The sequence below is a fragment of the Georgenia halophila genome (assembly GCF_039541595.1).
In genome coordinates, this window is the sequence record NZ_BAABGN010000005.1 from 1 (window position 1) to 57,671 (window position 57,671).

46 protein-coding genes, 1 tRNA gene and 4 pseudogenes (1 of these 51 running past the window's edge) are annotated in these 57,671 nt (G+C 69.2%); 27 read left to right on the forward strand and 24 right to left on the reverse strand.

Going from position 1 to position 57,671, the window contains the following annotated elements:
• From ABD907_RS06885 to ABD907_RS06950, 14 genes and pseudogenes are all read left to right on the forward strand, one after another.
• Positions 1 to 196: transposase (locus ABD907_RS06885; RefSeq protein WP_425555710.1), on the forward strand; the 196-nt coding region annotated here is incomplete at its 5' end.
• A 279-nt stretch (positions 197 to 475) separates the two neighbouring features.
• A pseudogene (locus ABD907_RS06890) lies at positions 476 to 1,046 on the forward strand (recombinase family protein).
• A 122-nt stretch (positions 1,047 to 1,168) separates the two neighbouring features.
• A complete protein-coding gene (locus tag ABD907_RS06895; RefSeq protein WP_345215508.1) occupies positions 1,169 to 2,017 on the forward strand; it encodes a hypothetical protein in 849 nt (282 codons plus the stop codon).
• Positions 2,018 to 2,158: 141 nt separating this feature from the next.
• Positions 2,159 to 2,950 carry a hypothetical protein gene (locus tag ABD907_RS06900; RefSeq protein ID WP_345215509.1) on the forward strand — a complete coding sequence of 264 codons (792 nt, stop codon included), beginning with the start codon at positions 2,159 to 2,161 and terminating at the stop codon, positions 2,948 to 2,950.
• 72 nt (positions 2,951 to 3,022) lie between these two features.
• On the forward strand, positions 3,023 to 3,289 hold the full coding sequence (locus ABD907_RS06905; RefSeq protein WP_345215510.1) for a type II toxin-antitoxin system Phd/YefM family antitoxin: 267 nt from the start codon (positions 3,023 to 3,025) through the stop codon (positions 3,287 to 3,289).
• Complete coding sequence (locus ABD907_RS06910) at positions 3,290 to 3,571, forward strand: type II toxin-antitoxin system RelE family toxin (protein WP_345215511.1); 282 nt, start codon at positions 3,290 to 3,292, stop codon at positions 3,569 to 3,571.
• 852 nt (positions 3,572 to 4,423) lie between these two features.
• Positions 4,424 to 5,284 carry an ABC transporter permease subunit gene (locus ABD907_RS06915; RefSeq protein ID WP_345215512.1) on the forward strand — a complete coding sequence of 287 codons (861 nt, stop codon included), beginning with the start codon at positions 4,424 to 4,426 and terminating at the stop codon, positions 5,282 to 5,284.
• Positions 5,285 to 5,286: 2 nt separating this feature from the next.
• Positions 5,287 to 6,204, forward strand: a complete 918-nt coding sequence (locus tag ABD907_RS06920; protein ID WP_345215513.1) for a carbohydrate ABC transporter permease — start codon at positions 5,287 to 5,289, stop codon at positions 6,202 to 6,204.
• Between the two features lie 53 nt (positions 6,205 to 6,257).
• Positions 6,258 to 7,832: an extracellular solute-binding protein gene (locus ABD907_RS06925; protein ID WP_345215514.1), complete on the forward strand. Its 1,575-nt coding sequence runs from the start codon at positions 6,258 to 6,260 to the stop codon at positions 7,830 to 7,832.
• A gap of 98 nt (positions 7,833 to 7,930) precedes the next feature.
• On the forward strand, positions 7,931 to 8,911 hold the full coding sequence (locus tag ABD907_RS06930; protein ID WP_345215515.1) for a hydroxyacid dehydrogenase: 981 nt from the start codon (positions 7,931 to 7,933) through the stop codon (positions 8,909 to 8,911).
• 94 nt (positions 8,912 to 9,005) lie between these two features.
• Complete coding sequence (locus ABD907_RS06935; protein WP_345215516.1) at positions 9,006 to 10,040, forward strand: LacI family DNA-binding transcriptional regulator; 1,035 nt, start codon at positions 9,006 to 9,008, stop codon at positions 10,038 to 10,040.
• Positions 10,041 to 10,148: 108 nt separating this feature from the next.
• Positions 10,149 to 12,602: a glycosyl hydrolase gene (locus tag ABD907_RS06940; protein WP_345215517.1), complete on the forward strand. Its 2,454-nt coding sequence runs from the start codon at positions 10,149 to 10,151 to the stop codon at positions 12,600 to 12,602.
• A 52-nt stretch (positions 12,603 to 12,654) separates the two neighbouring features.
• Positions 12,655 to 14,259, forward strand: coding sequence for a GH39 family glycosyl hydrolase (locus ABD907_RS06945; RefSeq protein WP_345215518.1), 1,605 nt, complete (start codon positions 12,655 to 12,657; stop codon positions 14,257 to 14,259).
• On the forward strand, positions 14,256 to 15,071 hold the full coding sequence (locus ABD907_RS06950) for an alpha/beta hydrolase (RefSeq protein WP_345215519.1): 816 nt from the start codon (positions 14,256 to 14,258) through the stop codon (positions 15,069 to 15,071). The genes ABD907_RS06945 and ABD907_RS06950 overlap by 4 nt, the downstream gene beginning before the upstream one ends.
• 122 nt (positions 15,072 to 15,193) lie before the next feature.
• Here ABD907_RS06950 and ABD907_RS06955 read toward each other — a convergent pair whose 3' ends face one another.
• The 3 genes from ABD907_RS06955 to ABD907_RS06965 form a co-directional block, all read right to left on the reverse strand.
• On the reverse strand, positions 15,194 to 19,948 hold the full coding sequence (locus ABD907_RS06955) for a galactose-binding domain-containing protein (protein WP_345215520.1): 4,755 nt from the start codon (positions 19,946 to 19,948) through the stop codon (positions 15,194 to 15,196).
• Positions 19,949 to 20,038: 90 nt separating this feature from the next.
• Complete coding sequence (locus ABD907_RS06960; RefSeq protein ID WP_345215521.1) at positions 20,039 to 22,384, reverse strand: glycosyl hydrolase family 95 catalytic domain-containing protein; 2,346 nt, start codon at positions 22,382 to 22,384, stop codon at positions 20,039 to 20,041.
• Complete coding sequence (locus ABD907_RS06965; protein WP_345215522.1) at positions 22,381 to 24,024, reverse strand: glycoside hydrolase family 43 protein; 1,644 nt, start codon at positions 24,022 to 24,024, stop codon at positions 22,381 to 22,383. The genes ABD907_RS06960 and ABD907_RS06965 overlap by 4 nt, the downstream gene beginning before the upstream one ends.
• 184 nt (positions 24,025 to 24,208) lie before the next feature.
• Here ABD907_RS06965 and ABD907_RS06970 point away from each other — a divergent pair, with 184 nt between their 5' ends.
• Positions 24,209 to 25,237 (forward strand): LacI family DNA-binding transcriptional regulator, encoded by a 1,029-nt coding sequence (locus ABD907_RS06970; protein WP_345215570.1) that lies wholly within the window; start codon positions 24,209 to 24,211, stop codon positions 25,235 to 25,237.
• A gap of 300 nt (positions 25,238 to 25,537) precedes the next feature.
• Here ABD907_RS06970 and ABD907_RS21235 read toward each other — a convergent pair whose 3' ends face one another.
• The 5 genes and pseudogenes from ABD907_RS21235 to ABD907_RS06990 form a co-directional block, all read right to left on the reverse strand.
• Positions 25,538 to 25,975 (reverse strand): DUF4913 domain-containing protein, encoded by a 438-nt coding sequence (locus ABD907_RS21235; RefSeq protein WP_486334058.1) that lies wholly within the window; start codon positions 25,973 to 25,975, stop codon positions 25,538 to 25,540.
• Positions 25,972 to 27,404: pseudogene (locus tag ABD907_RS06975) on the reverse strand (type IV secretory system conjugative DNA transfer family protein); the annotation flags it as partial. The gene ABD907_RS21235 and the pseudogene ABD907_RS06975, both read right to left, overlap by 4 nt.
• Positions 27,405 to 27,474: 70 nt before the next feature.
• Positions 27,475 to 27,792 (reverse strand): hypothetical protein, encoded by a 318-nt coding sequence (locus ABD907_RS06980; RefSeq protein WP_345215524.1) that lies wholly within the window; start codon positions 27,790 to 27,792, stop codon positions 27,475 to 27,477.
• 26 nt (positions 27,793 to 27,818) lie between these two features.
• Positions 27,819 to 28,004: a hypothetical protein gene (locus tag ABD907_RS06985; RefSeq protein WP_345215525.1), complete on the reverse strand. Its 186-nt coding sequence runs from the start codon at positions 28,002 to 28,004 to the stop codon at positions 27,819 to 27,821.
• Between the two features lie 300 nt (positions 28,005 to 28,304).
• Positions 28,305 to 29,150 carry an SMP-30/gluconolactonase/LRE family protein gene (locus ABD907_RS06990; protein ID WP_345215526.1) on the reverse strand — a complete coding sequence of 282 codons (846 nt, stop codon included), beginning with the start codon at positions 29,148 to 29,150 and terminating at the stop codon, positions 28,305 to 28,307.
• A gap of 90 nt (positions 29,151 to 29,240) precedes the next feature.
• Between ABD907_RS06990 and ABD907_RS06995 the strand changes: the two genes are divergently transcribed.
• The gene (locus tag ABD907_RS06995; protein ID WP_345215527.1) at positions 29,241 to 30,413 is read left to right on the forward strand and encodes a winged helix DNA-binding domain-containing protein; all 1,173 of its coding nucleotides are present in this window, start codon (positions 29,241 to 29,243) and stop codon (positions 30,411 to 30,413) included.
• Between the two features lie 101 nt (positions 30,414 to 30,514).
• On the opposite strand, the gene ABD907_RS07000 is transcribed toward ABD907_RS06995, so the two are convergent.
• Complete coding sequence (locus ABD907_RS07000) at positions 30,515 to 31,267, reverse strand: SAM-dependent methyltransferase (RefSeq protein ID WP_345215528.1); 753 nt, start codon at positions 31,265 to 31,267, stop codon at positions 30,515 to 30,517.
• Positions 31,268 to 31,299: 32 nt separating this feature from the next.
• Positions 31,300 to 32,118 (reverse strand): SDR family oxidoreductase, encoded by an 819-nt coding sequence (locus tag ABD907_RS07005; protein WP_345215529.1) that lies wholly within the window; start codon positions 32,116 to 32,118, stop codon positions 31,300 to 31,302.
• Between the two features lie 137 nt (positions 32,119 to 32,255).
• Between ABD907_RS07005 and ABD907_RS07010 the strand changes: the two genes are divergently transcribed.
• The 5 genes from ABD907_RS07010 (at position 32,256) to ABD907_RS07030 (ending at position 37,288) form a co-directional block, all read left to right on the forward strand.
• Entirely contained in the window at positions 32,256 to 33,134 is an 879-nt protein-coding gene (locus tag ABD907_RS07010; RefSeq protein WP_345215530.1) for a sigma-70 family RNA polymerase sigma factor, read from the forward strand.
• Positions 33,135 to 33,217: 83 nt separating this feature from the next.
• Positions 33,218 to 33,856 carry a maleylpyruvate isomerase N-terminal domain-containing protein gene (locus tag ABD907_RS07015; protein WP_345215531.1) on the forward strand — a complete coding sequence of 213 codons (639 nt, stop codon included), beginning with the start codon at positions 33,218 to 33,220 and terminating at the stop codon, positions 33,854 to 33,856.
• 127 nt (positions 33,857 to 33,983) lie between these two features.
• Positions 33,984 to 35,294, forward strand: coding sequence for an ig-like domain-containing protein (locus ABD907_RS07020; protein ID WP_345215532.1), 1,311 nt, complete (start codon positions 33,984 to 33,986; stop codon positions 35,292 to 35,294).
• A 571-nt stretch (positions 35,295 to 35,865) separates the two neighbouring features.
• Entirely contained in the window at positions 35,866 to 36,186 is a 321-nt protein-coding gene (locus ABD907_RS07025; protein ID WP_345215533.1) for a hypothetical protein, read from the forward strand.
• Between the two features lie 112 nt (positions 36,187 to 36,298).
• Positions 36,299 to 37,288, forward strand: a complete 990-nt coding sequence (locus tag ABD907_RS07030) for an ImmA/IrrE family metallo-endopeptidase (RefSeq protein WP_345215534.1) — start codon at positions 36,299 to 36,301, stop codon at positions 37,286 to 37,288.
• A gap of 12 nt (positions 37,289 to 37,300) precedes the next feature.
• Here ABD907_RS07030 and ABD907_RS07035 read toward each other — a convergent pair whose 3' ends face one another.
• From ABD907_RS07035 to ABD907_RS07075, 9 genes and pseudogenes are all read right to left on the reverse strand, one after another.
• Positions 37,301 to 38,257 (reverse strand): alpha-glutamyl/putrescinyl thymine pyrophosphorylase clade 3 protein, encoded by a 957-nt coding sequence (locus ABD907_RS07035; protein WP_345215535.1) that lies wholly within the window; start codon positions 38,255 to 38,257, stop codon positions 37,301 to 37,303.
• Positions 38,217 to 38,996 carry a hypothetical protein gene (locus tag ABD907_RS07040; protein WP_345215536.1) on the reverse strand — a complete coding sequence of 260 codons (780 nt, stop codon included), beginning with the start codon at positions 38,994 to 38,996 and terminating at the stop codon, positions 38,217 to 38,219. Before ABD907_RS07040 ends, ABD907_RS07035 begins: the two co-directional genes overlap by 41 nt.
• Positions 38,997 to 39,029: 33 nt before the next feature.
• Positions 39,030 to 40,004 carry a thymidylate synthase gene (locus ABD907_RS07045; RefSeq protein WP_345215537.1) on the reverse strand — a complete coding sequence of 325 codons (975 nt, stop codon included), beginning with the start codon at positions 40,002 to 40,004 and terminating at the stop codon, positions 39,030 to 39,032.
• 885 nt (positions 40,005 to 40,889) lie between these two features.
• Positions 40,890 to 40,962: transfer RNA gene (locus tag ABD907_RS07050), tRNA-Ala, on the reverse strand.
• 131 nt (positions 40,963 to 41,093) lie between these two features.
• Positions 41,094 to 42,575 (reverse strand): glucose-6-phosphate dehydrogenase, encoded by a 1,482-nt coding sequence (gene zwf / locus ABD907_RS07055; RefSeq protein ID WP_345215538.1) that lies wholly within the window; start codon positions 42,573 to 42,575, stop codon positions 41,094 to 41,096.
• Positions 42,576 to 42,692: 117 nt separating this feature from the next.
• Positions 42,693 to 43,847 carry a hypothetical protein gene (locus tag ABD907_RS07060; protein WP_345215539.1) on the reverse strand — a complete coding sequence of 385 codons (1,155 nt, stop codon included), beginning with the start codon at positions 43,845 to 43,847 and terminating at the stop codon, positions 42,693 to 42,695.
• 65 nt (positions 43,848 to 43,912) lie between these two features.
• Complete coding sequence (locus ABD907_RS07065; RefSeq protein WP_345215540.1) at positions 43,913 to 44,530, reverse strand: GNAT family N-acetyltransferase; 618 nt, start codon at positions 44,528 to 44,530, stop codon at positions 43,913 to 43,915.
• A gap of 7 nt (positions 44,531 to 44,537) precedes the next feature.
• Complete coding sequence (locus ABD907_RS07070; RefSeq protein ID WP_345215541.1) at positions 44,538 to 45,752, reverse strand: molybdopterin molybdotransferase MoeA; 1,215 nt, start codon at positions 45,750 to 45,752, stop codon at positions 44,538 to 44,540.
• A gap of 50 nt (positions 45,753 to 45,802) precedes the next feature.
• Positions 45,803 to 46,099 (reverse strand): annotated as a pseudogene (locus tag ABD907_RS07075) (sugar phosphate nucleotidyltransferase); the annotation flags it as partial.
• A 62-nt stretch (positions 46,100 to 46,161) separates the two neighbouring features.
• Between ABD907_RS07075 and ABD907_RS07080 the strand changes: the two are divergent.
• Positions 46,162 to 46,827 (forward strand): 5-formyltetrahydrofolate cyclo-ligase, encoded by a 666-nt coding sequence (locus ABD907_RS07080; RefSeq protein ID WP_345215543.1) that lies wholly within the window; start codon positions 46,162 to 46,164, stop codon positions 46,825 to 46,827.
• Positions 46,828 to 46,898: 71 nt separating this feature from the next.
• Entirely contained in the window at positions 46,899 to 48,176 is a 1,278-nt protein-coding gene (locus tag ABD907_RS07085) for an endo-1,4-beta-xylanase (RefSeq protein WP_345215544.1), read from the forward strand.
• A 179-nt stretch (positions 48,177 to 48,355) separates the two neighbouring features.
• Here the strand turns inward: ABD907_RS07085 and ABD907_RS07090 are convergent, their stop codons facing one another.
• Positions 48,356 to 51,004, reverse strand: coding sequence for a penicillin acylase family protein (locus ABD907_RS07090; protein ID WP_345215545.1), 2,649 nt, complete (start codon positions 51,002 to 51,004; stop codon positions 48,356 to 48,358).
• A gap of 74 nt (positions 51,005 to 51,078) precedes the next feature.
• Here ABD907_RS07090 and ABD907_RS07095 point away from each other — a divergent pair.
• Positions 51,079 to 51,264 (forward strand): annotated as a pseudogene (locus ABD907_RS07095) (FmdB family zinc ribbon protein); the annotation flags it as partial.
• A 14-nt stretch (positions 51,265 to 51,278) separates the two neighbouring features.
• Here ABD907_RS07095 and ABD907_RS07100 read toward each other — a convergent pair.
• Positions 51,279 to 51,476, reverse strand: coding sequence for a hypothetical protein (locus ABD907_RS07100; protein ID WP_345215571.1), 198 nt, complete (start codon positions 51,474 to 51,476; stop codon positions 51,279 to 51,281).
• Between the two features lie 140 nt (positions 51,477 to 51,616).
• Here ABD907_RS07100 and ABD907_RS07105 point away from each other — a divergent pair, with 140 nt between their 5' ends.
• Positions 51,617 to 52,291 carry an SAF domain-containing protein gene (locus ABD907_RS07105; RefSeq protein WP_345215546.1) on the forward strand — a complete coding sequence of 225 codons (675 nt, stop codon included), beginning with the start codon at positions 51,617 to 51,619 and terminating at the stop codon, positions 52,289 to 52,291.
• A 36-nt stretch (positions 52,292 to 52,327) separates the two neighbouring features.
• Positions 52,328 to 52,750, forward strand: a complete 423-nt coding sequence (gene mscL, locus ABD907_RS07110; RefSeq protein ID WP_345215547.1) for a large conductance mechanosensitive channel protein MscL — start codon at positions 52,328 to 52,330, stop codon at positions 52,748 to 52,750.
• Between the two features lie 29 nt (positions 52,751 to 52,779).
• On the opposite strand, the gene ABD907_RS07115 is transcribed toward mscL, so the two are convergent.
• Positions 52,780 to 53,154, reverse strand: coding sequence for a winged helix-turn-helix transcriptional regulator (locus tag ABD907_RS07115; RefSeq protein WP_345215548.1), 375 nt, complete (start codon positions 53,152 to 53,154; stop codon positions 52,780 to 52,782).
• 77 nt (positions 53,155 to 53,231) lie between these two features.
• On the opposite strand from ABD907_RS07115, the gene ABD907_RS07120 reads away from it, so the two are divergent.
• On the forward strand, positions 53,232 to 53,642 hold the full coding sequence (locus ABD907_RS07120) for a RidA family protein (RefSeq protein ID WP_345215549.1): 411 nt from the start codon (positions 53,232 to 53,234) through the stop codon (positions 53,640 to 53,642).
• 46 nt (positions 53,643 to 53,688) lie between these two features.
• On the opposite strand, the gene ABD907_RS07125 is transcribed toward ABD907_RS07120, so the two are convergent.
• The gene (locus tag ABD907_RS07125) at positions 53,689 to 53,889 is read right to left on the reverse strand and encodes a hypothetical protein (RefSeq protein WP_345215550.1); all 201 of its coding nucleotides are present in this window, start codon (positions 53,887 to 53,889) and stop codon (positions 53,689 to 53,691) included.
• Positions 53,889 to 57,671: the 3' portion of a hypothetical protein gene (locus ABD907_RS07130; RefSeq protein ID WP_345215551.1), read on the reverse strand. 774 nt of this gene lie beyond the right edge of the window; 3,783 of the gene's 4,557 nt are visible here — the last part of the coding sequence; its start codon lies off the right edge, out of view; it ends in the stop codon at positions 53,889 to 53,891. The genes ABD907_RS07125 and ABD907_RS07130 overlap by 1 nt, the downstream gene beginning before the upstream one ends.

Sequence of the window (57,671 nt, forward strand, 5' to 3'; positions counted from 1 at the left end):
CTCGCCCTGGCAGCGCGGATCGAACGAGAACACCAACGGACTGCTGCGCCAGTACTTCCCCAAGGGCACCGACCTATCAATCTACGGGCCAGAGGACCTCGAGCATGTGGCCCAGGAACTCAACGGCAGACCACGCAAAACGCTCGGCTGGGAAACCCCAGCCGAGCGTCTGCGTGATCTACTGACAACCACTTAGATCATCAGGTGTTGCGAGGACCCGTAGAAACCGCCCTACTATCGGTGCGAGCGCGACTACTACGCCGCCCTGCGCCGGGCTGTCGCCCGTGACCGGCACGGCAGCCGTGACGACTCTGCCGGCCTGGGAGCGTCCGCAAGCCGGTCCCTCACCGGGACGGAGTCGACGACCTGGCTTGACGAGCTACGCCGTTTAGTTGCTGCGGCTCACGTGGTCGCGTAAGACCCGCCCGCAAAAGTGCCCGGTGAAGGGGTGTTAAACGCTACAGTCGGGCCGGTGATGATCGGATCCGCACGGGTCTCGACGAACGAGCAGGACCTGACCGCCCAACGCGAAGCAGTCGTGGCTCTTAGCGTCGACGAGGACGTGATCTACGTCGACCACGGGCTGACCGGCAGTAACCGCGCCCGGCCCGGACTACGAGAAGCACTTGCCGCCTGTCCCGCCGGGAGACGCCCTCGTGGTCACCAAGCTCGACCGTCTCGCCCGGTCACGGCCGGACGCTCGAGACATCGCCGACGAACTCACCCGCAAGGGCGTCACGCTCAACCTCGGCGGGAGCCTGTACGACCCGACCGACCCGGCCGGCCGGCTGCTGTTCAACGTCCACGGCATGGTCGCCGAGTTCGAGGCCGACCTCATCCGTATGCGCACCCGCGAGGGCATGGCCGTCGCCAAAGCGAAGGGCCGGCTGCGTGGCAAGCAACCCAAGCTGTCGAAGTCGCAGGAGGCGCACCTGGTGACGCTCCATCGCGCGGGTAGTCACACCACCGCCGAGATCGCCGAGCTGTTCGGCGTCGCACGCGCGACCGTCTACCGCGCTGTTCAGCGGGCGGGCGCTCCGGGCTGACGTTGGCGAGATCCGTCGGCCGCGGTCCCGCGGTGGCGGCCCAACCGCTGCGCCAGCAAGGCGCGGCGCGGTGAAGATCTGCGACGCGTCGGTACGCCATCTGCGAGCATGAGCCTGTGGTCGTGTACGAGCCGCAACTAGCGGTCGAGACGCTTGAGCGGTCGCTGCGCCAGTTGATGGCTCACGCTTACGCCGCCGAGTACGGCAGAGGCAACTGGATCGATGAGATCATCACTTCAGACCAGCGTAGTAAGTGGGCAAGCCTTCGGACCGCTGACCAGCAGCAACGCACGGGTGTGATCCTGCCCGGCGGGCACGGGCTCGAGTTCACCGAATTGACCGAGCTCGTGGAGATTGCCCGCCAGCATTGGGCTCCGCTCAAGGACGCGCTCGGTAAGAAGAAGAGTGCTGAGCCATATCTGCAGACGTTCCTTCCGCTCGCCGAACGCGCCACTCGGCGACGTAACGCCGCCAACCACAATCGACCGCTTGCCCCCTTCGAACAAGAGCTGCTGTCCGGCATCGCCGGACTGATCAGGAACCAGGTGACCATCGCGATGAGCAGCGCCGACCCCGCCGGCGACATCTATCCAAGGATCGAAGCCGCACGCGACAGCTTCAGGCACGAGATGGAGATCGTCCGGCCTGACGGCGAACTTGCCGGGCACATAGACACGGGTGCCATCCTGCACCCGGGTGAGCGAGTGACGTTCACGTGCGTGGCCCACGATCCTGACGGCCGACGACTGACTTGGTCAGCCCGGTCGAACCACGACCTTCAGGGTGGCACTTCCGACACCGTCGAAAGCGGTGAGCCAGTGCAGCTCACGTGGGTTGTAGCCGACTCCGACGTAAGAGAATCATCTACAGTCTCGCTCTTCATGACGACCGAAGACAGCCGCTACCACCGTTGCGGGTCCTTCGATCAACGGATCTACTTTCGGTACGCGGTCCGTCCACTTGCCACCTAAGGCATCTCCTTGGCTCCTCAAGGAGACTCCTCGGCTGCGGCGTGGGCTCGTTGGCGTCGACGTACATCTGCTGCCAAGTGATGCTGCTGCGGGCGGAGGAAAAGGTCTTCGCGCGCTGGGTCCACGAGTAGCCTGACGAGTGTGATGGTGCCGAATGACCACGAAGCACCCCGAGCTCCTGAATTCCTTGATGCGGCGGATCACCTCACTCGGCTAGCTGACGGTCTGATGCATTACGTGGTGACCGCCGATCCCATCGCCGCGCCCGGCAGCGTGGCAGAGTTGGAGGCGAGCGACAGCAGTTTTGACGATCCTCGATGGGGTCGGCCGACATTCGAGCTTCTCTACGATCCCAATGGCCGCCTCCACCTTGCTGCTGACCACGTTCGTGCCCTCAGCGTTGTATCGGCGGCAGATCGGGTCGTTCTGGCGACAGCAACCTTGGCCCGAGCGGCGCTAGAGAGCCTGAGCGCCACCTTTTGGCTCTACGAGCCAGGCGTGGGAGTTCGAGAACGCGTCTGTCGGCGCATGAACCTCCGGCTCCTGTCCCTCGTCGAGCAGTGGAACATGGCGGTGGGCTTCGAGGACCCGACGGCCCGCGACAAGCCCGCTTCAGAGAGCAACAATCGATGCTCTCGGCACGACGGGCCTCTAGTCGACATGCGTGATGCAGCCTCCTGGCAGCCAGCCGTCCAGCATGAGCTGGAGCACCTGCTCCTCCGGCCGGAGGACCGGAAGCGAGGGCACCACCTGGACCCGACCCACACCCGTAACCGGCTCAGTCGCCGCCGACGTACCCATCCCGGCGCCTGGCCGTCGCTCGACGGCCCGTGCGGTGAGGTGTCTGCGCAGGTCAGAGCCTCGGCGGCCGTCTCGCCGGCTGGAGGTCGTCCGGGGGCCGTGGTGATTCATCTGATGCAATACGCAGATTAGAGGTTGACATAACCTCAGTATCGGCTAAACACTAGGCTAGTCCCATGCTACAAGTACGGCTAGCATGCTCCCATGCGCACCGTACCGTTAAGTGAGGCCAAGGACCGGCTGTCCGCCCTGGTCGAAGAGGCCGACAGCACGCATGAGGTAATCCGGATCACGCGCCACGGCAAGAATGCGGCCGTGCTGATGTCTGCGGACGAACTGGAATCGCTGCACGAGACGCTGCGGCTGCTGTCGACTCCTGGGGCGGCGGCCGAGCTGCAAGAGGCCAAGGAGGCCTATGCGTCGAAGGAGACGACCGGCGGAGCCGACGCCCGACGCCGGTACGGCCTTTAAGTGGCGCGAGAGCCCGAGGAACGGCGCGTCGAGCTCGCGCCGGCTGCGATTCGAGCGCTGGACCGACTGCCCGCCAAGATCGCCGCGGCGGTCGTCGAGTTCGTCACGACGACGATGTCCACCAACCCGCGGCGCATGTCCAAGCCGCTGCGGCCGCCGCTTGAGGAATGGCGGGTTGCTCGGCGCGGTGACTACCGGGTGATCATCCAGCTGGATGATGTCGCCGGCGTGATCCTCGTCGGCCGCATCGAGCACCGTGCCCACGCATACCGGCGCCGCTAATTCGTCGCGCTTGTCATGGCTCTGCCGGGCCAGGGCCAGGCCTCGAACGGGCCGGTCGGACGACGCATCCGATACCCGATCCTCGCAGCCGGACCACTGCGCGCGAGCCGATCCGGAACCAGGAGCCTTCCTCAAACCCGCGCAAGTTCCTCCTCGATGACGTCTGAGACCTTCGCGAACCGCGATGCAGCCCTCCTCGAGCGGCTGCAGCACACAGGCACTGGGTACCGGTGAAGGTCTACGACAACAGCCGGAGCGCGTCGGTGAAGACGCCGGCGAGTGATATCCGCAAGGGCAAAGTCGCTCGCGCCCCCGGACGAGTTCGAGGCCCGCACACGGCGCTCCAACGACATCCTCGTGGTCGAAGCCTGCCGTGCGCACGTAGCAGCTGCAGCCGTCTAGGGCTCTCCGCGCTCGCCTGGTGTAAGCGCATGCATATGCTGAAAACAAGTTCACTGGCGTCGACCGCCCAACGCGCGAGTCGCACAGTCTCACACGGCACACCACGCCTCCAACTCTCAGTGTTGGCGATCGCACGAATCGCCCGGTGCGAGACGGTATGCGCTTTCATCTGTTTCTTGACAGTGCAGCGGACACGCCTTAGCGTTCACACCTGCAACCGACCGCCGGTCTTCGACGAAGAAGAGAGATCACTGTGGATGCCTGTGGAGAGAGCACACTTGCCCGGCTCGGCGCTCAGCAGGTCGTGGGGCGCCGATGAGCAGGGATGTCGCTACAAGCGACCTCGCGAGGCAGAAGGCCGCCCCGGTCCTTCCTGCCGACCAACCGAGCAGCCGGCGGCCCAAACGTCGCGGGCGTGACTACGGCCTCGTGATCCTCGCCGCTCCCGCGGTGATCCTCCTGCTGATCTTCGCCTACGGGCCGATGGCTGGCCTTGTGGTTGCCTTCCAGGACTTCAACGTCGCAGATGGTGTCTTCGGCTCGCCGTGGGCGGGTCTGGAGAACTTCGAGTTCTTCTTCACGTCGGGCAAGGCCGGACAGATCCTCTGGAACACGCTGTTCCTGAACACCCTCTTCCTAGGCGCAACGCTCCTGTCCGGCATCATTCTGGCGCTGATGCTCAATGAGATTCGCGGACGAATGACCAAGCGGATCTTCCAGTCGATCATCTTTGTGCCGTACTTCGTCTCGCCGATCGTCGTGAGCATCTTCCTGCAGGCATTCCTCGCTGGTCCGGGCGGCCGGGGCGGGCTCGTCAACGACTTCTTCAATCTTTTCTCCTGGCCACAGGTGTCCTGGTACACCGAGCCAGGTCCGTGGCCGTGGATCCTCACGGTGGTCAAGGTGTGGCAACTCGGTGGGTACATGAGTGTCATCTTTCTTGCCGCGATCACGTCGATTCCGGAGGAGGTCTACGAGGCGGGCGTCATCGACGGTGCTAGCCGTGCTCAGATGGCGCTGCGGATTACTACGCCGTTGTTGAAACCCACGGCGGCCATCCTGCTCGTCCTCGGCGTCGGGCGGATCTTCTACGGCGACTTCGCCACGATCTACGCGATCGTCGGCGACAACGGCACGCTCTTCGAGACGACGGACGTCATCGACACTTATGTGTTCCGCGCGCTGCGCACGTTCGGCGACTTCGGTACCACAGCCGCAATCGGCTTGTTCCAGTCGGTCGTCGGCTTCGTCCTGGTCGTCATAGCGACCCTGGTGCAACGCAAGTACGCGAGAGAGACGGCAATCCTGTGACCATGATCGACGCTCCCGCAGTCAATGCTCGGACAACGTCCGGCTCGCCGCCTCGTCGCCGGCGCCGCCAACGCCGCGAACCCTTCACGATCGCGAGCTACATCGGCGTCGCTGCATTCGGCCTCATTTGCATCGTCCCGTTCTGGATGGTGATCGCCGGTTCGCTGACTGCCGAGAGCGTGCTAGCACAGCGCGGCTACTCGTTCTGGCCCACCAACTTCTCGCTCGAGGCCTACCAGACGATCTTTGCGGGCTCCCGCGTCTGGCAGTCATACACCGCCAGCATCTTCATCACTGCCGTCGGTACCGCGATCGCCGTCTCCGCAACATCTGGAATCGCGTGGGTGATCGCCCGTGGACTGGCCTGGGTGAGCCGTCCACTGGCCATCTTCGCCTACATCCCGATGCTCTTCACCGGTGGGTTGGTGCCGATGTACATCCTCATCACCCAGATTCTCGAGCTGCGCGATTCCTGGTTCTCCGTCATCTTTCCGCTCGTCATCGCACCGTTCCTCGTGTTCGTCCAGGTCAGCTTCTTCCGGGCCACACCAACCGAGATCCTCGACGCCGCCCGGATCGATGGCGCCAGCGAGCTGCGGATCTTCTTCCAGATTGTGCTGCCACTGTCCAAACCGGTCATCGCTGTGATCGCTCTCTTCTACGCGGTGACGTTCTGGAACGAGTGGTTCCACGCACTGCTGTTCATCAGTGAGCCCGACAAATTCCCCCTTCAGTTGGTCCTGCAGAACCTCATCACGAGCGTCGCTAACGCGGCCAACCTCGGCACGCAGGCGGCGGCGCCCGTGTACCAGATGCGCCTCGCGATGACGGTCATCACCATCGGCCCCATCCTCCTGGCCTATCCCTTCGCCCAGCGCTACTTCGTCAAGGGACTCACGTTGGGCGCCAGCAAAGGTTGACGCATGCCCTGTCCAACCACACGGCCACACCGGCCACATAGAGAGGAACTACGATGACACCGACCATCAATGGTGCTGGCCTGTCACGACCAGTGTCACGACGAGGATTCCTGGCCGGCTCCGGAGGCGTCCTTGCTGCTGCCACGCTCGCCGCGTGCAGCTCTGGATCGTCCGACGGGGGCGGCGGCGGCTCGTCTTACAGCCTCCTGTTGCCGGGTGACGTACCGGCGCAGTGGGATCGGATCCGGACCGCCGTCAACGAGAAGCTCAAGGCCGATCTCGGATTCGCGATCGACCCGCAGTACATCAACTGGTCCAACTACGCCTCGCAGTCCCTGCTTAAATTCACCGCAGGTGAGGACTTCCAGACGGCGCTGTCTGCTCGATGGCTGAACATCGCCCAGCTAATCGAGGCGGACGCGCTGCAACCTCTCGACGACGCTCTGGCGAGCGGCAAGTATTCGAACCTCACCGACACGGTGGACCAGACGGCCTTCGACGCCAACCGGTGGCCCGACGGTGCGATCTACGGGGTGCCGGCGGTCAACAGCGCGGCACGCATCCACCACCATGTCGCCCGCGGCGACCTGATCGACAAGCACGCCGGCGGAAGCATCGAATCCTTCGACCAGCTCGAGAAGTTCTGGTACGACGTGGTCCAGAAGGAAGGCATCCCAGGCTACATCAACCGCAACTCCCCCTTCGACGTGCTCGGCGCGCCGACCGGCGCCTTGTACGCGCAGGGTTGGGAGTCCCCGGACATGCTGCCCCTGTACTTCTCGAGCAGTTCGCTGATGTTCGTGCCGTCGCCGACTGCCGCGACGACCGGCTCGACCGACGCAGTGCCCTTCTGGGAGCACGGCCCTTACGTGGAGTCGCTGCACCGCGTTCGGAAGTACTACCAGGACGGCATCGTCAACGCCGACCGGCTCAATGCCGATCCATCGGCCCTGAAGTCGCGGTTCCAGAGTGGCGGCGCGGCGACGACCTTCGCCATCACCGACGGCTCGGACACCTCGACGCACCTCGCCCAGCTTGAGAAGGCCGTGCCGGGCGCCACCCTCGCGACCCTGCTTCCCTTCCGAGACGGCATGAGCACCAAGCCAAACCAAACGTTTCAGGCCGACAACCTCGTCGTGGTCAACACGGCGGCGGCCGATACCGAAGCAGCCATGCAGCTGCTCGACTGGGTCTCGATCAGAGAGAACCACGACCTGCTGCAGTACGGCGAGGAGGGCAGGGACTGGCGAGCGGTCGGTGACGACGCCTACGAACCACTTAGCGCGTACACCACCTTCCCGAGCTTCGCACTGAGCTGGCGCATCCCGCTCGAGCGCAAGTTCGCGCGAATGACCGAGAGCGAAGAACGCTGGTTCGAGTGGTCGAAGAGTTACGACAACTTCACGCTCGACCCGTTTGCGTCCTTCATCCCAGATCTCACCGAGGTCGAGACCGAGCACGCCCAGATCACCGCGGCGGTCGCCCAGTTCGGCAACCCGCTGTTCGCCGGGGCCGTCGACGTCGAAGCAGGGCTCGACGACCTCAAGAAGGCCACCGAGCAGGCGGGCTTGAGCAAGGTTCAGGAGGAGCTCAATAAACAGGCTGACGCCTACCTCGCGTCCAGGTAATGCCCGCCCGCGGACATCTACGCGAACGTGGCCCGAGATTCCCGGTGCCGGCGGACGGGCCTCCGCCGGCCCCGGGCCAACTTCGAAGAAGGAGCAGCGTGATCCAGTACGCCATCGCCGTCGGGTCGTCCCGACTGGCCGAGCAGTTGTTCGGCTCGTCATATGAGGTCCTTGAGGACGTCGCGGCCCAACGTATCGGGGGTGTGCTCACCGAGTTCGAATCCGACATGTCGCGCCGAGTGCTGGCGCACGTCGAGGTCCTCTTCACCGGCTGGGAGACGCCAGCGTTGTCAGCCTCTGTGCTGCGGTTCGCGCCGAGGCTGCGCCGGGTGATCCATGCGGGCGGTGCCGCCGACCGGCTGTTTCCGGACGGGAACGGCGATGTCGTGTGCTCCGACATGGGTTCCGTCAACGCGATACCCGTGGCCGAGTACACCCTCGCCATGATCATCCTTTCGAACAAGGACACGTTTCGAGCCCGCGAGCTTTACCGCACCCGCCGTTCCTTCATCGATCGGGAGCAGGAGTTCCCGCATGCCGGGAATCATGCCCGCACCATCGGCGTGATCAGTGCCTCACGTACCGGCCGGGCGCTGGTCGAGCTCCTGCATTCATTCCCTTCTCTGCGAACGCTCGTCTACGATCCCCACCTGCCGCCGCACGAGGCCCGTAGCCTCGGCGTCGAGCGGGTCGACCTACCCGAGTTGATGCGCAGCAGCGACGTCGTGACGGTCCATGCTCCCGTGCTCCCCGAGACGACGGGCCTCATCGACGCCGAGATGCTCGCTTACATGTCCGACGGTGCGACACTGATCAACACGGCCCGAGGTGCAATCGTGGACCAGGCGGCGCTCGAGACGGAGTTGCAGACGGGTCGGATCAACGCCGTGCTGGACGTCACCGATCCTGAGCCGTTGCCGAGCACCTCGAAGCTCTACGACCTCCCGAACGTGTTCCTGACACCCCACATTGCGGGTTCGATGGGCACCGAGCTGCGCCGGATGGGTGACGAGGCCGCTCGAGAGCTCAGCCGCTACGTCGAGCCCCCGACGGAGGCGGCGCCGGCGACGGATCGGTGAGCGCCGAGCGCCGAGCGCCGAGCGCCGAGCGCCGAGCGCCGAGCGCCGAGCGCCGAATACGATCTCTATATTGACCAGGGAAGCAGCTCATACGATGACCGACACCGCACCCGTCAGGGCGGCGCGCCTCTCCGACGTGGCCCGACTCGCGGGCGTCTCTGCCGCGACGGCGTCGCGCGCTCTCAACGGCAGCGACCGTGGCGTCCGCGACGTCAACCGGCAGCGGGTGCTCGAAGCCGCGAAGACCCTCGGGTACACGACCAACATCGCCGCACAGGCGGTCGCTCGCGGCCGCTCTCGAGGTGTCACGCTCGTCGTAAAAGGCATCCCGGACGACTTCGCCAACCCGATCATCGCCGGGGTCGTCGGCGCGACCCAACGCCGAGGACTCCCCTTCACCCTGGTCTCCGCCGGCCCGGGGCCGGCCGACCTCGTCGAGGCGGTGAACCTGGCCCGGAGCCATCGGCCGGAGATCCTCATGATCACCGGCGGCCGCGCCACCGACGACGCTACGGTCCCCGACCTGGTCGAGGCACTGCAGAGCTACGAGGCCGAGGGCGGCAGGGTCGTCCTCATCACGCAGGAGGGTCTTCCGTTCGACACGGTTGCCTACGCGAACCGCAAAGGCGGATACGACCTGGCCCAGGCTCTGGTCGGGCTCGGGTATCGCGAGTTCGCGGTCGTCTCGGGAATGGAGCACGGGATGACCCAGAGGGACCGGACCGAGGGGTTCATGGCGGGCCTCGCCGACGCAGGCATCGAATTGTCCGCCGACCGGATCCTCATCGGCGAGTTCACGCGCGACGCGGCGTATGCCAAGACCGGGGAGCTCCTACGACGCAAGATTCCGGTCGAGGCGATCTTTGCTGTCAACGACGCCATGGCACTGGGCGTGCTGACTTTCCTGCGCGACACCGGCAGCGCCGACCAGGTGGCGGTCGCCGGCTTCGACGACATCAAGGCTCTCCGTGACGTCACCCCCTCTCTGACGACGGTGCACCTGCCGTGGGAGCAGGTTGCCGACAAGGCCCTCGCCCTGGCGGTCTCGCCGCGGGAGGGGTCCCCCCGTACCGAGATCGTGGAAGGTCACGTCGTCGTGCGCGAGAGCACTCCTCCGCTGTATCGCTGACATCAAGCTCGTCACCACCTCCCGCGAATCAACGCCGCCCGCCCCACCCATGTCCCGTCGTGGTGGCAAGCGCTTTTCTCACTACCCAGAGCAAGGAGCCCCGTGCCGATGGCGAAACTCCGGTTTCTGACCCTGTGGTCGATCAACGCCGAGCTCGACCAGGCACGCCTACGGGCTCAGGTCGACGCCTTCGCGGATCACGGTCTCGACGGCCTCGTCTGGCACCCGCGGTTCTACCCCGACCTCCCGCCGTACCTGAGCGAGGAGTACTTCCGTGCGCTCGATGACGTCGTGCAACACGCGCACGAGCGCGGGATCGCCGTGTGGATCTACGACGAGGACGGCTGGCCAAGCGGCAGTGTCGGCGGCCGGATGCTCGCCGAGCACCCCGACGAGTCGCAACACTGGCTCGCCCTCGTGCCAACGACCGATCCCGTCGTGACCGGCGAGGCCGTCCTGACCGAGTTCGAGCACGACGGCGCACACTGGTCGCTGCGTCATCGGCGCACCGACGGGGTGGACTACCTCTCCCCCACACTGGGACGACGCTTCGTGGAGATGACCCACGAGGCCTACCGAACGGGACTGTCCGCCGACGCATTCGCGCACGTCGAGGCGTTCTTCAGCGACGAGCCAGAGTTCGGGATGGCCCACCTCCATTCCCTTTTCCCCGAGGCGGGCGGACTCCCCTGGACTCCCACCCTGCCCGCAGAGTACGAACGCCGGTACGGAGAACCGCTCCTGCCTGCCCTCCCGGCAGTCCTGCTCGACCGCGAGGACTCGGCCCGCATACGAGTGCAGTTCTGGGAGCTGCTCTCCGATCTGCTCACGGAGCGGTTTCTGCAGCCGATCCGCGACTGGTGCGACCGACACGGCAAGCTCTTCACGGCCCATCTCAAGGGCGAGGAGCACCCCTACTTCCAGGTCGCCACTGTCGGATCGGCGGACCGTCCATTCCGTGCGATGTCCCTGCCTGGGATCGACTCACTCGGTCGCCCACCGGGCAACCACTACTTTCCCCGACAGGTCTCGTCGGCCTCGCGCCAGTGGTCCTCGGGTCGCGCCATGGCCGAGACCTTCGGTGGCTCGGGCTGGGGATCGACACCGGCGGACCTCGAGCGGCATCTGCGCTGGCTCTGCTCGCACGGCATCACGGACGTCGTGCTGCATCTGAGCCAGCTGCGCCTGAACTCCGGCGCGCTGGCCGACTGGCCGCCGTCGCACCCTCTGCACCTCACCTGGTCGGACGCGTACCCCGTGCTGCTCGACCGCCTTCGGCGCACGGTCGCACCGCGGCCACCGGCGGACACGCTGCTCGTCTCGCCGCACCGCGCGATCGCCGCAGCCTACCGACCGCGGGAGTGGCCGCTGACCGACGTGCACGCGGCCCGGACCTACCCGGACTCCGTCGCCGGCGCACTCAACGACGCGTTCCTCGACACGGTCGACGACCTCGCCGCCGCGCGCGTCGCGTACGACGTCGCCGACGAACGCACCGTCAGCGAGTACGGGGCCGTGGTCGACGGACGCCTCCGCGTGGGCGCCGCGCAATACACCAGCGTCGTCCTGTCGCCGGGCGCCGAGCTCGACCATGCGATACGCGCCGCCGTCGCGCCGCTCGTCGTACCAGCAGCCGGCGGAGCACCGACGGCCGACCAGCCCGTCGAACAACCTGCACCCCGATACGCGTCTGAACCCGTCATGTGGCGCCTGACCGACATGGAGAACGACCTCCTCCTCGACGTCTCCGTCCACGCCGACGGCATGTGCCACGCGGCGATCCTGTCCCACCTCGATCGCGCGACGTGCGTGACCCTCGAGCTCGCGGACTCGGTCACCGCCTTGACCATCGACGGCGTAGACACTGCGTGGAAGGACGAGGGCGACGGCGCCAGGGCGACGCTCACGCTCCCCGCGGGAGAGAACGTCTCGCGGCTCGCGTTCCGCCCGGTCACCTCCGCTGTCGCCGTGTACGCCTGGGTATGCGGCGGGTTCGCCGTGCAGGTCGACGCACCGTTCGAGCCGGACGCCGTGGGCATGGTCGCGACAGACGGCCCGTTCGTCCTCGTGGACCTTGCCGCCGGACTCAGTCGGCCGGACGCCACTTCACCGAGGGATGACGGCACTCTCGACCTGCTCGCGGCAGGGATGCCGTTCCTCCGCCGACCGGTGACGCTCACAACACAGGTCGCTCTCGACAAGCCGGCGTCCGCCGTCGTGCTCGACTACCTGGCGGCCGACGCGGTGCGGCTCGCGGTCGACGGGACCGACCTGGGCTGGCATTGGCCCATCGACGCCGCCGCGGGGCGCGTGGTCGTTCCTGCCGTCATCGGGCCCGGCACCCACGAGGTACGCCTCACCGTCGCGGGCAGCACGTACAACGCCTTGGGCCCGCACCACTACCTGAGCGGCGACGCCGACACGATCAGTCCGACGCAGATCGCAGGTACGAGCAACTTCCTTGATCCCCACCTCCCCTCGCACACCCACGACCGCCGCTGGCGCTTCCGCCGGCTCTCCGTGCCAACAGCCCTCGGGCTGGTTCCCGCCGGGAGTGCGTGACCCGGACCGGTCGGATCGCGGTCCATTCCCCAAACACGACAACGGAGAACTCATGACACTCACGCTCGACATCGATGCCCGCACCGGAGGCACTCCGCTCGCACATCATTGGAACCTCTGCGTGGGCGCGGGGCGCGCCGCCGAAGGGCTGCGCGCGGACTGGCAGCGACATCTTGCCATCGCTGCCGCCGACTGTGGCTTCCGCTACGTGCGCTTCCACGGCCTCTTCCACGACGACATGTTCGTCTACCGGGAGACCGAGGGCCGTGTCACACCGACTTTCCACTACGTCGACCTCGTCGTCGACCCCATGCTCGCGCTCGGCGTGAAGCCCTTCGTCGAGCTCGGCTTCTCACCCGGCGCACTCGCCAGAGAGCAGGGCACCGTGTTTTGGTGGCGCGGACACGGCTCGCCGCCCGTCGACCACGACCGTTGGGCGGCCCTGGTCCGCGCGACGATCGAGCACTGGATCGACCGTTACGGGCTCGACGAAGTCCGCACGTGGTACTTCGAGGTCTGGAACGAGCCGAACCTGGCACCATTCTTCCGCGGGACGCGCACCGAGTATTTCGAGCTCTACCGGACCACGGCGCTCGCCGTGAAGTCCGTTGACGGCGAGCTGCGCGTGGGCGGCCCGGCGACGAGCAACTTTGTGCCGGACGGGCGGTTCGACGGCGAAGCTGAGGACCATGCTCAGCACCGCGCCGTCCTGGAGGCCGATGATCTCGGGGCCCTGGACTGGCGACCCGTGTGGCTCGAGGCGTTCCTCGAGTTCTGCCATGACCGGTCGTTGCCCGTCGACTTCGTGTCGTGCCACCCCTACCCCACCGACTGGGCGCTCGACGAGCACGGTCAGGGCGCCAAGCTCACCCGCCCCGTGGAAGCCACCCCACGCGATCTGCGCCTGGTGCGCCGGATCGTCGACGACAGCCAGTACCCCCAGGCCGAGATCCACCTGACGGAGTGGAGCTCCTCGTCGAGTTCCCGCGATCACACTCACGACTACCCTCAGGCCGCCGCGTACGTCGTCAAGGCGAACCTGGAGTCGATCGGCACCGTCGACTCGATGAGCTACTGGACGTTCACTGACATCTTCGAGGAGGACGGTGCCGGCGCTGAGCCCTTCCACGGGGGCTTCGGCATGCTGAACCAGCACGGGATCGCCAAGCCGACGTTCCACGCGTACCGCATGCTCGGTGAGCTCGGGGACGAGTTGCTCGCGCAGGAGGACGGCGTGGTGGCCACCAGGGTGCGTCGCGACGCCGATGGCGAGGACGTCAAAGTGGCGGCGGTGGCTTACCACTACCCGGAAGAGGTCACACTGTCCGTCCCGGCGTCGTTCGAGAGCCGGGTCGTGGCCGACGACGTGCTCGCCGCTGGCTCGCCGCGAGCGGTCGACCTGACGTTCGACGGACTGACTCCTGGCGCCATGTACCGGTGGGAGGTCCTCGACCCGGCCGACGGATACGTCGTCGAGACGTGGCGCGCGCTCGGCGAGCCGCTCAACCTCTCCGGTGACGAGGCCCGGACGCTCAGTGAGGACGGCCGGCGCACACGTTCCCGCATCCTGACCGTCGGGCCGGACGGGCGCCTGCACGTCGAGGCCGTGATCGGGCCGTGGAGCATCGCCCTGCTCGCGCCGGAACCAGCTGCGTGAATTGCCTGCGTCTCACCCGCACGGTGGCGAGCGCTCCGCGGCGCGGCACAGTACTCGCCCTGCACGGCATGATGGAGAGCGGCGAGACCCTCCGCCCGGCGAGCGAGGTGTGGGCTGCCGACGGGTGGGACGTGATCGCACCGGACCTGCGCGGGCACGGAGGCTCACCCCGCTGGGATCCGCACGACGATCGCCATCCCGGCGACCGGCTCACCGACGACGTCCTGGACGTCCTCGACGAGATTCTCGACCAGCCGGAGGCCACCGGTCCCGTCGTCCTCTTCGGTCACTCGGCCGGAGGCGGGATCGCCGCCGCTGTCGCAGCGAAACGGTCCGAACGGGTGCACGGGGTCCTGCTCGAAGACCCGTTCTGGCGGTTGCCCGTGACGCGGCACCAGGATCGCAGAGTCGCGCGACGTGCGTACGCGGAGCTGCTGATGCGCCAAGCCCTGGCATTCCCCGAGCTGGTGGAGAAGGGCCGGCGTGCCCACGCACGCTGGGATCCGGCCGAGCTGCCCGCGTGGGCGCGGGCACAGCACGACGCGGACTCCGCCCTCGTGCTCGACGGTGACGTCATCCCCTCCCCGCCTTGGCCGGACATCCTGTCCGCGCTGGACGTCGCCGGAGTCCCGGTCCTTGTCATCACCGGGACGGGGGCGCACGTCGGTATGACCCATGAGCACCGGCGGCTGCTCACTCACCACGGGGCGGACCTCGCCCTCGTCGACGGCGCATCTCACTTCGTGCGCCGCGACGACCCGACGGCGTTTTTCGAGCTCACCGGGACGTTCCTCGCCGCCATGACGACCTGATGCGGCCTCCGGTGGCGCGATCGACTGAGGCCTCCTCAGCTGTCAAAGAAGATGTGCGGGGCCCGGATGTCCGGGCCCCGCACATGCACTGGCCGACGGGAAGATCGGTCGTCAGCCGGCTATCAACTCACCTCGACAAGCCCCTCCAACGCTTCGAGAAGTGCAGTCGCCGCCGCGTCCGTCGCCTCCTGGTCAGCGTCCGAGAGCTCCCTCGCCGCCGCGACCGCTTCCGCGACGCGGTCCCACGACTCACTGGTGTAGTCACCCGGTTCGAGCGCTTCCGAACGGTCCACCAGCACGTCGAGCAGAGTGGCATCCACCTGCGTGTACCAGTACTCGATCTCCGCCACGCTGGAGGAGGTCCCGGCCGCGCCGGCGTATCGCAGATACCGGAACGACTCCGGTTCCGGCACCTGGATCTCGTACCACTGGCCGCGAGAGGTGTCGACCTCGGTGAATCGCCCGATCTCCGTCCACGTCTCCCCGTCGTTCGACCCTGACACGGTCGCGTTCTCGAGCCGCGCGATCGTGTCCGGCCGTGCAACCTGCGGGTACGCCTTAATCGTGGAGACGGCCGCCGCAGTCGATTCGAGGTCCACCTGGATCCATGAATCGTCCGCGGAGCTGAGGGTCAGGGAGGTGTCGATGCTCCCGTCGAAGGCGATCTCGCCGACCTCGTCCTTCGGCAGGCCGCCTCCGTGCTCTCCGTGCGACGTCGTGATCGTGGCCGTTTCCAGCACGTCGATCTTGACGAGGTCGATGCGCTCCTCGAGGCCGTCGAGTGCCGCGTAGAGCGCGAGGCGAAGCTCGGCACGGTCACCAGTACCGGTCTCGAGAGCGCTCTCCGCCGCAGCGATCGCCTCCTGGAGGAGGAAGAAACTGCCACGGGTGAAGTCCTCTGCGGGCAGCTCCTTGGCACGACTGACGAGTTCGTCGAGGGACTCGCCCCCGACGGCCGCCGGCCTGCTGACCGTCGTCTCGCCGTCGATGGCCCGCGCGACCACGGCGTACGCCGTGAACTCCGCCCGTGCCGTGTCCGTTAGAGCGAGCGTGTACCGGTCCTCGAGGATCTGCTGCCACCCGCCCTCACGGGGATCGGTCCCGGCATCGGCCGGGTCCTCGGTCCGGTAGACGTCGAAGGCGACCGCGTGGACCGGCTTCGTCCACGCCAGGGAGGCCTGGTCGCCGTTCTGTGCGACGCTCAGCTGCGGCACGTCGGCAGGCAGCTCCCGCGCATCGAGCCCACGCAGCGTCGTAGCCGACGTCGCGACGGCACCGGCGTGCACGACGGCCGGCATGGGGACGGTGAGTGACGCCAGTCGACGCCAGCTCGTGCCGTCGGCCGACGCTTCGGCGGTGACCACGTGTGTGGAGGCGTCTCTGGTCAGCCGCACGTGGCGGTACGTCGAGGCAGGCAGGTCGGCGATGTCGTGCACCAGCGGGCTCACCACTCGACCGCCGCCCACGCTAGACGTGCCACCGTCGGAGCGGATGTCCGCGCGGGTGTCGAGCGTACGGGTACGCAGCTCGAGCAACCCGTCGCTCCCGATGCCCAGATGCACATACCGGGCAACCGGGTCGAGGTCGTCGCGGAAGGTCACACCCGTCCCGACGGTCGAACCGTCGAGCGTCGCCGACACCTCGGCGCTGCCGGCGACGAGTCGCGTCACCGCATACACCGAGTCCTCGAAGAAGCGGAGCGGCATCACTCCGTCTTCACCTCCGGCGTAGCCCTCACCGGTGACGTCACGCAGCTTCAGGACGGGCCCACCGGTCGTCGCCGTACCTGCGGCGCCATCGCCCAGTGCGTCGTCGCGCCATGCCTTGTTCTGCAGGGCGTTCGACCCTGTGGCCCTGGTGGTGACGTCGCGCGACGAGGACGGCTGGGCCGATCCCTCGTAGTTGACGGCAATGACGCGATAGCGCAGCGTGGACTCCTCGGGAGCCTCGCGGTCGACGAAGTGCGTCGTCGAGGTCGTCCCGACCTCGCGCCACGTTCCACGCGGGCCGGACGAGCGCTCCACGATGTACTCGGCGGCACCGGCCGCCGGGTTCCAGGACAGGCCGACGCCGCCCGCACCGGCCGTCGGGACGAGCACGTCGACCTGTGCCGGCGTCTCCGGCTCGATCTCGGTCGTACCGAGCTTCAGCACCACGCCGGTGAACGGCGGGATCACGACCTTGCCGTCGGTGACCTCGTAGCTCGTCCCCGTGATCACGTCGACGAGCTCGTCGGACCGCACGCCCGCGGGCACCTCGACCGTGTGCTCTGCCTCATTGTCGTACTCCGGCCGGGTCGTGTTGACGGCCATCAGGTACTCGCCATACCGGCTGGTGATCAGGTCCGGGAAGGCGGAGTACGGGTGGTCCTCGCGGAAGTTGTCCCGCTCCACTGTCCCGACGCCCGGCTGGTACGTGACGGGCTTGAGCTCACCGGCATACGCGAACGGCCGGTCGTGCTCGGTGGTGTACCGGTCGACGATGGGCGCGTCCTCTGCGGAGTGTGCTCTGAGCACGACGTCCTGGTAGTCGAATACCCCCCGGCTCTCGAGCTGTGTCAGGTGGTCGTAGCCGTCCTCCTGCACGTGCGCGAACCCGGCACCCGCCCAGCCTTTTGCCCGGAAGGACAGCACGGCGTGTAGCGAGGTGTCGCCGTCCTGCACCGAGAAGAGCAGGTTGTCGACGTCGACGAAGCCACCTGTGGTGGGCCGCTCCTCACGGTTGACACCGAGTTGCTCGAGCTCCTTGTCGGTGTACCGATCCAGGTCGGTGTTCGGCAGGACGACACCGGCCGGGGTCTGCCCGAACCGGTCGTAGCCGGCCCGGCCGCTGGTGACGTACTCCCATGTCTGGGGCAACCGGTGGTCGAGCTTGAACTGCGCCAGCACGTACTTGTCGAACGTCGGGAAGTACTGGTTGTCGACGAGCTGCTGTTGGAAGTAGCCCACCGCCATGCGGGCCTGTTCCCAAGCATGGTCCCATTCCGGTCCCGCGTACTGCTGAGGGTGGTTTGCCATGTACTGCTCCAGCGAGGCGAAGAGCAGACCGCGTCCGGTCACAGTGTCCACGGCGTAAGCCGGGCGACCCGGATACCCGAAGGATCGCTCGTCGAGCACCTGCTGGACCATCATCACCCGGTTGCCCTCTTCATCGGTCCCTTGGTACCGGGTGGCTCCACGCGCCTCGATGCTGCGGAGAGCGAGCCGCAGAATCTCGTCGTTGAGCTCCTCGTCACCCTCGTGGCCGAGGGTCCGGTAGAAGTACTCCGCGGCGTAGTTGACGGATTCGCCGTACAACCCCACGTAGCCGTTCTCACGGGTCAGCCCGGCGGCCGTCACGCCCGTGTAGTGCTCGCCGTACGGTCGACGCCGAACCACGTCGCCGTTCGCGTCCGTCTTGCTCGTCGCGAGCCCACGCATGACGATCTTGAGGTAGTCCTCGGTGTACCGGGCGTTGTGGTCGTGCTGCATCAGGCTGTGGTAGGTGTCAATATCCTCGCCGTCCGGCCCAAGCAGCACCTCCTCGCCGAGGAAGGGCCTTGCCCCCAGGGCCTCCAGCAGGATCGCGTGGCTGCGCTCCTTGCCCTCGTAGAACTCAGAGTCGATCACACGCAGACCCTCGGCGGCCTCCCAGGCACCCTCGTACGTGTAGAGAACCTGGTTATAGATGTACGACAGGCGCGAGCGCGCGAAGTCGAAGTTCGCCTTGAGCACCCGCTCCCAGGCCTCGCCCCGAGTCAGCTCGCCGCCCTCCCAGTCGACGCCCGCGATCGAGTTCTCGCCGTCCTCGGTCCCGGTCACGAACGGCTCGTCCAGGAATTCTTCGAAACGTTCCCGGCCGTAGACGTCGTCGTCGGCGATGAGGTTCTCGACGATGTAGAGCGCTTCGCCGAGCGCGCCGTAGTAGCCGCCCCAGTCAGACTGATGGCCGCCGGAGCCGAGGCTTTGCACGTCGCCGTAGTAGTTGCGCGTGTGGTTGTCGACTACCTGGAAGACACGCTCGAGGGCTGCTTCCTTTTCGGCGGTGGTCTGCGCCGGCGACCACGGAGTCGAGATCGCCTCGCTGTAGAACCGCAGCTCATCCTGGTATCGCTCGACCGACAGCACGGCGCTCGGGTCCGCGTCGATCCGTGCCGACATCTCGTTGAAGGCCTCTACCTGTCGCGCAGCGTACGCGTCGATGTGGGCCTGCTCCTGAGCGTCGCTGAGTGCGGGCGCCGCCTGAGTCGTCACCTCGTGGTCGGTCAGGTCCTCCGGCTGTGCGGCGACCGCCGCACCGACGTGGGTGAACGCCTCATAGTACGGCCGAGAGGTGCCGCCGACGGGATCGTAGTTGTTGTAGGGACGCAGGATGACCTCGACCTGCTCGCGGCCCTGTGTGATCGACAGCGGGAGCATCGACGTGGTGAAGATGAAGCGCCCCGGCAAACCGGCGCCCGTCCCGGCGTCGATCGCGGGGTGGTCCCCGGCCTTGCGGTACTGCACCTGCTGGCCGTCGACGATCAGGACCGTCCGCAGATCCGTGGCGTCGCCGCCCCACAGCTTGAGCGTGAGGTAATTCTGCTCCGCCGGATCGACCTTGAGCGTGAACGCGAGGTCCCCCAGATAGTTGCGCTGGGGCTCATAGGCATCGGAGACCCGGGCGGACCTGCCCTCGGCACCCTTGACCACGTGGCTGTGTTCGCCGCGGAAGTCGTGGGCGGACTCGGACGCGGCGTCACCGAACACCACACGGTCGATCGCATCGGGTCGTGTCGGGTTGGCGGCAGCGGCGGGCATGGCCGTCACGAGGCCCGCCAGGGCGGTGGCCAGCGCAACGACGAGGGCAATGATGTGCCGGGGACCCCTCAAAGGCACCGGTCTTGTTGTCGTGGACATGGAGCTCCCTTGCTCGGAGTGGATCGCTCTGACTTAGACCCCTCGAACGTTTGATCGTCGCCGAGGAGCGAGACATTCATGCTCCTTTCATCATCGGTGAAGCAGAATCCGACGGGCAGTGACCGAGAGGCTTCCGGCTTCGTCGTCGGCCACACCGTCCTGACGTTGCACGACGAACCCGGAACCGGCCCCTACGCGGATGGCGCCGTCCCTCGTGGCCTCGCTGCCCGGGCGCAGGCTCACGACCGCGGACGCGACGTCGCCATCCCAGACCAGCTCGTGCACGACGACGCCGCCGCGGCCGCACAGCCCTCTGATCGAGCCTCGCCGCCACGCCGTCGGCAGAGCCGGCAGCAACTCCAGCTCGGACGGCGACGAGCGCAGTAGCATCGCGGCGACCACTGCAGGAAGGGCACCGCTCGCGTCCATGTTGAAGATCTCGCCCGCGTCGTGGGTGGAGACCATGCCCGGCTGCCAGTGGTCGATCGCCAGCCAGTGCACGCACTGCAGCGCTAGCTCGGACTCGCCGAGGGTGGCGGCCGCAATGCCAAGCTGGGCGAGGCCGAACGCCATCTCCATGTGCCCGGGGGGCGCCCACGGCGCTTCCGCGCGCCACGCCACACGGGTGCGCACGAGCGCGCGCGCCGCCGCACGAAGGCGCGGGTCGCCGACAGCCTCGTCTCCTTCGTAGAGGAACGGGTGCAGGTGGGACACGTGGCGGTGCGCGTGCTGCTCGCCCGCCCGGGGGTCGATCCACTCGGCCAGGGTGCCGTCATCCGCCACCCGGTAGGCCGGCAGCGAGGCCCTCAGGCCGACCCACCGTGCGGCAAGGTCACCCTCGCCGCGAGCTGTCGCGAGGCGTGCCGCGATGGTGGCTGCGTCTCGTACCGCGGCAACCTCGCTCGTCGCGTCGACGGCGAGCGGTGTCGTCAACCCCCGGGGCGAGTTCTCCGGTGAATAGCTCGGTACGACGTGGCGGACGCCGTCGAGGACCGGCAGCGCCGTCTCGTAGAAGGCCATGACGCCGTGGGCGAAGGGCCACAGCCACGACTCGAGGAACGCGGTGTCGCCCGTGGAGCTGAAGGAGTCGTAGGCGATCCGCAGCAGCCAGGCCCCGCCACCGATCCAGTACTGGTGCGGATACGCCGGAGAGAAGTGGTTCGCGTGCCCGTTCGTGCTGACCCTTGCGGGGACGTGGATGCCGGCGGCGCCGAACAGGCGCTCAGCGTTCGAGGCGAAGTCGGGAAGGATCCGGTCGAGCAGGCGCGGCACCGCAAGCGCCAGCTCGGGCGTGCCGGTCGCCACGAGGGCCGCGGCCGTCCCGACCGGCACGTTGCCGTTCAAGGTGTAATCGCCGGACCACGCTGGCGCGAGAGTGCCCTGCCAGACACCGACTAGATTCGCGGGGATGACGCCCGTCGACGAGACGATGTTGTAGCGTCCCGCTGCGTAGGCGAGCTCGACCGCCGCCCGCTGGGCGCCCTCGTCCCCCGACCGCGCGAGTTCATGGACCTTCTCCGTCGGGACCTCACGGAACGCCGCTGCCGCGAGGTCAAGGCTCGAACGGCCGAAGAGTTCCCGGTGGCTTATCCCTACCGCATCCGTGTCCGGACCACCGTGGCTGGTCGGGAGGTCCGCGACCGACGTCGCCAGCTCGAGCACCAAAGGATCCGATGCGCTCGTCCGTGTGACGACGAGCCCGGCTTCCCCGACCGTGCCGACCGTACCGGTCACGCTCAGAGCCTCGACGGTACTGATCCCTGTGGGTCCCGCACCGTTCGGCGCCGAGAGCTTCAGAACGAGTGTGCGCTCACGTGGTCGGAACACTCGGGACTCGAGCCTTTGGGTGTAATCGGTGGCACGCAGCCCTCCACCTTGTTGACCGCTCTCGCGCACCCGGTCCACAGTGACCCGGACGTTGCGGGGACGCTCGGAGTGCACCTCGATCCGGAAGGTGTTGCGGATCCGGTCGGCGCGCAGTGTGATCCGCTGGGCCCCGTTCGCCTCGTCCGTCCAGGAGATCTCGATCGCGGCGGCGGCCATGTCGACCAGTCGGCGATAGCTTCCGGGCGTGGCGTGGCCCGCATCGCCTTCGATTGCCACCGAGGCGATCGGCAGGAACGGGTTCGTCATCACGCCCTGCGGGTAGTTGTCCGCTGCCAGTTGCGTCTCGACCAGTTCGGCGGCCCGGGCAGATCGGCCCGCCAGGACCTCGCGCCGCACCCCTGGCAGGATCCCGGCGAGGAACGGCGCCACCGGTGCGGGGTTCAACCAGGGGAAGAATTCCTCGTGGGTCAGTACCACGTGGTGCTGACCGGAGTGGCCGTGCAACAGGGCGCCGGAGCGCCCGGTCCCGACGACGACACCGTGCTCCCAAGTCGGTGCCGACTCGCGGCTGATGAAGCGCGAGCGTCCGTGCGTGCTCGGCAGGTTCATGCCATCGCTTCGATGACGGCCGGCGTCGGCGTCCGATTCTGGTCCCAGGCCTGGAGGGCGGTGGTCCGGAGCGTCCAAGCGGTGAAGTCGGCCGTCCAGGCGCGGTCGACCGTATCGTGCGCGCTGACGCCGACCATTGTCCCGGTGAACCGCAACCTGCCGGCGTCGTCGGAGAGTTCCGTGATGTCGAGCTCGTCGCCCAGGCTGACGCCGTCGACGTCGAAGGTGACCTTCGTTGGCTCGATGGTCGCGGCCAGTTGCACTGCTCCCGCGGGTGCCAGGTCGTGCGTTGCGACCGTTCGCCGTCCCGTCGAGTCGCGTTGGACGAGCGCGACCACGCGCCGGCCGCCGCGTCCCGACCACTGCTGCCCGTGCTGCGCTTCGCCGATCGGCTCTGCCCAGGTCACGTGCAGCGTGAGGTATGCCGTCGCGTCGTACATGAGGACGAGTCCCGCGGATTGCGTGAACGTGGTCGGTTCGGCATCGATGGTGACTTCTACCTGGGCCTTGTGCTCGGCGAGCCGTTGGGCGACGAGCGAAACCGCCCAGTGGGATTCGGGCCCGTGCTGGCCGACCAGCCGCAGCCATCCCGGACGCGTCGTTGTGTCCGCCCAGTCTCCTGGGGGCGATCGAAGGGTCGACCACGGCCACGACGTGCCTAAACCCTGCACGACGGCGTCCGGTGCGGGGGCCGCAGCCCGATGCTCGCCGTCGACGGCGATCTGCACCTCGGGGTGATGTCCTCCGGAGCGGAGTCGCGGCCATCCGTCAACCCACGTGATGGGTTGTATGACCGTCTCGCGCCCGAGGGGGCAACGGGGCCCGTGGGGGGAGTCGACGGGTCGCGACGCGAGCATCGTCGCGAACCACGCGCCGCTCTGTGCCTCGACGAGTTCGACGTGCCCCGTCTTCTGCAGCGGGGCATCCGGCGCGTCACGCGTGGTGACGAACGGGCGGTGGTCAACCTCGTATGGTCCGAAGAGATTCTCGCCGCGCGCGACGAGCGCACCGTGCTCCCAGCCCGTGCCGCCCTCGGCCGCGACGAGGTAGAACCGGCCGGTGTGGTGGTAGAGCTTAGGACCTTCCAGGAGGTTGTCGCGCTGGAGGAGAAGTCGGGTGGTCCCGACAGGTCGAGCGCTGTGCTCGTCCAACTCGACCTCGGTTGCCACGATCCCGTCGAATCGCCGCCCTTCGGGTCGCGAGTCGTTCTGCAGATTCAGTAGGTAGTGACGCCCCTCGTGATGGAAGAGTGACGGGTCGAAGCCATGACTTGGCAGGGCGATCGGCTCGCTCCACGGACCGCCGATCTCTCGCGCCCAGGTGGCGTAGACCGTGAGGTCGAAGTAGGCGGCGGCGACTGACCTGACGATCGCGTAGGTCACCCAGAACCGGTCACCGTCGTGACTGAGCGACGGCGCCCATACCCCGCCGCTGTCCGGGAGCCCGGCCAGCGAACCACCGGGCGCCGCTGTCGTCACGCTCCCCACGTGCTCCCAGGCCGCGAGGTCGGCGGAGCGGTGCAGGGGGATCGTGGGGAACCACTGGAACGAGCTCGTCGCCACGTAGTACCAGTCGTCGACTCTGATGATCGACGGATCGGTCGCGAACCCACGGATGACCGGGTTGACAATCTCGAGCACGCGAAGAGAAACCTCCTATAGACCGATCATCAGCTCTAGGACTGGAATGCGCTTGCCGTATGCCGTTACGATCCCGGCGCGAGGGCCGACCGAGCAAGCATCGAAACTTTCCGGGGGCGTTTCCCGACGATGTCGCGCTCCTTACGGGCACGTCGGTGGTCCGCAATGATGCGAGGTGAAGCGAGTGACGAGCCGTTCAAGCAACGCACCCACCCTCGCCGTCGTCGCAAGGGCGGCCGGGGTATCCGTACCAACCGTCTCCAAGGTCCTGCGGGGACGCGCCGACGTGGCAGCGAGCACCCGTGACCGTGTCACGATGGCGCTGGACCGTTTGGGTTATCCACGGCACACGTCTTTGATCGAGGTGGCGCCCGCCGGGTCAGTGCTCATCGACGTCGTCACGCACGAGCTGAACACGGCGTGGGCAGCGGCTCTGCTGACGGCGGTCGAGCGGCAAGCGCGCGAGCGAGGATTCAGCATTGTGGTGACGGCGCTGTCCCAGCGTAAGCCGTCGTCGACTCCCTCGCGCCAGTGGCTGAATCAGGTCGCCGCCCGAGGCTCACGTGGGGTGCTCGGCCTTCTGGTGAGCTTCACCGAGCCGCAGGTCGACTTCCTGGCTCGCCACGGCCTCCCGTGCGTCGTCGTGGACCCCTACCGCATACCGGTGCCCGGTGTTCGCTCCGTGAGGTTACGTAACGTCAAGGCCGAGCGTGACGCGACCACCCACCTCCTAGAGCTCGGTCATAGCCGGATCGGCGTAGTTCACGGCAAGCCAGGAGCTCTACCTTCCCAGGAACGTCTCGACGGTTACGTCGCCGCCATGGCCGCCGCCGGATCCCCCCTGGATCCCGCCCTTGTCCGCGGCGGCGGGTTCCAGGTCGAGGGCGGGAAGCGGGCCATGGCCGAGTTGTTGGCGCTGCCGGACCCGCCCAGTGCCGTGGTGTTCGCCTCCGACAGGATGGCACTGGGTGGTTACCAGGCCGCGGCCGATCTCGGATTTCGGATCCCCGACGACGTATCGATCGTCGGTTTCGATGACACACCCGAGGCGGCGCTGGCTCAACCACCACTGACTTCCGTTCGCCAGCCTGCCGACACAATGGCCAGGGCGGGCCTGAACCTGCTCGAGGGCACCGTCACCGCCCAGGAGATCCGTTGCGACGCGGCGCTCGTCTACCGTTCGAGCACAGCGATCCTCACGTCGACGCACTGACCATCCGCCTCCAACCGCTCCACACCGCCATCGCGAGCGAGCGAACCAAGAGACAGTTCCCCCAGCGCGACAACTTCACCCCGCCGGCCCACTGGGCCCCGACCTTTACCAAGTCTGCCGCCGCATCCAGCCACGCCCGAGACCTGACCTTCGCAGATGCGAGCGACCTCGCGGTCACTCTGCTCACGCCCGCACCCTTCCCCGGCAGTGACGACGCCACCTGGCACCCCGAAGCCGCGGCGTGGAGCACGTGAAGACTCTCCTCAGCGGGCAGAGGCCCGGGTTGAGGAGGTAGGGACGTCATCGCTCTTGTTCGTCGGGGAAGAGCCCTTCAGGTGGCGCTGCGTACGGGAGTGGCTCGTAGCGGTTGTTGGTGTCTTTGACGCCGTGGAAGGTGCCGTCGGGGTCCATGAGGGCTGGCATGTGGTGGTCGGCGTGGTCTCGCCACCAGATGCTGGCGCCGGTGGCTGGGTCGAGGCGGTGGTGTTCCCAGGCGTGCCAGAGGGCGTCGAGGCGGCTGATGGCCTCGCCGTACTTCCACCACTGGGCCGACCAGACCCGGCGCTGCCCGTCGATGCGGCGACGGTATTGGCAGCGCAGGTATTCGCGCACGAACTCATCGACTGAGCCGTAGTACAGCTGCGGCGCGTCCTCGTCCGCGGTGTCGGCCGCGCTGTCGTCGGCTGGTTCGTCTCCCCAGTCATCCCGACCGGGCGGCGAGTTGGCGGTGTCGGTCATGGCGCCGGCTCCTGCGCAAGCGTCGCGGAGACGGTCAGGGCTTCGGTTTCGGCTTCGTGGATGGTGCGTTCGCCTTGGGGGTCGTGCGCGGTGATGGAGGCGCGCACGGCGTCGGCGTGCGGGGCCGTTCATCCATGGCTGGGTACGGATCAGCGCCGGCCGCGAGCCCGATGCGAGGACGAGGGCGCGGCCTTTGGGCATGGCGGCGAGGTCGGCGACGTCGAGGATCCGTTCGCGCTGGAGCTGACGCGAGACGGTGCGGTGCCCGCGCCCCACGGACAGCGAGGAGGATTCGCGGTCGTACTCACCGACCATGCGGGAGAGGTCCTCGAGGAAGGCGGCTTCGCTGACCCCGCCGCCGTAGCACTTGATGTTGGCGGCGGACCACAGCTTCTTCATGCCGGACTCGCCCCAGACGTCTACGCCCTGGGACCAGGACTGCAGAATCGTCATCAGGACGATGCCGCGCGAGCCGTAGTGGCTGTACAGGTTGGGGAGCTCGCGCCAGCGGCAGACGTTGGCCGCTTCGTCGAGCACACCGAGCAGCGGTGTGGCGAGCCGCCCGCCCGGGGACTGCACGGCGAGCTCCTCAGCTGCCTCGACCACCGCCACGGTCAGTGCGGTCACCAGCGGGCCGGCGGTGCCCCGGCCTTCCTTGGACAGGCTGTACAGGGTGCCGCCGTCGCGGACCAGCTCGACCGGGTCGAGCTGCGGCCGGGCCTCTGCCGGCCCCTCGTGGGTGACCCAGCGGGCGATCTGCCGGTTGGTCAGGCAGGACGCCATCTGCTGCGCGGTGCCGAACACGCCCCCGCGCTGCCTATCCGGCGCGAGCACGACCCCGGCGACTTGGTCGGCGGTCAGGTCGTAGCCGTGCTCACGCAGGATGTCGACCGCTTCCTCATCGGTCGGGCGGGTCAGCCAGGTGTAGACCTGGGTGATCGGGCGCCGATCCAGCGCAGCAGCCAGCAGCATCCCTCCAAGAAGGTCCTGGCCGGCTGGGTCGAAGTAGGCATCGGTGCGGGCGCCGGGATCTCGGGAGCCGGCGGCGAAGTGCTCCGCGAGCTTTTGTGCCTTGACCTCATCGGTGACGTAGCTCAGCGGGTCCCACCACCACGTGGCCAGCTCGGCGCAGATGCCCTGAGGGTCGAAGACCCACACCCGCCCGGCCGCGGCCTGGCGCGGTCCGCGGGTGACGTCGACGACGTCACGCTTGTTCGAAGTGATCAGCACCGCGCCGGGGGCCTCAAGGATCGCCGGGATCGCCCGCGAGGTCGTCTTCCCCGTCCGTGGGCCCCACACGTCGAGGTCCATGTCCTCCCACGAGCCGTACAGCTGCCGGCCACCGTTTGACCGTGGGACCGATCGGCACACCCGGGGAGACGCCCTGCACGCCGAGCCGCTCGGCCGTCGCGGCCGCCTGCTTGCGCGATGTGCACATCGGCCGCCAGCTCGGCCTGCGTCAGCTAACCGAGACGGGGATCCCGGGCCGGCCACCCACTTTAGTGAGGAACTTCCCCCGGCCCGGGCGGCGGCTCCGAGTGGCGGCCACGCTTGGTGTCCCACGAGGGCGGGTCGTGCCACTGCTGCAAGAGCTCCTGCTCAGCGCGGGAGAGCTGCACCGCGGTGTTCAGCAGCGGGATCTCGCGCGACGGCAACGCACCGAGGACGACCATGCCGGCACGCTCGACGAGGCCGGCCGCCTTCTCGCGGTCCTCGACCGTCGGCAGCGCGTTCAGGTCACCCATGCTGTGCGAGACGGTGGCGTTCCCGACGCCCTCGTTGCGGTTCAGCCGGCTCAGCCCGTCGGCCAGGTCCACGATGCCGTGCAGACCCGCAGGGCATGTCAGAACTCGTCCTTGACGACGAAGTAGTTCCGGCGAGGTTCGAGCCCCGCGTCGGCGAGCACGTGCGCGATGTTCACGGCACCGAAGCCGTTCGACCAGCACGCCAGCAGCGCCGCGGCCCGCAGATCGTGGTCGGTCTCCTCGATCGCGGACAGGTTGTAGACCACCGGCGCGGCGAGCTGCATCGGGTTCGAGGTGCCGGGAGAACGTCTCTCCTAGGCGGCCGCTCCCGGTGAGCGCGATCAACGACGCCTCGAGGTCCTAGGTGATCCGTTGGTAACGGGTCATGTCGCCCGATCGAGCGCGACGTCGCGCAGGAACCGAGGCCCGTTCGCGAAACGCCGCGCCGTGGCTGGACGAGGCCGAGAACTTCGCGCCGCGGCGGTCGGTAGGTCTCCGGCTCCGGCTCCGGCTCCGAGGCCCGGGCCGGGGCCGGGGCCGAGGCCGAGGCGGAGGTTCGGAGTGAGGCCTCGCAGAATGAAGCGTCAGACCGGCTGGGCGAGCCGCACGCGGTACAGGCTGGACGTCGCGGTCATGTAGAGCCAGTCACCGCGCTCACCGCCGAAGCAGACGTTCGACACGACCTCGGGGACGCGGATGTGCTCGAGGTGGCCGCCGTCGCCGTCGAAGACGTGCACGCCGTCGGCGGCCGAGCACCACAACCTCCCAGCCCGGTCGACACGCAGGCCGTCGACCGCACCGACCGGCGCCCGGACGATCTCGCGTCCGTTCACGCAGGCGCCGTCGACGATGTCGTAGGCGTTGACGTAGGTGTCCTCGCCGGTGTTGGCGACGTACAGCGTGCGCTCGTCGGGGGAGAAGGCCAGGCCGTTGGGCCGGTCCATGTCCGTCACCACGGCGCCGACGGTGCCGCTGCGCTCGTCGTACCGGAAGACGTAGCAGGCGCCGTACTCGAGCTCGCCCGGATGGCCTTCGCGCCCGCTGGGGTCGATGCCGTACGGCGGGTCGGTGAACCAGATAGCGCCGTCCCGCGCGACGACGACGTCGTTGGGCGAATTGAACCGGCCCTCGGCCCACCGGTCGACGAGCGTCTCGACCTCGCCGCCGGCGTCCCGCTCGACGCTGCGGTGACCGTGCGAGCACTGCACCACTCGCTCCGCGGCGTCCAGCGTGCGCCCGTTCTGGTAGCCGGCCGGCTGCGCCTGCACCTCGGTGCGGCCGGAGCGGGCGTCGTACTCGAGCACCCGGTCGTTGGGGATGTCGCTGAAGCGGACCCGGGACGTCGCGGGGATCCACACGGGGCCCTCGGTCCACACGGCTCCCGTGAAGAGTCGCTCGACCTCTGCGTCGGCGGCGAGAAAGGAATCCATGCTGAATTCTTAGCACGGGAGCGGCACCGGGCCGGTCGGCTGCCGGGATCGCGGACAGGACGTGTCCGCGTCGCGCCCTAGCCTGCAGCCATGCGATCGCGCGCGGCCCGACACGGACCGGACCTCGACCGGCGGACGCTCGGCCGGGCCATGCTCGAGCGTCAGCTGCTGCTGCGACGTGCGGCAATGCCCGTCGAGGATGCTGTCGAGCGTCTCCTGGGCCTCAACGCGCAGGAGCCGGACCTGCCGTACCTCGCGCTGTGGAGCCGGCTCGAGGGGTTCACGATCCCCGACCTCAGCCGTGCGATCGAGGACGGCGCGCTCGTCCGATCGACGCTCATGCGGGCGACGCAGCATCTGATGACGGCCGAGGACTTCCGCCTCGTGCGGCCGGCCCTGTCGGAGCTGCTGCGGCGCGTCCAGCGCAACGCCTTCGGACGGCGGACCGCCGGCATCGATCTCGACGCGCTCGTCGTCGAGGCCCGCGCGCTCCTCGCCGACGGCCCGGCGCTGACTCGTCCCGAGCTGGGTCGCCGGCTGGCGGCGAGCCGTCCCGGAGCCGATCCGACGGCGCTCGGCTGGAGCGTCCAGTACCTGCTGCCCGTGGTGCACCCGGCGCCGAGCGGCACGTGGCGCACGCGGGGCGCGACGCCGTTCGTCCTGCCCAACCACACGGCCGCGCCTCCCCGTGCCACCCCTGGCACCGCCGGTTTCGCGACCGCGACGACGGCGGGCGACCTCGCCGTGCTCGTGCGCCGGTACCTCGCGGCGTTCGGTCCGGCGACGGTCTCCGACGCACGGGTGTGGTCGGGCATCGGAGGGCTGCGCGAGATCTTCGAGCTGCTCCGCCCGGAGCTCCGGGTGTTCTCCGACGACGCCGGCCGGGAACTGTTCGACCTGCCGGACACCGACCTGCCGGACGGTGAGCTGCCGGACAAGGACACCCCAGCGCCGGTCCGGCTCCTTCCCGCGTTCGACGCGACGCTGCTGGCCTACGACGACCGCACGCGGGTCATGACCGACGAGGTCCGCGCGCAGGTCTGCGTCGGCGCCGGCGTCGCCGCCACCGTCCTGGTCGACGGGACGGTGGCCGCCACCTGGGAGACCACGCGCAAGAAGCGCGACGTCACGGTCGCCGTCCGGCCGTTCCGGCGCCTGACCGCGGGCGACGAGGAGGACATCGAGGCAGAGGCGCACCGGCTGCTGACCTTCACCGACCTCGATGCGCGCGGCCGGTTCGAGATGCTTCACCCGGGGACGTGATGGCAGCGCCGCAGCGAGCGTTCTGCATCCAGCGCTCGGAGCAGGAGGTCGCCGAAGGGCCGCCGCCGGCGGCCTGACCGGCCTGTGGCACCGGTGGCCTGTCAGGCCTTCCGGCCGGTAACCAGGGCGAAGCCGAGCCGTTCCTCGGCGTCCGCCTCGAGCATCTCGACGACGGGGTCGGTGCCGGTGGCGCCTCGTCGGTCCCGGCAGGCGCGGGACCAGGTCAGCCAGTCGTCCCGGCCGCCCTCCTGCCACCGGGCCTCGACCGGGGTGAGCAGACCGGACAGTTCCCAGTGCCGCCGCCACCAATCCGGCGCGTGCCAGGCCGCCGCCTCCCAGCCGACGACGTCGCGCACGTGGCGCGGGATCCCGGCCTCGTAGGGGTCGGGCCGCAGCGCCGGCGTCGACATGGCGAGCAGTCCGCCCGGCCGCAGCGCGGCGACCAGCTTCGGCAGGAGTCGCACGTCCGTCCCGAAGTACTCGAATGCGTCGACCGAGATGACGGCGTCGTACTCGGCCGTCCCCAGCTCCATCGTCCGGACGTCTCCGGCGATCGTCGTCACGAGATCCTCCACCCCGGCCTCCGACAGCACGGCGCGTCGCTCGTCCACGCCGACCCACAGGTCGAGGCTCACCACGTCGGCCGCGTGCTCGCGGGCGAGGTAGACCGACGTCGCACCCCGGCCGGCACCGAGGTCGAGGACCCGGCTGCCCGGTGCCAGCCCGGCCCCTTCGAGCAGGTCCTCCAGCTGCCACAGCGGGTGCGGCCCCATGTCGAGGTCCATCACCCAGGCCGGGTCGTACCTGGACGAGCGCGGGTAGCGGTCGGGTCGATCGAAAGCACCGTGGGTCACCGGCCGAGGCTGGCACGGCGCGACGGCGGCGGTCACCCGAATTGCGGCGCCGGCCGCCCGTCCACCACCCCGACCCGCTCGGCGAGGAAGTCCTCCCAGGTCCGCCTGCCGACGGCCCGCTCCGGCGCCGTGCCGGCACCCTCGCGCAAGGCACGCGCGGCGCCGCCGGGCTGACGGATCGCCAGGACGGGCCGCCGTCGTCCGGCGGCCTCGAGGTAGCTGCGGACCAGCTCGCGCATCTCGTAGACGCGCGGCCCGCCCATGTCGGGCACGAAACCGGCCGGCTCGCCACGAACCAGCTCGACCAGCCGGGCCGCCACCTCGGCCGTCTCGATGGGCTGGATCTGGTAGCCACGGAACGCCGGCACGATCGGCATCTTCGACAGCGCCGTCACGAGGGTCAGGATCAGGTCGTGGAACTGGGTGGCACGCAATGTGGTCCACGGCAGCCCGGACCCGGCGATGACCTGCTCCGCGGCCCGCTTCTCCGCGATGTAGCCGAACGCCGCCCGGTCCACCGCGCTCTCGACGGGGACGCGGTCGGCGCCGACCACGGAGATGTACACCAGGTGGGGCGAGCCGGCGCGCGTTGCCGCCTCGACGAGGGTGCGGGTCTTCTGCGCGTCGCCCTTGTTGCTGCCGGCGAGGTGCAGGATCGTCTGCACGCCGGCGACGGCCGCCGAGATCCCTTCACCGGTATCGAGGTCACCGGTGAGGTACTGGACGCCGGGCGAGTCGGGCCGCGGGTTGCGGGTCAGGACGCGAACGTCCTGCCCGGAGTCGCTCAGCAGTGCCAGGATGTGGCGGCCGAGGGTGCCGGTGCCGCCGGTGACGAGGATGGGTGCGGACATGGTTTCCTCCGTTCTGGCCGGGAGCGTCGCTCCCGGTCACATCGAGCCCTGCTCGCGGGTCGACGGGTTGTGGATCCGCCGAGGGCTCTCGGTGCCTTCACTGACCTGACACCTGGCAGAAGAGGAATGTGACGGACATGTACGACGACGAGCGGGAGTGGTGGCAGGAGCGCTTCGAGGAGCACCGACCGCGGCTGCGGGCGGTGGCCTACCGGATGCTCGGCTCGCTGAGCGAGGCCGACGACGCGGTGCAGGATGCGTGGTTGCGGGTCAGCCGCACGGACACGAGCGCCGTCGAGAACCTGGCCGCCTGGCTGACCACCGTGGTGGCGCGGGTGTCCCTGAACATGCTGCGCGCCCGCGACACCCGCCGGGAGGAGCCGCTCGACGTCCACGTCCCGGACCCGGTGGTCACGCCCGAGAGCGGCACCGACCCCGAGCACGAGGCGCTGCTGGCCGACTCGGTCGGGCTGGCGATGCTGGTGGTCCTCGAGCAGCTGAGCCCGGCCGAGCGGCTCGCCTTCGTGCTGCACGACACGTTCGGCATGCCGTTCGCGGACATCGCGGCGATGATCGACCGGACGCCCGACGCCGCCCGCCAGCTGGCGAGCCGGGCGCGACGCCGGGTCCGCGGTGCCGCCCCCGCCCCGGACCCGGATCTCGCCCGTCAGCGCGAGGTGGTCGACGCGTTCTTCGCCGCGGCGCGCGACGGCGACTTCGACGCGCTCGTCGGCGTCCTCCACCCGGACGTGCTCCTGCGGGCCGAGGGCGCGGGCGGCCGATCGACCGTCCTCGCGGGCGCCCGGGACGTCGCCGCGAGCGCCGCCACCTACCGGGAGCTGGCACCGTTCGTCCGGCCCGTCCTGGTCAACGGCACCGCCGGCGCGCTCGTCGTCGCCAAGGGGAAGGCGGTCTCGGTCATGGGGTTCACCGTCGTCGAGGGGAAGATCGTCGCGATCGACGCGCTGTCCGATCCGGAGCGTCTTGCGTCGATCGACCTCGGGGACCTCTCGTGAAAGTCGAGCACTACCTGTGAGCGGGACCGAGGTCGATCAATCACCTCGTGCGAGGAGCAGCAGTGGCCGTAGGTTCATGAGCCATGACCGCACCCGTTCCGTCCTCAGCCGACCTCCGCGCCGTCGTCGACGCCCTCGTCGAGGCCTTCGCCGACCTTCCCGACGGCGCCTGGGGCAAGCCCGCCAACGGCCTCGAGTGGGACTGCCGCGACACGGCGGCCCACCTCCTCGACGACTTCGGCGGCTACGCGCTGCAGCTCTCCGGCTCCCGTCCGCCTGCGGAGGGATACCTGCGCCTGGACGAGGGGCCGCCACGCCGCGAGGGCAGCCTGCCGATGATGTTCTGGCCGGAGCCCGACGGCGGGAGCCGGGTGATCGCCGAGTGCGTCGACGCCCTCGGCGGACTGCTGGTGGCGGTGACCGCCACGGCGCCGCCGGAGCGGCGCGGCTGGCACCCGAACGGCGTCTCCGACGCCTCCGGCTTCGCCGCGATGGGCATCGTCGAAGGGTCCCTCCACGGCTGGGACGTCATGACCGCCCAGGGCCTCGATTTCTCGGTCGACGGCGGGATCGCCGAACGGGTTCTCAACCGCCTGTTCCCCGCTGCGCGCCGCAGCGAGGACCCGTGGCAGGACCTGCTCGTCGCCTCGCACCGCACGCCGGAGACACGGGGGCAGGACTGGCGGTGGGACTCCACGGTTCGGGACGACTACGGCGTCTAGCGCGACGGCCGGGACCCCGAGGGCGACGGTTGCGCCCCCGCAGTATGCTGCCGGAGCCCGGGGTACATACCCGAGGGGGTCGAACGTCATGGGCCGAGAACGACGGTCTCGCAGACTCGTACCACTGGTGCTGACGCTCGGCGTCGCACTCATGCTGGGTCCGGTCGCCGACACTGCCGGGGCCACGCCCTCGCGGTCACACGGCGGCACGCTGCGCGTGATGACCTGGAACGTGCACTACGGCGCACCGCAGGGCGGTGACGACGTCGCCGACCTCGAGCGGATCGCCGCCGTCATCCGCAGCGAGAGTCCCGACGTCGTGACCCTCAACGAAGTCCACGACGACGAGGACTTCCCTGGCGGCCACGGGCACCAGCCAAAGCGCCTTGCCGCGCTGCTCGCCGACGACGGCTACCGGTACACGTTCTACGACACCTCCGAGGAGTTCACCCCAGAGGGCTCGGGCACGGACGACTCACCGGGTTGTGGCAGCCACGCTCCGCCACAGTCGTTCTCCTGCGGGAACATGGTGCTGTCGCGATTTCCCATCTACCTCGACCCGGACGACCCTCGGGCCCCCAAGCATGTCACGCTGCCGACGGAGCACGCACACCCCGACGGTCGCCCGCGCCGCGGCCTTCTGGGAGTCACCGTCAAGGTCCCGGGCGTCGGCGACGTCCGGGTGTTCGTCGCACACCTCAGCGCGCCGGCGACCGAGCAGCACGTGGCAGACCAGAAGGACCAGGTCCGCACGATCCTCGAGCACGTCCAGCCGGTCGGCGAGCCGATGATCCTCGCGGGCGACCTCAACATCCGGCCCAGCGACGCGCCGGAAGGGGCGATGGCCAACAGTCTCATCCGGTCCTGGATCGCCGACGCCGGGCTCGTGGACACCTGGACCAGGGGCCACGACAGCAGCGACGGCGTCACGGTCGCGCGGTCCCACGGCAGACCGGGCGGCGAGCACCCCGACCGGCGCATCGACTTCGTCTACGCCTCACCATCCTTCGACATCCGTTACGGTCACGTCTCCCTGCTCGACCCGGCCGCCTCAGACCACCTGCCCGTCGTCATGGACCTGCAGCTCCGGACGCTATCCCTCGACGCGCACGCCTCGGTCCTCGCCGGCGAGGACGGGCTCTCCGGGTGGAGCCAGGTGGCGATCGACCGCGGGAACCGGGTCAGCCTCACTGCGTGCAAGAACGTCGGCACCGACACCGACGACGGCAGCGTGGTGCGGGCAACTCTCCGCGACCCGTCGGCCGACCAGCCGATCGCGTCGGTCGAGGACGGTGGCACCTCACGGGACCGGTGCACCACCCAGACGTGGAAGGGGACGGTCCGGGCAGAGACCGTCCTGGAGTCGTGCGTCGTGCACGGGGACGAGGTGCTGAGCTGTCGCCGGGAGACGATCGGGCCCGCTACGCCCTTGGCCTGACGGGTACGACTCCCGAGCCAAGTCGATGTTGACGGTCTGCCCGTTCCGCTATCGACTAACCCACAAGGTGTTCGACCAGCCCGTCAGGTAGCGGGGAGCACCATGGATCACGATCCTCAGGTAGAGGAACTCGCCGTGTCAGCGGCAAGTATGCGACTTCAATAATGTAACGCTGGTTCGGCGCGGCCGCGGTGAAGTTACGCCCGGCCAGCCGCCACGACCGTGTCGGCCGGTCGGCCGGGTCGGCGACCGGGGTGTGCGCACCCGTGTGCGCCGCAGCGCCAGGCCCGCAATGGCCTGCTCATGCATCACCAGTGCAACATGTTGAGGTTGACCCGTTCGCCCTTGCCGCGCAGCTCGGCGGTTATTCGAGGGCACCCGTAGGCCAAGTCCCACTTGGTGCGATCACCCCCGCTCCGTGCGGCCACACGGAGCCAGTGCTGTAGCCCGCGCCGATGGGTCAGTGAACGCTCAGGATCAAGGTCACTGGGCCCAACCGGCGTGTCCGCACGCTGAAGCCCGCAACGTGCGCTCATGGTGGTTATCCTCAAGCGACAACCTGGGATACTGGATGATCATCGCTTTCGAGACGAAGTGGCTGCGAGAAGTTTGCGAGGACGGTGCTGTGGCAGTCAAGGAGCTCGGCTCACCCGCTGCTGAGGCCCTGCAGCAGCGGCTCGCCGATCTGCGCGCAGCTGAGCGCATCAGCGACCTGATCGTGGGGAATCCGCGAACGAGCGGAGCCGGCGACGCGACATTGACGATCACCCTCACCGACACCGTCGACACAATTTGGTTGGTGAACCATGCCAGTCCCCCTCGAGAGGAAGGCGGGCGCGTCGACTGGACGCGCACGCGTCGCGTGCGCCTGTGTGAGATTGCGAGCGACTGAGGTGGTCGGCACAGGATTGGAACCTCGTTGGGCGTCGGCGCCTGGCGCAACAATCGCGTCGGCGCTCTCAGAGCGCGATGTCTCGCCATCGGAGTTCGCAAAGCAAGTCGGCTTGCAAGACACCGAGGTTCAGAGACTCTTGGCCGGAGACCTTTCCATCACGGTGGGTCTTGCGCGTCGGCTCGCCGAGGTAGTTGGAGCGTCGGCGACCTTCTGGCTGACGAGGGAAGCTCAGTACATCGAGGACCGCGCGCGTGTGGAGGCGGATCGGTGGTCACAGGAGCTGCCAATCACGCAGATGGCCTCATTTGGCTGGGTTGAGAAACCGAGGACATGGCAAGAGCGAATCTCCGTCAGTCTCGAGTTCTTCGACGTCGGCGATGTCGAGACGTGGGTGGCACAGTACGACCACCAGGTCGCCTCGACCCGCTATAGGACATCACCGTCCTACGTCCTGGAGTTCCCGGCGACCACTGTGTGGTTCCGGGCGGCGGAGCGCGTGGTCGACACACGGGGAGAGATTCCCAAATTTGATCAGCAGGGTTTTGCCCGTGGATTGCACGCTGTTCGCCACCTAACGCGACAACGAGATCCTGAGAAGTTCATCCCACAGCTGGTCAGCTTTGGTGCCGAGCACGGAGTACACATCGTCGTCGTGCGCGCGCCATCAGGCTGCACTGCAAGCGGAGCCTCGCGCACATACAACGAGCGGCCTCTGATCCAGCTCAGTGCGCGCCACCTGACCGACGATCACTTCTGGTTCACTTTCTTCCATGAGGCAGGCCACGTCGTAAACCACGCGCTAGAGCAAGGATTCATAGACATCTTCGAGGCAGAGGACGACGATATGTTTGAGCAGGAGGCGAACGACTTCTCCACCGAGTACCTCCTTGGATCCGATGGTCGTCAGTTTCGTAAGTCTGGCCCGAATCGATGGAGCCACCGCGACGTCATTCGCGAGGCCGTGGCCCTTGATCTCGCGCCCGGGGTCCTGGTCGGACAGTTGCAGCACGCAGACGTTCTTCCGCATAGCCATCTGAACCGGCTGAAGCGACGCTATGCGTGGAACGGAAGCCGGTTGGTAAGCGCCGACATCCCTTGACGGCCTGACTAGTCAGCCTCGGAACGGCATGAAGTCCTGTGGGCTCTTCTGCCAGTTGCAAAGCGCATCTTCGAGAACGTCGAACGACACGTCGAGTGCCTGCTGCACCGGCGACAGCCTTGCCTCGAGGTCGCGAACTCTGCTTCTACTGCGTCTGCTCCCATCGAGGAGGAGCCGACTACCTGCCAACGGTCCAGTGGCGCCGGAGAGATGTGCGGAATCAGCCTCCAGCTCCACGAGCCCGATCTTGCCGAGCGTGCTGAGAAAGTCGAACCGTGCTGTCCGCCCAAAGCGGGAGACAGAATCGAGTGAGCGATAGAGGCTCGCAAAGCGCTCGCGCGGCGACAGGGCGTCTGGCGCGATCTCAGCGAACCGTTCGGCGTGTGTACCGTCGCCGACCCACGCCACGTAGGTCGCCAGAACCTGACCGGTGCCGGTCCGTTCCCATGCGTTAAGACTCTCGTACTTGCGGTGGTTCCCGAAGCCGCCACCTCGCGCTCGGAGTGCGCTGCGGTTCGCTTCCAACCAGGCCCGCACCTCGACGACATCCGCACTTGTCGACGGCCAGTCCCAGAGATCGCCGTGACCTAGACGGCCGTAGAAGTCGCCGGCGAGTTGCCACCCAGTACGTCGATTCCGCCCAAAGTGCGTAGACAGCAAGACGAGCCAGCATGCTTCGTCGTGGTCACCGCCACGCTGTTTGAGGATCGCCGCCTTTAGCGGGTCGAAATTACTACCCGTGCCGTTCAGCGCGGCAGGGCCGAGTTGCATGCTCCGTAACCGCTGGATGTATCGGGCGCGGCGCTGACTCTCGATCAGTTGGCCGACGAGGACTTCGATAGGAACCTCGCCCGCAAGCCCCGGGAGTAGATCGTGTGACTCCTTCAGGCCGATGAGGATGTCTCGGAGACGGTTTGCTTCGTCCCGGTCAGCGGGTGGCACCATCATGCGTCTGGGCAACAGACTCACCCACTTCCTTCGCTATCTGCCGAACCACGGACTTTGTCACGCCAAAACTGCTCTGAAGGTTGTGGTTGAACCCGACGACACGAACTGGCCGGTCGAACTCAATCCCTCCCAACGAGGTGAGCGTCCCGGAGTACCTAACGCCACCGACCCCTGGGCCAGCTGCTCGAGGCAGTGTCCATCCCGGCACTGGCGTCGCTGACAGATCGACCTGCGAGGAGACGACGAACTCGTTTACGACGGACCGGCCGTTCAAGACGAGAACCTCGACGGGTGAGTCTCGGATAATCTCAGCCAACGTGTTGCGCCCGCGGGCGATGAGCCGGCTTCTAAGGCTGGGAGGTAGGGCGCCCCACTTGGTACCCGTGGCGTAAGCGACGAGGTCAAGGTGAGCCGAACGACGTCCAGTGTAATAGGAGAATCCGCCAACCTTAAGCATCCGTTCGAGCACATCGAACCAATGACGGTATGGGTTGCGATCAAAGTAGTCCAGACACGCGTGCGTGAGCGCCCGGATGTCTCCGCCATCGGCCTTTGACCAATCCTCCAGGGCGAGCGAGCCGAGAGTTGGCAAGCGCCGGCACTGGCCGTCAAGTTCTGCGCCGTCCGGTCCGACGAACTCACGATTGCTCGGATTTATGCCGACAGTTGCGACGGTCGCCTCGGTGATTCGGCCGAAGAACGGAACCGGGCAAGCCCATCGCACTACCTCTGAATCGTATGCGGAATCAAGCTCGTTCACGAGACGCGCCATTGCGCTGTAAAGGTTGGCCACCTAAATGAAATCTCGGAACGAGTCGAGGGTAATCGACCCTCTGATTGCGGTGGCACTTTCCGGTCGCTGTTGTATTTTCCGGGCGACCCATGCAGCAAGCACCCTGGCGAGGTCCGCCCAGTATGCATCTGCCGGCAAGTCGATCGCCTCGAACGGCGTCAGGCTTCGAATCTGGGCTTCGGCCGCGAGGAGCTGCTTGACGTGGTTCCAGGGGTCACCTATTGGCATCGGAGGCATCGGGTTGGCCGTGCTCTGCCAACCCTCGCCGAGGTAGGTCGTCACATCGTCATGGTCCCGATCATAGAGATGCAGACTGCCCACTGTGTGAATGTAGCGGCCGATGTCGACATCAAGTGAACGTGCCACAAGTTCTTGGAGCATTGTGAACGCGAAAACATCGTGAGGCAGTCCGAGGTATGCGTCGTTGGACCGCATGTTCACAACGAGGTGAAGTTCGCCGTCGCGCAGGAGAAATTGCAGCGTGCACGTGCACGGAACGTCCTTATATCGCTCGGGTCCGAGGTCCGTATGGTCGAATATCTGCACGACCGCGCGTCGGGAGGCTGGATTGGCCTTCAGTGAGTCGATGACAACGTGTAACTGTGCTTCGCCAGCGGTACCGAAAAGGCGAGGACCGTACCCGCCGTGGATCGTGCCGTCCGCCTCCATGTCGTCGGCATACTGCTGCAGATAGAAGACGATCGGCGCAGCCGCATTAGTCCCGCTGAGGTACCAGCACAATTCTGCGATCGTCGATACCTCGCGTCGCCGGGTCTCCGTCCGGCTCAGCCGCGCCCGAGGATTTGTCAGTTCGAGGCTAGCACCGACGACCTCCCGCGCGGGACCTCGGGTTGGAGAGATCGACCGGCCGTCGCAGTGGATCGCCTGGTACGTCGAACGCAGTAGATCGTCGAGCGTGTCTTCGACAAGAGATAGAACCATGCGGACCCCGTGGCGTGAGTTGATAGACGTCACCTATTCTCCGGTGCATCCATCTACTCCGCAGCCAAATGGGGTACCGATCGGCTTCCGCCCTATGGCATCCGGGCATGTCCCACCGGCTTCTAGCGACGGATACTTGCACTGCGATTGGCGATCGTGCGCCTGCGCAGCTGTCGGGGCAAGAAGATCTGGATCTCTGGCCGGACAGATGCGGAACCAAGTCGTGACCGTCACTGGACGCGCAATAGCTCGCAAGCAGGCGACTTCCGCATAGTTGCTGGTCACTTACGGGACTGATGTCTCGGGACGTCGAAGACGACCGGCCGATGCTCGGTCATGTCGAAACCGAATCTGGTCACAACGGCCGTAGTCGTGCACAAGCGACCGGTCAACGAGGTCACCGCGGACTGCGGCGTCTCCCGCTCATGCCTTACGAGCTACTGGGCCGATATCGTCTCGAGGGCGAGGCCGACTTCGATGCGGCACCGCCGTCCGCGCACCACACCCATCGCCACGTCGCTAGGAGAACGTCGAACGCGTCCTGGGCTGCGGCGGACCCGACCGCCCGGGCTCACGACGCTAGCGCCGAACTATCGCCTGGCACCTCAGCCGCGATCATGACCTGCGGCGCTCACGCGCGACGATCAACCGGATGCCTACTCGCACACCGGCCTACGACACATCGGCGGGTCCCGACGCCCGCGCACGAACCCGAACGCCACCGCCGAAGCGGTCCGCGCGCAGATCCTGGCACTACGCAACGGGCTCTCCGCTGCGGGCCTGGACGGCGCCGAGTCCATCCACGGCCGTCTCACCCGCCCCCGCCCGCGAGCGGAACGATGACCCGACACACACAGCCACCGAAACAAGGAAGTGACGAGACACCGAGTGAACGATGTCCCGACCCTTTCACATCGGTGGAGCTAGCGGGATTCGAACCCGCGACCTTCTCGTTGCGAACGAGACGCGCTACCAACTGCGCCATAGCCCCGCATGCTCGCTGAGAGCAGGGATCAGGCTAGCACCGCCGACGCCTCGGACGTGAAGTCGGGATGACGCCGGGAGCAGCTACGCGACGCATCTCACACACCGTCAGCGGTCTCCTGCCTGACCGTCGCCAGCTCACGCCTCGCCGTCGGCGGCCTCACGCTGGGCACGCGACCGCTCGTCGTTCGGGGAACGCCAGCCCCGCTCGAAGGGCAGCCGCCAGGTGTAGGGAGCGATGAGCTGGTGGATCTGGTTCGGTCCCCACGAGCCCTGGCGATAGGGCCGGATGACCGGCGGGTTCTCCAGCAGCGGTGTCGAGATCTCCCACAGCCGCTCGATGCCCCGGGCGGAGGTGAAGAGGGTCTTGTCGCCGCGGGCGGCGTCGTAGATGAGGCGCTCGTACGCCTCGAGGACCGAGCCGACCCAGCCGGTGTCCTGCATGGCGAACTGCATCGACAGCTTGTCCAGCTTCATGCCCGGCCCCGGACGCTTGCCGTAGAAGGACAGCGACATCCGGGGCGTGTCCGACAGGTCGAACGTCAGGTGGTCGGGCCCGTGGTCGCCGATGCCGGAGCCTCGAGGGAACATCGAACGTGGCGGCTCCTTGAAGGCGATCGAGATGATCCGCGCGCTCTCGGCCATGCGTTTGCCGGTCCGCAGGTAGAACGGGATGCCCGCCCAGCGCCAGTTGTCGATGTAGCACTTGAGGGCGATGAAGGTCTCCGTCTCGGACTCGGGGGCGACACCGTCGAGGTCGCGGTAGCCGTCGTACTGGCCGAGGACCGCGTCGGCCGGGTCGATGGGCTCGATGGACCGGAAGACCTTGCTCTTCTCCTCCTGGATGCCCTGAGGGGTCAGCGAGGTGGGCGGTTCCATGGCGGTGATGGCGAGCACCTGGAACAGGTGGGTGACCACCATGTCACGGTAGGCACCCGTGGCCTCGTAGAACTCCGCGCGCTGGGCCAGCCCGATCTCCTCTGGCACGTCGATCTGGACGTGGTCGATGTGGCTGCGGTGCCAGATCGGCTCGAACAGTCCGTTGGCGAACCGGAACGCGAGGATGTTCTGGGCGGCCTCCTTACCGAGGAAGTGGTCGATCCGGTAGATCTGCTCCTCGGTGAAGACTTCGTGCAGCCGGTTGTTGAGCTGCTTCGCGCTCTCGAGGTCCGTGCCGAAGGGCTTCTCCATGACGATCCGGCTGCCCTCGACGAGGCCGGACTCCTCGAGGGTGTGCACGACGGCCTGTGCCGCCTTCGGCGGGACGCTGAGGTAGTGCAGCCGTGTGACGTCGCCCTCCCAGCCGGCCTCGGCCTTCTCCACGGCGGCGCGCAGCCCGGCCGCGCCCTCCGCACCAGGCGCCCAGTGGAGACGTTCGGAGAACTCGGGCCAGGCCTCGGACGCGCCGTCGGAGCCGCCGAAGTCGTCGATCGCCTCGCGGGCGAACTCGACGAAGGACTCGTCGGTGTGCTCGTCGAGCGAGGTGCCGATCACCTGGACCTCGCGCAGCAGCCCCGTCTGGAAGAGGTGGAGCAGCCCGGGGATCAGCTTGCGGCGCGACAGGTCACCCGTCGCGCCGAACAGCACCACCGTCGTGGGACTGGCAGAGACATCGTCCACGAGTGCCCTCCTGACGTTTCCGGCACCGGGACGCCGGGCGGCGCCCCGAGCGGGCGGCTGCGCGCCGCCCACCCAGACAGTCTTGCGGCAGGTGCGACCTGACGACCAGTCGGCGCGTCAGGCTCCGGCCGCCCGCCGGCGCGCCAGCACGGCATCGAGGTCGAGCGGCGGCGGCGGGGGTTCCGCGGCGGGTGGCGGGCCGTCCGCCGTCGCCGACGCGGCACTCGGCCGCTGCGGGACGGCCGCCGACGGCGCCTCCTCCACGGTGTACGGCGCCACCTGTCGCCTCGGTGCGTGGGGCTTGAGCGTGTACGACGGCACCGGGACGGGCACCGGGGTCCAAGCCCGCGGCCGTGTGCTCCCCGGCGTTCCGCCGTCGTCCCCGCCGGGCGACGGCGGTCCCTCCGGCAGCCTCGGCTCCTCTGCCGCCGCGGGCTGTGCCTCGTCGTGCTCGGCGTCCTCGGCCCCCTCCTGCGGCTCGCCATCCGGCTCGGTGGCGTCCGGCCCGACGTCGATCTTGATGTCGGCCTTCTCAGACGAGTCGGCCGTCGACCCCGCGGACGCCTCGGCCGGCGACTCGGCTGACGACGCGGCGGACTGCTCAGCCGGCACCTGCGTCGCATACCGACGCCGCTGCACTCGAGGCGGTCCCGCGGGGGCAGGAACCTTGGCGACCGGTCCCGTACGGGCCGCTCGCCCGCGACCCGAGACCGCCTCGAGGCGTGCCGCCGCCCGCGCCATCTCGGCCCGGTCGCGCTGGTCGTTGACGCGGGCCTGCACGGCGGCACGCCGGCCGAGCACCAGCACGGTGACTAGCAGCGCCGAGGGTGCCGCGGCGGCGGCCCAGTGCAGGCCGGCGAGCTCGACGGCAGTCCAGGCCGCGGCCGTGATCAGGAGGAGGGCGGTCGTGAGGACGAGGCGCCGACGGGTGGCTGCCGCCCGGCGCGAGAGCCGAGCTGCCCGTGCGGCGCGCGCGGCGGCCAGCGCACGGGCGTCGTCGTCGACGCGCTCGCCGCGGGCTCGAGGCGGTGTCATGGTGGCCTCCGGTCGTCGGGCTGTAGTGGCGTGCAGGTACGGTCGTGCGCCGTCGGTATGGCCCCAGGAATGCACTGCCTGACCGGCCGCGCCGGTGGACAGGATCCGCAGGTCACCGGAGAAGCGATCGTCCACACGTGAGTCGAGCAGCACCTGCCGGGACCGCACCAGGTGCGGGAGCAGGTAACCGAGGAGGATCAAGGTCAGTGCAACGACCACGTACCCCTGAAGCTCCACGCTCCAACGCTAGGCGCGGACGCACGCTCCCTCGATGAGCGATCGCGGTGTGTCTTACACGCTTGTCATTCAGCGCCTCGCCGGCCGAGCTTTCTTGCCTCGCCTAGGCGACGGACCAGGCCGCCGGGGACCTCCTCCGCGGTCAGGGCGAAGGAGCGGTGGTCGCGCCAGTCCCCGTCGATGTGCAGGAACCGCCGCCGCAGGCCCTCCTCACGGAAACCGAGCTTCTCCACGACCCGCAGCGAGGGGCCGTTCTCGGGCCGGATGTTGATCTCGATCCGGTGCAACCCGACCTCGAACCACGCGTAGTCGGACGCCATCGCCACGGCGAGCGGCGTGATGCCTCGACCGGCCATGTGCTCGCTGATCCAGTAGCCGATCGTGCCGGACCAGAACGCGCCGCGGGTGATCGAGGAGACCGTGAGCGAGCCGACGAGGTCGCCGTGCGCCTCGATCACCCACGGCAGCGAGGTGCCCGCACGGGCACTCGCCTCCCAGCTGCGCCGGTACGCCCGGAACGCGGGCGCCGGCGCCCGGTTCGGTGACGTCGCCTCCCATCGACCCAGCCACCGCGCGTTGGCCCGTCGCACCGATTCCCACGCCGCCCGGTCCCTGCGGCGCAGCGGGCGCAGGGTCACGCCCTCCTCGACGAGGGTGACGGGCCAGCGGGTCGGCGACGTCATGCCGGTCCTACTCGTCCAGCAGCAGGCAGTGGAGCTGATGGCCCTGGCCGACGTCGGTGACGTCCTCGGGCACCACGGCGAGCGCGTTGGACCGCGCGAGCGCCGAGAGCAGCAGCTTGCCCGGTGCACCGACCGGATCGGCGCGGTAGCCCTCCCCCGGGCTTCCCGCGAGGTGCACGCGGACGAACTCGCGTCGCCCGGGTGGGCTGGTCCAGCCCCGGGAGACGGCGGCCTTGACCGTGTCGCGGTAGAGGTTGTTGTAGCCGGCCATGGACAGCAGCGCGGGCCGGACGAACGCCTCGTACGCCACCTGGGCGGCCACCGGATCCCCCGGGAGGGAGAAGATCGGCGTGCCGTCGCCGATGTGCCCGACGCCGAGCTGGCGTCCCGGCCAGATGGCGACGGCGTCGAAGCGAACCGTGCCCAGCGGCGCGAGGACCTCCTTGACCGTGTCGTTCGCGCCGTAGCTCAAGCCACCGGTGGTCACGATGAGGTCGGCTCGCACCAGCTGGTCCTCGAGGGTCTCGCTGAGCTCGCGGCGTCCGTCCGGCACGGCCGCGACACGGAACGTCGCCCCGCCCGCGTCCTGGACCGCCGTCGCCAGGGCGTGCCCGTTCGCGTCGTAGACCTGCCCCGGCGACGCCGGCCGGCCGGGCTCTACGAGCTCGTCGCCGACCGAGACGATGACGACGCGCGGGCGTGGGTGGACACCGACGCGACCACGCCCGGCGGCGGCGAGCAGGGCCACCTGTCGGGCCCCGACCCGCTCCCCCGCCGGCAGCACGATCTCGCCGGCGCGCAGGTCCTCGGCCTGGCGGCGGACGTTCTCGCCCGACCCGACGGCGGCACGCACGGCGACCTCCGCGTGGCCGAAGTCGGTCTGCTCGATCGGCACGACGGCGTCCGCGGCACCCGGCAGCGGCGCACCGGAGGCGATCCGCACCGCCGTTCCGGCGACCAGGCGGATCGGGTCCACCGTCCCCGCCTTCAGCTCGTCGAGCACCCGTAGCTTCACCGGCTCCCGCTCCGTGGCGACGGCGACCTCCGCCGCCCGGACCGCGTAGCCGTCCGTCGCGGCGAGGTCGGCGACCGGCAGGTCGGAGGTCGCCACGACGTCCTCGGCGAGCACGCATCCGACGGCATCCGGCAGCAGCACGTCCAGCGGCGGGACCGGCCCCACCGCGGACAGGCAGGCGGCAAGGTGCTCCTGGACGCTCCTCACGGCCCGGCCGGGGGTCGCGGCGCACCGCCGTCGGGCGTGGAGCTCAGCTCGACGTGACGGCCCCCCTGCAGCACGGCGTGCCCCAGGCCCTTCGCCGAGCCCTGACGCACATGGTGCAGACGGGCGAGCGATGACGAGCGGCGCACCGCGGCGAGACCGGCCGCGTCGCCCTGCTTCTCGGGGCCGGCCTCCGCGATCTCCTCGACGACGTACTCGATGGTCGGCTTGTCGAGGAGGGGCAGCATCTCCTTCGGGATGGCCTTCGTCGCCGGGGCGAAGCGTGTGCCTTGGCCGGCCGCCGGAACGACGGCCTTTCGGGCACGGGATCTGGTTGCGTTCGCAGGCATGTCTCCGAGGTTAGCCGCCCGGCGGTGGCCAGTCGGCCCGGGAGCCTGAGAGACTGGGCAGCATGCACCGCGAGCAGGTGACCTTGCCGATGACGGATGGTCTCGAGACCGAAGATGCGAAGCAGGTGCTCCGGCCGATTCTTCGGGCGGTCCGGGAGCAGCGCTCCCGTCGAGAGCGGGAGCGTGCAGGCGAGTCGCTCGCCGAGAACGCGCTCGTGGCCATCGACGGCGCCGACTGCGTGGCTGCCTACGTCGCTCGGCCCACCGAGCCGAGCACCTACCCGCTGCTCGAGGTCCTTCGTCAGCGGGGCACGCGCGTGCTGCTGCCGGTGCTCGGCCCGGGCCTGAACCGCGAGTGGGCTTTGTACCAGGGGCCCGACGACCTGGAGGTCCGGGCACCGGGCCGCCCGCCGGAGCCGTCCGGCCCGGTGCTGCCGAGCGAGTCCGTGGCCGAGGCTGATGTCGTCATCGCTCCCGCCCTGGCCGTCGATGCCATCGGGACGCGGCTGGGCCAGGGCGGCGGCTGGTACGACCGCGTGCTGCGCCTGGTGCCGGAGGGTCGCCCGGTGTTCGGCATGATCTTCGACGAGGAGCTCATCAGCGACATGTTGCTGCCCGTCGACCAGCACGACTCTCCCGTGCCGGCCGTGATCACCCCGGAACGGTGGTTCCTCATCGAGGGCAGCACCTTCCAGCAGGAGGCGGCCCGGCGGCGCGCCACCGCCTGACCGACGGCTCCCACCGACCGGTGTTCGCCTCGAGCCAGGACGGTGACCTCAGCGCGGAAGGAACCGCCTCGATGACCTCTGCAGCTTCGCTCTTCACCCCACCCGCTACCGGCCGCACACCCGACCCGTCGTTGGCGCACCGCCGCGCGACCGCCACGGTGACCCTGCTGGGAGGCAGCGGGGAGCCGCTGCGGGACCGCGACGTCGTCGTCCGGCAGCAGCAGCACGCGTTCGGTTTCGGGTGCATCGGCTTCGGCCTCGTCGACCACGCGAACGGCGCCTCGACGGACCCCGCGTTCGACGAGGTGTTCGCCGACCGGTGGCTCGAGCTGTTCAACGCGACGACGCTGCCCTTCTATTGGGGCCGGTTCGAGGCCGAGCGCGGCAGGCCGGACACCGAGCGCCTCCTCACCGCGGCCAAGTGGTTCGCCGAGCGCGGCATCACCGTCAAGGGGCACCCGCTGGTCTGGCACACGGTGTGCGCGCCTTGGCTGCTCGAGATGGACAACGCCGAGATCGAGCGGGCGCAGCGCGAACGCATCCGGCGTGACGTCGGCGAGTTCGCCGGCGTCATCGACACCTGGGACGCGATCAACGAGGCCGTGATCATGCCCGTCTTCACGGCCGAGGACAACGGCGTCACGCGGATCGCTCACGAGATGGGCCGCATCGCGACGGTGCGCATGGCGTTCGAGGAGGCGCGTGCGGCGAACCCGGGCGCGACACTGCTGCTCAACGACTTCGACATGTCGACGGCGTACGAGTGCCTCATCGAGGGCGTTCTCGAGGCCGGCGTCCGGATCGACCGGCTGGGCCTGCAGTCCCACATGCACAAGGGCTACTGGGGCGAGGAACGGACGCTGGAGGTCCTGGACCGGTTCGCCCGGTACAACATCCCGATCCACTTCACGGAGACCACGTTGCTCAGCGGCGACCTGATGCCCGCGCACATCGGGGACCTCAACGACTGGCAGGTGGACGAGTGGCCCAGCACCGACGAGGGCGAGGCGCGCCAGGCCGACGAGGTGGAACGGCACTACCGGACGCTGCTGTCGCACCCGTCGGTGGAGTCGGTGAACTACTGGGGGTTCTCGGACCGCGGCATGTGGTTGAACGCTCCGGGCGGTCTGCTGCGCGCCGACGGCTCACCCAAGCCCGCGTACGACCGGCTGCACGGCCTCGTGAAGGGCGAGTGGTGGCTCGAGCCGACGACGCTACGCACCGACGCCGACGGGCGCGTCGCCTTCGAGGGCTTCCTCGGTGACTACGAGCTCGCCCCGGCCGGTCTCCCGGCCACGTCGGTGCGGCTCACGGTGCCGGGCGCGGCCCATCTCGAGGTCCAGCTCTAGCGGCGCGCGGCGCCGACGGTTCCGGAGCGGCCACCGCCGCGACGGGCGCCCGGCCGCCACCGACCAATGGGCGACTTCCCGAAGGCATCACCTGCCAGAGTCCAGCCAAAGAGCCGGCACCGCCCGACGCCGGAGCTCGCCACGCCCGCCAACCGGCCAGCCAACGCCGGGAGAGGCGCCTACTCCCCCGCCTCGAGCGTGAGCTCCACCGCAGCGGACTCCTCGACCGCCTCCCTGGAGAACGGCCACGGGAACGTCTCCCCCGTCGCCCAGGCGTCGATCTGGTCCGTGTAGTGGGTCGAGCCCGGGTGGCCGGAGGTCCCCGTGCTCGTCACCCACGTCGACGCGTCGAGGTCGGCCATGTCGACCACCATCCGCATCGACGGACCGGTGGTCACGGTGAAGTCCGGACGTCCCAGCTCGTCGACGGCGGAGGTGCTGAACGAGGTGGCGTTGACGACCGAGGTGCCGCCGGGCACCTCGACCGGCGTGGGGTTGAACATCCACTGCACCGGAGCCGGCAGCGTGTCGCCGCCGAGAACCGGGTGGGTGGGGGCGTACTGGTGCAGCTTTCCCCACTCCCAGGACGCCGGGTCCTTCCCCATCGTGTTCGTCAGCTCCTGGCGGGCCGTCACCAGTGCCTGGCGCAGGATCTCGTCGCGCCCCTCGACCACGTTCACCGTCGTGCGGTCGTCCCACCACGGGTTCTGCTGGTCCTCCAGCAGCCGCTCGACGACGAGCAGCCAGCGCGCGCCGCCGTCGGCGGACTGGCCGGTGGGCAGGTCGTCGGCGAAGGTCAGCTCGAGCAGGTTCGTCCACACGGCGTTGAAGTAGACGGCTCCGGCGGACGAGGTGTGGGTGGGGAACCCCTCCGCGGACCACACCCGCAGCAGGTCGACGGCCTCGTTCACGAAGCCGTTCTCCACGGGGACCGACACCAGGGCCGGGATGATGGCCGGCCCGAACGGGCTGCGGTTGTCGAGCATGATCTCGTTGGCGCGGTCGACGTCGATCTCCTCGCCCTGCTCGATGTCGTACTCGATCAGCTCGCGGATGCGTTGAGAGCGGTATCCGGCGTTCCAGTCGCTGGTCAGGAACGGGCGCCCGCCACTCGGGGTGACGGCCTGGTTCGCGGCGACGATGAACCCCTCGGCCGGGTTGAGCCGGGCCGGCATCTGCTCGGCCGGGACCCAACCCTGCCAGTCATAGCTCGAGTCCCAGCCGGGCCGCGGCCACGACCCGTCGGACGGCACCGGCGAGTCGGGTACGGAGTTGCGCACCGGGATGCGTCCCGGGGCCTGGTAGCCGATGTCGCCGTCGACGGTGGCGAAGACGATGTTCTGGGAGGGCGCCTCGAACAGCTCGGCGGCGGTCGCGACGTCGTCGGCGTTCTCGGCGCGGTTGAGGGCGAAGACCGCCTCACCGGTGCGTCCCGGAGTCAGCGCCGTCCATTGCAGGGAGACCGAGTAGCTCGAGAAGCCGGCGGGCGGAGACCCGTCCGGCACGGGGACGCTGGCGGCGACGGAGGTCTGGGGCAGGACGTCCGAGACGATCGGCCCGTTCTCGGTGCTGCGCACCTGGATCGACACGGGATCCGCGCCGTCGACCTCGATGGTCTCCTGGCGGATGTCCAGGGGGACGCGGGCGCCGTCGCGCAGATAGGTGCCGTCGTCGTACGTCCGCTCGAGGGCGAAGTCGGTCACGTCGGCGCCGAGGTTCGTGAAGCCCCAGGAGAGCTGGTCGTTGTGGCCGATCACGATGCCCGGCATCCCCGAGAAGGAGAAGCCCGCGACGTCGAACGTGCAGTCCTCCGTCCGCTCGGTGCAGTGCAGGCCCACTTGGTACCAGAGGCCTGGTGCCTCCAGCGCCAGGTGCGGGTCGTTTGCCAGCAGCGGGCTGCCACTGGCCGTGTGCTCTCCCGCGACGACGAAAGAGTTCGAGCCGACCGCCTCCCCCTCGCCCATCATCGTGGGCACCGCGGACAACGCCGCCTCGGCCGCGGCGAGAGCGTCCGCCGCCGGGGCGCCGCCCAGCGCCTCGACGATCTCTGCCTCCTCCGCGGCTGCCGGATCCGGCGGCTCACCGGCCACGGGACTGCTGTCGCCCTGACCGTTCTCCTGCTCCGGGAGGATCGGTGCGTGCTCGTCGTAGGGGTAGCTGGGATAGAGCTCCTCGGCCCGGCCGACCTCACCGAGCGTGCGCAGCGCGGAGGCCCGGCCCAGCTCGGCCGCGTAGTTGCCGCGCAGATCCCACGCCATCGCCTTGAGCCAGGCGAGCGAGTCGACGGGCTCCCAGGGCTCCACCGGACGCAGCTCGGTGGTCGTCCCGAGCACGGTGTACTCGAGCCCGAGCTCGGACGCCTCGCGAGAACCGATGTAGGAGTTGACGCCTTCGGCGTAGGCCTCGTAGAGCGAGCGCGCCTCGTCGCTCAGCAGCTCCCACTCCTGCTCGGCGACGCGGCGCCAGCCCAGGGTGCGCACGACCAGGTCGGCGTTCAGCGCGGCCTCGTTCTCGCCGACGAGCTCCGAGAGCCGTCCGGCAGTCACGTGGCGCCGATAGTCCATCTCGAAGAAGCGGTCCTGTGCGTGCACGTAGCCCTGGGCGCGCATGAGGTCCTCGTCGGTGTCGGCGTAGATCTGCGGGACCCCGCGCTCGTCCCGGTAGATCTCGACGGCGGCGCCGAGCGCCTCGACGGTCTGCGTCCCGCCGTGATCGGGCAGCGGCCGGCGGACCACGGCGACGCCGACCGCGAGACCGGCGACGACGAGCGCCACGACGAGGGCCGGGATGATGATGAGCGCCTTGCGCAGCGCCGAGGATCCGTGCACGTCTCCGAGCGTAACGGCGCGTGTCGCGGGTCACGGTGCCAGCTCGCGGCACGTCGCAGTAGGATTGGCACTCGATGTGGCGGAGTGCCAGCCTCCGCCTTCTCTCGACGGAGGTCCCTGTGCCCACCTATGCCTATCGCTGCACCGCCTGCGGCACCGAGCTCGAGGCCAAGCAGTCGTTCAGCGACGCCTCGCTCACCGTCTGCCCCGAGTGCGGTGGCGCGCTACGCAAGCTCTTCGGCTCAGTCGGCGTGATGTTCAAGGGGTCCGGCTTCTACCGGAACGACTCGCGGGCGAGCTCCGGCTCCTCCAAGTCCGGCTCCACGGAGGGCGCCAAGGGCAGCAAGTCCTCGGACTCGGGCGGCTCCGACTCCGGCTCGTCGGGCGGCTCCTCGTCCGACTCGTCCGGCGGCTCCTCGTCCTCGGGCAGCTCGTCCAGCAGCTCGACGTCCAGCTCCAGCTCGGCGGCCAAGTCCTCCTCCTGAGGTAGCCGCGCCCGCGGCGTCCGGTCCTGAGCGCCGCGCCGTCCACATGACCGCCGTGCCGCCACGGGGTCAACAGGCCCGGCGACGGCGCACCTTCCCGCCCGGCGGTGCCACCTAAGGTCGCGGCATGCTGGTCCGCTCGCACGCTCCGCCGTCGTCCTCGCCGGCCGCGGCCGTACGGCGGTCCCTCTGGCGGTACCGGCACATGGTCGCCGCGCTGTGCGTCGCCGCCGCGGCGGCCGTCGCCCTGGACACCCTGCGCCCGCCGGACCCACCGGTCGAGCCGGTCGTCGTGATGGCGGACGACGTCCCGGCCGGGACCGTGCTGAGCGAGGCCGACGTCGAGGTACGAGAGGCCCCGGCCGGCACCTACCCGGACAGCGTCCTGCGTGAGGCCGGCTCCGCCGTCGGGCGGCCGCTCGCCGTGGGCCTGACCGCCGGGACCGCGTTGCTCCCCACCATGGTGACCGGACCGGGACTGGCCGGGTCCGCACCGGCGGGGACCGTCGTCGTCCCGGTCCCGGTGGCCGACGACGCGACGGCGCGCCTGGCCCGGCCGGGTCAGCGCATCGACCTGGTTGCCGTGGCGGCCGAAGCCTCGTCCGCGGATGGGCCGGCCGCCGTCGTGGCGCGTGGCGTCGTCGTGCTGGCGGTCTGGTCACCAACGGGTGGCGGCGGCATCCTGGGCGACACGACGACCGGCGCGCGCTATCTGTACGTGGCCGCGCGTGAGGAGGACGCTACGGTGCTGGTTGGTGCGGGCGCCTGGGCACCCCTCCGCGCCGTGCTACCGAGCCAGTGATGACCGGAACAACCGCACGCGCAGACAGGAACCGTCATGGTCACCGGATTCAAGGAGTTCGTCTCCCGCGGCAACGCCGTCGACCTCGCCGTCGGCCTGGTCATCGGTGTGGCCTTCGGGCAGATCGTCACCGCCCTCGTCGACAACGTCATCAACCCGCTCGTCGCCGGGCTCTTCGGCGAGCCCAACTTCGACCGGCTGTGGGTGATCACGGTCGGCGGCGCCGGCGAGCCCGCCCAGATGCTGCCCCTGTCGGTCCTGACGGCCCTCACCAACTTCCTGCTCGTCGCGCTGGCGGTCTACCTGTTCGTGGTCGTGCCGATGAACAAATTGGCCGAGCGGCGCAAGTCCGGCGAGGCGGAAGCCCCGGCGGCTCCCGCCGAGGACGTCCTCGTCCTCACCGAGATCCGGGACCTCCTCGCCGCACAGTCCGGCCGGGGGACGCCGAGCCAGTCCTGAGCTGCGGCCCTCCAACAGGCTGCGACCCGCTACGCCTCGGCGTCGAACCGCTCGCGTGCACGTTCGACCTTGGCCATGTTGGCGCCGGTCCAGCCCAGCAGCGCGTCGATGAGGTCCTGGAGCGTCGTGCCGAGCGGCGTGATGCGGTACTCGACCGCGACGGGCCGGGTGCTCGTGACGAGGCGCTCGACCATCCCGTTGCGCTCCAGGCGCCGCAGCGTGGTTGTGAGCGACTTCTGCGTCACGGCGGGGATCGCCCGGCGCAGCTCGTTGAAGCGCAGGGGCTGCTCGCACAGCTCTTCGAGGACCTGGAGCGACCACTTGTCGAGGACCTCGTCGAGGAGCTCGCGGTGCGGCGCGGTGATCTGGGAGCGGTCGGCCTGGGCGTCGGTGGTTTCCAGCATGCCACCTAGTCTCGTTGAAGTTCCCTGCATGCACCAGGTAGACATCGGATACCGACCACCACGACGAAGGGAACCCCATGGCAGTGCAGCTGCTCACCCCGGAAGGCATGTTCCAGCCCGTCCCCTACCACCACGTCTCGATCGGCACGGGAACCCGCCAGGTGCATGTGGCGGGCCAGATCGCGCGGGACGCCGAGGGGAACGCGGTGGCGACAGGTGACCTGACCGGCCAGGTCGCGCACGCCCTGCGCAACACGGCGCGCGGCCTCGCCGGTGCCGGAGCCAGCTTTTCCGACCTCGTGCGCCTGAGGTTCTTCGTCACGCACTGGAGCCCCGACAAGGCGGACGACTTCATGGCGGGCGTCGAGGGGGTCGCTGAGGAGCTCGGGATGCCGCTGCCGTGGCCGCCCGTCTCGCTCATCGGCGTCGACTACCTGTTCGAGCCCGACGTGCTCGTCGAGGTCGAGGCGTTCGCCGTCCTCGACTGAGGAGATGCCGAGCGAGGGGCGCGGGCATCGGCTCAGGGTTGACCGCTCAGTGCTTGCCCCAGTGGGGCGGCACGTCGCGGCGGAGCTGGTCGTCGTTGCCGCCCGACGGTCGCTCCTTGTCCTCCTCGCGGCTCTGCGTCGCGTCCGGGTCGTGCAGCGCCTCGACCGGGTCGGTGATCTCGCCCTCCGCGAGGCGCTTGCGGTCCGCGTCGGACAGCCGCACCACGCGGCGGTGGCGTCGCGGCATCAGCCGCGCCGGCGCACGACGTGCCCGAGGACGGCGTCGACCTGGGCGCCGCGGCGGGTGAGCGCCAGCTCGCCGCGCAGCTCCTCCACCAGCTCGACCTCGTCGCGGCCGGCGCCGTCGGACTCGATCCAGCTGACGAGGTCGTCGAGCTGATCGTCGCTGTAGGCGGCCAGCGGCAGTCCGGGGACCACGTGCGGTCGGGGGCCGCGCGGACGCAGCTTCGGCTCGTTGGCCGCCGGCTCCTCGTCCGTGCCCGGCGCCTCGTTCTGGTCGGCGGCGGGGGGCGGCGCCTCGGCGGAGCTCGCGGCCTGGTCCGTGGAGCCGGCCTCGGCCGGTGAGCCGCCCGCGTCGGGGGCAACCGGCTCGGCCGGTGACGCTGCGGCGTCGGCCGAGTCGGCCGAGGTGTAGGTGTGCGGCAGGGCCGTCATCTCGGCGGCGGAGGGACGCGCGGACGCCATGGCGGTCTGACGTTCGGCGACGACCTCGAGGACCTCGGCCAGGATCGCCTGGGCCTCGGCCTGCGGGTCCATGAAGACCGCCGCCGAGAACGCCATGTGCACCCGCCAGCCGCGGTCGGCGAGCCGCTGGACCCAGTGACGGTCGCGGCGCCGCAGCGACTGCTCGGCGACGTACTCGGCGTCGTCGGTCAGCACGGCGACGAGGAGCTCGCCCGGCAGGTCCGGGTGGCCGATCGCGAGCGGGATGCGCACGCCGCCTTCGACGCCGTAGCGCGGCACGACCGTCAGCCCGACCCGCCACAACCGCTCGGCGAGATCCACGAGCAGCTGGTCCGGGCTCTCCTCGGGCGCGGAGTCGGCCCCCTGGGCGGGCAGGTCGCCCGTGGCCGACTGCTCGATCAGATCGGCGAGCAGCTGCGGACCGGGCTGGCGCAGACGCGACCGGTCGAGGTCGCCGGGACCGATGCAGGAGACCAGCACCAGGCGGTGGCGGACCGCGTCGAGCGCGTCGACGAGGCAGGCCAGCCCGTCCGGCTCGGAGATGACGCCGAAGCGGTGCAGCACGCGCCCGTGCGGGGTCTTGCCGAATCCGACCGAGAGGACCACGACGTCGCGTCGCAGCCCGCCGGCGGAGTCGATCTCGGCGACGGTGAAGGGCTCCTCACGGTCGGTCCGGAAGAAGTCCGCGACGGCGGGGCTGCCGGCGACGGCGGTGCCGACCGCCTCGCGCACCCGTTCGGCGTGCCGGGCGTTGAGGGCGACGACGGCCAGCGACTGCTCCGGCGACGTCAGGGCGTGCTCGATGACCAGGTCGACGACGTGGTCCACCTCGGGCTGGACGGACTCGACGGCGTCCCGTCCGGGCGCGGGCATGCCGTACCCCTCGACGAGGTCGAGCCGCATCCGGGACGCCGAGGGCGGTGCCGGCACCGACCGGATGACGCCGTCGTAGCCGTGGCCGGCGAGGAAGGCGGCAATCCCCTCGTCCCGCTCCGCGCGGCCGGTGGGGAGCGTGACGGCGGGCAGCAGCGGCGCGAGTGTGCCGATCAGCCCCTCGCCGCGCCGTCGCGAGTCGCCGATCAGGACGACCTGCCGCGCGCGGGCCAGCAGGGAGACGGCCTGCTCGACGGGCAGGTGCTGGACGCCGTCAAGGAGGAGCAGGTCGATGGTGGGGCCCTCGGGCACCACCTGCGGCACGAGCATCGGGGCGATGAGCCAGACCGGCCGCGCGGCCATGGCGGGACCGGGATGCGCGGCGAGAAGCTCGCGCAGGTTCGCGCCGGTCGGATCGCCGAGCGCGCGGTAGAGCCGTGTGGAGTCCTCGCGGCGCGCCCGCACCGCCGCGCGGACGGCGTCGGCGGCGGCGCGGCGGACCGGGCCGGCGAGCGATTCGACCTGGGCCTCGTCGAGCTCGCGGAAGCGGCCGGCCAGCCGCTGCAGCGCCGGCCCGTCCTGACCGGCCAGCCCCGGCGCGGTGCGCAGGATCTGCTCGAGGACGGAGGACCACCACGCGAGCTCGAGCTCGGCGCCGACGAGTGCGGTCGGGACCCGGCGGGTCGCCAGGTCCTCGAGGAGCGCGCCGAGCCCCTTCGAGCGCAGGTCGCCGAGCACCTGGGTGCGTTCGGGCAGCAGCCGCAGCGTGGGCGCGTCCTGCCCCAGCTCCTTCATCCGCTCCTGCAGGGTCGGCAGGGCCAACCCGGTCAGGTCGTCGAGACCGGCCCCGGCACCGATGATCGGCTGCAACGCCTCGACGTCGGCGCGTACCTCCGCCTCGGTGGCCTTGATCTCGGCGAGGCCGTCGGGCAGGCGCGGCCAGCCGCCTGCCGGGTTGTGACGGCGCCAGATCTCGCGCTGCTCCTGGACACGCAGGAGCTCGGCGTGCAGGTCGTCGACGGGCCGGCCCGGGCGCAGGAGGTCCTTGGCCTGCTTGCGCATCCGGCGGCGCACGCCGCCCTTCATGGCGACGCCGTTGTCCCGGCGCCACCTCCTCGACGCGGTGGCGACCACCATGTCGGCCGCCGAGCGCTCGAAGATCTGCGGCATGAAGACGTCGAGCGCCTCGGCCACGCCGTCCAGCATCCGCAGCTGCTCGCTCCACTCGTCGAGCGTGGTGGCCCGCTCCAGGCCGGTCTGCGACGTCACCCGGGACACCTGCTCGAGCAGCGCGGGCAGGCTCAGCTCACCGAGCCGCTGGGTGCGCTCGAGCGCGTTCGAGGCCGAGGCCGCGTCGGTCAGCCGGGCGCCGTACCAGGGCGTGTCGTGCGGCCGCATGGTGAAGGCACCGAGTGCGGACGCGCGCGTCAGGAGCTCGCCGAGCTCGTCGGGGCCGGTCACGGCCATCGCTTCGAGGGTGGCGGCGTCGAGACGGACACGCGTGCGCGGCCCGGGACGGGCGGAGGTCAGGCGGGCGAGCTCCTGGAGGGCGTCGTAGGCGGAGACGTTCCAGGGCTGGTGCTTCTCGTGCAGGCCGCCGATGTACCCGGCGAGCTCGTCGCGCACGGCGGTCAGCTCGCTGCGGACGGTCTGCACGGAGTCGTCGTCGACCTCGACCGGTGCCGGGTCGAGACCCGCACGGAGGCGCTGGGGCGCGGACCGGCGCCACTGGTCGTCCGTGGACAGGTCGAGGACCAGCTCGTCCAGGCCGGCCTCGCTCAGCCGGTTCCGCAGCGCCCTGCCGGAGCGGCGCGAGCCCGGCACGTACATCGCGGTGCGCCCGGAGGCCGCGGCGTCCGCGACGACGGCCGCCACGGTGCCGAGCACGTCGGCTCCCGGCGGCGCGTCGAAGAAGACGTGCCGGCCGGTGGTGACGGCGTCGACGGCGTGGGCCTGGTCGACGTCGAGGTCACCGACCCCGCGCTCTTCCTCCGGCAGGCGGTCGGTCGGCACGTGCGGCGGCAGCGGGACATCGAGCGCGGCGCGGGCGTCCTCCTCGCCCGCGAGCGCGGCGACGACGTCGGAGCCGGGCAGGTACGGCCGCATGGCGTCGAGGTCGTCGACGAGGACCTGGCCGGGATGGACGAACGGGCCGACGACGAGCCGCTCGGTCATCTCGAACCCGGCGAGGTGCTGGCTGCCGAGCTCGGCGAGCCGCGTCAGCGCACCGCGCGGGGAGAACCCGTGCTCGGTGTAGGCGGAGCGGGCGATGGCGGCGACGTCGGTGGTCACGCCGGCGCTGCGCAGCGCCCGGAGGAGCACGGGGTTGACCTCGATCGTGGCTTCGAGGTCGAGCGCGAAGTCCGAGTCCGCGCCCGGGTGCGGGGTCAGGCGGACGGGCCGCAGGAGCACCGGGGCGTGGATGGTGCGCACCGGTGTGCGGGGCGCCTG

What these genes read in the sequence shown, in the direction of transcription:
- ABD907_RS06905 (WP_345215510.1), top strand. Translation starts at nt 3,023, where the DNA reads ATGCGCACCGTACCGTTAAGTGAGGCCAAGGACCGGCTGTCCGCCCTG.
- ABD907_RS06920 (WP_345215513.1), top strand. Translation starts at nt 5,287, where the DNA reads ATGATCGACGCTCCCGCAGTCAATGCTCGGACAACGTCCGGCTCGCCG.
- ABD907_RS06925 (WP_345215514.1), top strand. Translation starts at nt 6,258, where the DNA reads ATGACACCGACCATCAATGGTGCTGGCCTGTCACGACCAGTGTCACGA.
- ABD907_RS06935 (WP_345215516.1), top strand. Translation starts at nt 9,006, where the DNA reads ATGACCGACACCGCACCCGTCAGGGCGGCGCGCCTCTCCGACGTGGCC.
- ABD907_RS06940 (WP_345215517.1), top strand. Translation starts at nt 10,149, where the DNA reads ATGGCGAAACTCCGGTTTCTGACCCTGTGGTCGATCAACGCCGAGCTC.
- ABD907_RS06945 (WP_345215518.1), top strand. Translation starts at nt 12,655, where the DNA reads ATGACACTCACGCTCGACATCGATGCCCGCACCGGAGGCACTCCGCTC.
- ABD907_RS06955 (WP_345215520.1), bottom strand. Translation starts at nt 19,948, where the DNA reads ATGTCCACGACAACAAGACCGGTGCCTTTGAGGGGTCCCCGGCACATC.
- ABD907_RS06960 (WP_345215521.1), bottom strand. Translation starts at nt 22,384, where the DNA reads ATGAACCTGCCGAGCACGCACGGACGCTCGCGCTTCATCAGCCGCGAG.
- ABD907_RS21235 (WP_486334058.1), bottom strand. Translation starts at nt 25,975, where the DNA reads ATGACCGACACCGCCAACTCGCCGCCCGGTCGGGATGACTGGGGAGAC.
- ABD907_RS06985 (WP_345215525.1), bottom strand. Translation starts at nt 28,004, where the DNA reads ATGCAGCTCGCCGCGCCGGTGGTCTACAACCTGTCCGCGATCGAGGAG.
- ABD907_RS06990 (WP_345215526.1), bottom strand. Translation starts at nt 29,150, where the DNA reads ATGGATTCCTTTCTCGCCGCCGACGCAGAGGTCGAGCGACTCTTCACG.
- ABD907_RS06995 (WP_345215527.1), top strand. Translation starts at nt 29,241, where the DNA reads ATGCGATCGCGCGCGGCCCGACACGGACCGGACCTCGACCGGCGGACG.
- ABD907_RS07005 (WP_345215529.1), bottom strand. Translation starts at nt 32,118, where the DNA reads ATGTCCGCACCCATCCTCGTCACCGGCGGCACCGGCACCCTCGGCCGC.
- ABD907_RS07010 (WP_345215530.1), top strand. Translation starts at nt 32,256, where the DNA reads ATGTACGACGACGAGCGGGAGTGGTGGCAGGAGCGCTTCGAGGAGCAC.
- ABD907_RS07015 (WP_345215531.1), top strand. Translation starts at nt 33,218, where the DNA reads ATGACCGCACCCGTTCCGTCCTCAGCCGACCTCCGCGCCGTCGTCGAC.
- ABD907_RS07025 (WP_345215533.1), top strand. Translation starts at nt 35,866, where the DNA reads ATGATCATCGCTTTCGAGACGAAGTGGCTGCGAGAAGTTTGCGAGGAC.
- ABD907_RS07065 (WP_345215540.1), bottom strand. Translation starts at nt 44,530, where the DNA reads ATGACGTCGCCGACCCGCTGGCCCGTCACCCTCGTCGAGGAGGGCGTG.
- ABD907_RS07080 (WP_345215543.1), top strand. Translation starts at nt 46,162, where the DNA reads ATGCACCGCGAGCAGGTGACCTTGCCGATGACGGATGGTCTCGAGACC.
- ABD907_RS07085 (WP_345215544.1), top strand. Translation starts at nt 46,899, where the DNA reads ATGACCTCTGCAGCTTCGCTCTTCACCCCACCCGCTACCGGCCGCACA.
- ABD907_RS07105 (WP_345215546.1), top strand. Translation starts at nt 51,617, where the DNA reads ATGCTGGTCCGCTCGCACGCTCCGCCGTCGTCCTCGCCGGCCGCGGCC.
- mscL (WP_345215547.1), top strand. Translation starts at nt 52,328, where the DNA reads ATGGTCACCGGATTCAAGGAGTTCGTCTCCCGCGGCAACGCCGTCGAC.
- ABD907_RS07115 (WP_345215548.1), bottom strand. Translation starts at nt 53,154, where the DNA reads ATGCTGGAAACCACCGACGCCCAGGCCGACCGCTCCCAGATCACCGCG.
- ABD907_RS07120 (WP_345215549.1), top strand. Translation starts at nt 53,232, where the DNA reads ATGGCAGTGCAGCTGCTCACCCCGGAAGGCATGTTCCAGCCCGTCCCC.
- ABD907_RS07125 (WP_345215550.1), bottom strand. Translation starts at nt 53,889, where the DNA reads ATGCCGCGACGCCACCGCCGCGTGGTGCGGCTGTCCGACGCGGACCGC.